Genomic DNA, 56605 nt, shown 5'->3' with positions numbered 1-56605 from the left:
AGCTTCTCGCTGCCCGACGGCGTCACCGAGTCGGACGTCTCCACCACCCCGTCCGCGAACGGCGTCACCGTCCGCATCCACAACGCCGCCTAGACGATCAGCCGCAAGGCACCGGGCACGCACTCGACCGTGACGGGGAGCGGGCAGATCCGCTCCCCGTCGGCGTACGCGGTGACCCCCTCGGCGGCCAGCTCGATCCTGCGTGCCCGAAATGTCCTGACCCGCGGGTCGTGCACGTGCGTGCCCTTGAACACCTTGGGCCGCAGCCGCATCAGCGTGCGCCGGTTGAGCGGCTCCGCGACGACCACGTCCAGCAGGCCGTCGGTGGGGTCGGCTCCGGGCACGATCCGGAAGCCGCCGCCGTAGCTCTCGGTGTTGCCGATCGCAACCAGCACCGAGCCGAAGACGCTCTCCTCGTCGTCGACGCGCATGGTGTACGAGCGGCTGCGCAACGCCAGCAGCTCCGCCACGATCGCCAGGTTGTACCGCTGGGGGCCACGCGGCCAGCGCATGCGGTTGGCCCGCTCGTTGACGAACGCGTCGAACCCGGCCGCCATGACCGCCCCGAACCACGCCGTGGTCCCGTCGGCCCCCTCGACCCGCGCGAGGTCCACGCTTCTCGTGCCGGTGCCGGCCGCGATCGCCTCGGCCGCCCGCAGTGTGTCACCGGGCAGCCCGAGCCGGACCGCGAAGTCGTTGCCGGTCCCGGCGGGCACGATCCCGAACGGCGCCCCCGTCGCGGCCACCGCCTGCAGCCCGAGGTGCACCGTGCCGTCCCCGCCCATCGCGACCACGGCCCGGCCGCTCAGGACGGCCGCCCTGCCCTGCTCCACCATGCCGTCCCGGCTGGTCGCGGTGACCACGTCGACCGCGTGCCCACCGGCCCTGAGCCGCGCCACGACCTCGGGCAGCAGTCCGGCCCGCCGCCCTTTGCCGGCGGTCGGATTGGCGAGCAGCGCGATGTCCACGCACGGATGCTAGGCGGTAACTCCCCCACCGCTGTAGCGCCGGGCCCGGCGGGATGCCCACCCGCCGTCGTCTCATCGTAGGTGGGCGGTGCGGGGGACGACACGGCGCCCGCCGGCGACCGGCGTCGGAGGCGGGGTGGGCCGGAGATTCACGTGATGTCGTCGTGGCGGCCGGCGAGCAACCTGGGCGCTCCGCCGGCGTAGGGGCGCCCATCGACGAGGGGCCCGATCTGGTGGTAGCTGCCGGACACCGGCAGGCGTCAGACCGTCCGGCGGACAGCACGACGCCCGCCGGCATCTTGCGCACGGCGGGCGTCGGGGCTGAACGGCCCGAAGGCCGGTGGGTCAGGTGATGTCGTCGTAGCGGCTGTCGAGGGACCTCGGGCGCTCGACCGGCGTCGGGGCGTCCACCGGGGTGGGTGCGTCGACCGGGTCGTAACCGCCGACGGAGGTGGCCGCGGCGACCGGCTCCGGCGCGTAGTCGTCGATCGAGGAGATCTCGTCGTCGGCGAGGTCGGCGTAGACGGACTGGTTGCGGCCCTTGCGCTTGTCGTTGATCAGGGCGACGCCGACCGCGGCGAAGTACAGCAGCGACATGGCCAGGGCCAGGCCCGACATGGTGAACGGGTCCGGGGTGGGCGTGGCGACGGCGGCAAAGGCGAAGAAGATGAACACCACGGCACGCCACCAGCCCAGCAGCTTGCGGCCGCTGAGGATCCCGGCGAAGTTGAGCATCATCGCGATCAGCGGGAACTCGAACGCGACGCCGAAGACCAGCATGCCCGTGGTGATGAAGTCGACGTAGCGGGTGATGTCGAGCGAGGTGTGGACGATGTCCTCGCTCGGCAGCAGGTACTCCAGGCCGTGGCCGAGAGCGAACCAGGCCAGGAACGCGCCGAGCGCGAAGAGCGGGGCCGCGATCGAGATGAAGATGTACGCGTACTTGCGCTCGTGGCGGTGCAGGCCCGGCGCGATGAACGCCCACAGCTGATACATCCACCAGGGAGCGGTGATGAGCAGGCCGAGCCAGAGTCCGACCTTCAACTGCAGGAGGAAGAAGTCGGCCACGCCCAGCTGGACGAAGTCACATTCCCGGCCGCGGGACGTCATGACGTCGCAGACCGGCTGCTTGACCAGCTTGATCGCGTTGCCCGACTGCCAGAAGCCGATGGCGAACCCGAAGACGAGGCCGAGACACGCCTTGAACAGGCGGTTGCGCAGCTCCCGCAGGTGCTCCATGAGGGTCATGGAGCCGTCTGCGGCGCGTTCGAACTGCGACGGCGCCTTGTTACGGCGCCGCCCGGCGAGGATGCTCACGACGATCGAGTGCCTCAGCGCTCGGGGACGCGGTTGACGGGGTCGACGGTCGGCGCGGGCGACGGACGGTTGTCGTCGATCGTGCCCGACAGCGGCGCGCGACCCGACTGAGCCTCGGCCTTGGCGTCGACGTCGTCCTCCGCGAGACCCTTGGTCTCGGCCTTGATGATCCGGAGCGAACGACCCAGCGACCGCGCCGCGTCAGGCAGGCGCTTGGCGCCGAACAGAAGGATCAGCACCACCACCAGCACGATGATGTGCCACGGCTTGAGTGCACCCATGTGAAGCCACCTCACTGTCTTTGTGCTGCCCGACCCATCCTACTGGTCACCTCGGGTAACGGGCAGAGGCCGGGTTGCGGGAAGGGGTCCGGCCGCTGAAGTCCTGACGAGTGTTGACGCTGAACTGCCGGATCGTCAACCATCCGTCCGGACAAAGGTGCTATTTGCCCAGTTGATCCGCAAGGTTTCTTAACTATTAGCTTGCGGCGGGGCGCTGATCAGCGTCTTCGAGCTCACCACGGCGTGCCTAGATGATCAACGCCTGCTCCTGCATGGCGGCCAGGCGGGGCTGCATCGCCTCGGCGGTCTGCTGCAGCTGGGCCAGGTGGGGCTGGAGTCGCTTCTCGCCGTCGAGGAGCCGGCGCTGCAGCGACTGCGCGGTGTTACCGAACTGACGCAAGCGACCCGCCATCGACATCACCACGGCGATGAGGACGATGATCGCGACCAGGACGATGCCACCCGAGATCCACCAGAGCACCCACCGACCTTAAACCACCAGCTACGGGAGCGCCGGGATGGGCGCGTCGTACGCGGCGAGCGCGGCGCGCGCCGTGGCGGCCACCGACGCGACCAGCTCCGGCGGCGACACGACCGACACCTCGGCGCCCAGCCCGAGCACCATCCGCCGGGCCCAGTCCAGGTCGGAGGCGCGCAGCGAGACCGTCCAGTGCTCCCCCGGGCCCCGCACGACCTCCTCGCACGGGTACTGCTCGGTGATCCACCGCGCGCCCCGGCCCACCCGCAGCGTGACGAGCGGCAGGTCGGGCGTGGGCCGGAAGAGGGTGCCGGCGCGCGTGTCCGTCGGCTGCGCCTGCACCGGCACGCGGGCGGGCTCGTCCAGCTCGGTCGAGGCGTCGATCCGGTCGACCCGGAAGAGCCGCACCGCCTGCGCGCGGCGGCACCACGCCTCCAGGTAGGCCCAGCGGCCGACGACGAGGACGCGCATCGGGTCGACGACGCGTTCGGTCGTCTCGTCGCGGGTCGCGGTGTAGTACGTGATCCGCAGCGCGTGCCGCCGCTCGACGGCGCCGCGCAGCTCCTCGAGCCGGTCGGCGTTGCCGGGGAGACGGACCGCGACGGGCGCGTCGGCGAGGTCACCGGCGGCGTGCTCGATCTTCGCCAGGGCCCGGTGGACGCCGTCACGCTGAGCGACGCCCGGGGTCTCGGCGAGCATGCGGAGCGCCACGATGAGCGCGAGCGCCTCGTCGGGCGTCAGGCGTAGCGGCCGGTCGATGCCCGCGTCGTACGTGACGGTGACGCCGTCGCCGACGAACGCCATGTCGATCAGGTCGCCGGGGCCGTAGCCCGGCAGGCCGCACAGCCACAGCAGCTCGAGGTCGTCGCGGAGCTGCCGCTCGGTGATGTCGTGGTCCGACGCCGCCTCGGCGAGGGTGATCCCCGGCCTGGCCTGCAGGTACGGCACGAGGTTGAGCAGCCGGCCGAGCCGGTCCACGGAGGTCGTCATGCCGTCGCCTCCGCCGCGTCGCGCCTGAAACCCGTCACACCGCCACCTCGGTCCGGTCGGCGGGGGCGTCCACCTGCGGCCCCGCGGCGACGATCTCCTTGAGGCGCTTCACGACCTCGTCGCGCAGCGGCGGCGGATCGAGCACGACCACGTCGGCGCCGTACCCCACCAGCCAGCCGGCGAAGAAGTCGAGGTCGGCGTAGCGCAGCGTGAGGTGGTCGCCCTCCGGCGAGGGCACGCACGACTCCGCCCAGCGGCGCACGCCCGCGGCGCGCCCGGGCCGCACCAGGACGGTCGCCCGGCTGGTGCGCTCGACCGGGCCGCTCGTCTTCGCGACGTAGGCGATCAGGTCGACCTTCGGCGGCTCGTACGCGCCGCGCCGGCCCACCCTCCGGACCCCGGAGACGATCCGGGACAGCCGGAAGCACCGCTCCGCGCCGCGCTCCAGGTCGTGGCCGACGACATACCACCGGCCGCGCCAGCAGACGACGCCCCACGGCTGCAGCTTGCGGGCCCGGGCGGTGTCGCGCTCGGGCACGTGGTAGTCGAACGTGACCGCCTGCCGGTCGCGGACGGCGGCGGTGAGGGGCTCGAAGGCCGGGTCGACGGTGACGACCGCCTCGACGCCGAGCGTGGCGTGCGGGTCGACGTCGATGCCGCCGGCGCGCAGCTTCGCCAGGCCCGACGACGCGGCGGCGGCGAGGCCGGTCTGCTGCCACAGGCGCGCGGCGATGCCGACGGCCGCCGCCTCGTCGGGCGCCAGGGGGATGTCGGGCAGTGCGTACTCGCGGCGGGCGATGCGGTAGCCGGGCTCGTTGTCCCACACGGAGGGCGTGCCGATCTCCAGGGGCACGCCGAGCTCGCGCAGCTCGGCCTTGTCCCGCTCGAACTTGCGCTGGAACGCCTCGTGGTCGCGCTCGTCCTCCGGGTCGTGCTCGTAACCGGGCACGATGGAGGCGATCTGACCGGCGGTCAGGAAACGGCGTGTCGAGAGCAGGCAGATCACCAGATTGACCAGGCGCTCGGTTCGGGTCCGCGACACGCCAGCGAACCTACCAGCCCGATCGCCTGTGCGGCGTCGCCCACGCGGTGACGGTTCGTTACGTCACGACGCGGTCACGGCGCGCAGACACGGTAGGTTGTCCCGGTGATCCGCTGGCGCTGGGGGACGGTCGTCGCTCCCCGTACATCGTGGCACGGCAGCGTCGAGGTGGAGGTGGCCCTCGAGGCGCGCCGGCCGGACGATCCGGAGCGGGTCCGGGCCCTCGCCTACCCGGCCCTGGTGGGCACGCCGCGGGTCGGTGACCGGGTGCTGCTGAACGTCAACGCGCTCGCCCTGGGTCTCGGCACCGGTGGGTACGCGCTGATCGTCGCCGTCCCGGACCGGTTGCCGGACGACGTGGACGCCCCCGGCCACGTGGTCAAGGCGCGGTACACGCCGCTGCAGGCGGTCGTCCTCGCCGCCGACGAGGAGGCGTCCCCGCTCCGCCGCGCCCTGACCGACAACGCCGACATCTCCGGGATGCCGGTGGTGATCGCGGACCTGCACTCGGCGCTGCCCGCCATCCTCGCCGGCGTGCACGCGGACCGGCCCTCGGCGAGGGTCGCGTACGTGATGACCGACGGGGGCGCGCTGCCCGCCTGGTTCTCCCGCACCGTCGACGCCCTGCGCCCGCTGCTCGCCGGCACGGTCACCACCGGCCAGGCGTTCGGCGGCGACCTGGAGTCGACCAACGTGCACAGCGGCCTGCTCGCCGCCCGCCACGGGCTCGGCGCCGACCTGGCGATCGTCACGCAGGGCCCCGGCAACCTCGGCACCGGCACCTCGTGGGGCTTCTCCGGGGTCGCCGCGGGCGAGGCCGTCAACGCGGTCGCGGCGCTGGGCGGGCGGCCGGTCGCCGCGCCCCGCATCTCCGGCGCGGACCCCCGGCCCCGGCACCGCGGCGTGTCGCACCACAGCCTGACCGCGTTCGGGCGGGTCGCGCTCGCGCCGGCGGACCTCGTCGTGCCGTCGGACCTGGAAGCCGACCTTGCGCTGGTCGTACATGAGCAGCTGCGGCCGCTGTGTCCACCGCACCGCATCGTCACGCCCGTGGCGGAGGACCTGGAGCCCGCACTGCTGGCGCTGCCGGTGCGGCTGTCGACGATGGGTCGCCGGTACGAGGAGGACCGCGCCTACTTCCTCGCCGCGGCGGCGGCCGGACGGGCGGCGGCCGCGAGCCTGCGCTCAGGCCTTGGCGAGGGCGGCGTTGGCGACTGACTGCAGCTGGCTCAGGTGGTTGGCCTCCGGGGCGGCGGCGACGACCAGGTAGACGGCGACGATCGCCTTGCCGCGGCGGGCGAGCAGCGTCTTGGACTTGTCGCTGAGCGCGGCCTCGCCGACGCCGCCGACGGCCTCGAGGGACTTGATCGTCGTCCAGAGCTTCTGCGACTGGGCCGCGTCGGGGAACGTGAGCGCGACGATCGTGACCTGGTCGCCGCCGGCGTTGCCGAAGGGGCACATGCGGGCGCGCGCGTCGAGGCCGAGGCTCTGCACGGCCTGGCCGTACTGCGCGACCGCGGCGGCGCCGTCACCGGCGCTGGCCTGCACGGACAGCCCGGTCGCCTGCTGCACCTGGGCGGGGGTGACGAGCCCCTGGCAGCCGTCGGAGATGACCACCGGCGGCAGCGACGGCGACGGCAGGGGCAGCGCGGACGCCTCGCCGCTGGACGTCGGGACGACCGGGAGCGGGGTGCGGCGCTCGCCGTCGTCGGTGCAGCCCGCCAGCAGCAGGCCTCCGAGCAGGCACAGCGCGGCGGCGGCCGGCAGGGCTGCAGCCGGCCGCTTCACGAGTACACGACCAGGGCGGTCATGACGGCGATGATGAGCACCAGGGTGAGCGCCAGGACCCAGGTCGGGATGGCCGGGCCGTCGGTCCGGTTCCGCTCGATCTCCTCGCGGATGCGCTGCAGCCGGCGACCGTGGCGGTTGGACCGCGGCTTGTCCGGATTGTCGCTCGCCTTCGGCTTCAGGTGCTCCGAAGGGGCGGGCTGACCGGCGAGGTTGTCATCCATAGCGCCGGCCAGCCTAACCCAACGTTCACATGCTGGCGATCAGTCGGTCGACGCGCTCGTCGTAGGCCCGGAACGGGTCCTTGCACAGCACGGTGCGCTGCGCCTGGTCGTTGAGCTTCAGGTGGACCCAGTCGACGGTGAAGTCGCGCCGGCGCTCCTGCGCGTGCCGGATGAACTCGCCCCGCAGGCGCGCCCGCGTGGTCTGCGGCGGGGTCTCCTTCGCCTCGAAGATGTCCAGGTCGCTGGAGACGCGGTCGACCTTCCCGCGCCGCTCCAGCAGGCCGTAGAGGCCCCGGCCGCGACGCAGGTCGTGGTATGCCAGGTCCATCTGCGCCACCCGCGGGTGCGACAGCGGCAGGTCGTGCTTGGTCTGGTAGCGCTCGATCAGGCCGAGCTTGGTCACCCAGTCGATCTCGCGCTCGACACCCTTGAGGTTGCCGGTCTCGACCGCGTTGAGCACCCGCCCCCACAGCTCCATGACCCGCTTGGTCGCCGCGTCGGCGCCGCGCCGGTCGAGGAACTCGGTGGCCTTGTCGAAGTACTCCTGCTGGATCTCCAGCGCGCTGATCTCCTTGCCGCTGGCGAGCCGGACCCGGCGGCGGCCGGTGATGTCGTGGGACACCTCCCGGATGGCGCGGATCGGGTTCTCCAGCGAGAGGTCGCGCATGGCGACGCCGGCCTCGATCATCCGCAGCACGATGTCGGCGGTGCCGACCTTGAGCAGCGTGGTGACCTCGTTCATGTTCGAGTCGCCGACGATGACGTGCAGCCGCCGGTAGCGCTCGGCGTCGGCGTGCGGCTCGTCGCGGGTGTTGATGATCGGGCGGGACCGGGTGGTCGCCGAGGAGACGCCCTCCCAGATGTGCTCGGCGCGCTGCGACAGGCAGTACACGGCGCCGCGCGGGGTCTGCAGCACCTTGCCGGCGCCGCAGATGAGCTGGCGGGTGACCAGGAACGGGATCAGGATGTCGGCGAGACGTCCGAACTCGCCGTGCCGGCTGACCAGGTAGTTCTCGTGGCAGCCATACGAGTTGCCGGCGGAGTCGGTGTTGTTCTTGAACAGGTAGATCTCGCCCGCGATCCCCTCGTCGTGCAGGCGACGCTCGGCGTCGACCAGCAGGCCTTCGAGGATCCGCTCGCCGGCCCGGTCGTGGGTGACCAGGTCGGGCACCGAGTCACACTCGGGCGTCGCGTATTCCGGGTGGGAGCCGACATCCAGGTAGAGGCGCGCGCCGTTGCGCAGGAACACGTTGCTGGAACGGCCCCACGACACGACGCGCCGGAACAGATAGCGGGCGACCTCGTCAGGCGACAGGCGGCGCTGTCCCCGATAGGTGCACGTGACCCCGTATTCGGTCTCAAGGCCGAAAATTCGCCGGTCCATGTAGGAACATTAGCCGCCTGAGCGCCGATGTGACCCTATTGCGCCCGCAGACTTTGTATATACGCCTCGCAGGTGGCGAAATCCGGGAGCCGCCCCTCGGACCGCATCTCGGCGAACGACGGCGCCACGGCGTCCCTGGCGGACAGCTGCGGCTCGTCGACGGGCCAGACGATGCCGAGCTCCGGGTCGAGCGGGTGGATGCCGTGCTCCCCCGTCGGGTTGTACGTCTCCGAGCACAGGTAGGTGATCGTCGCGTCGTCGGTGAGCGCGCAGAACCCGTGCCCCAGGCCCTCGCTCAGGTAGAGGGCGCGGCGGTCGACGTCGTCGAGCTGCACGCCCTCCCACCGGCCGAATGTCGGAGATCCGACCCGGATGTCGACGACGACGTCCAGCACGGCTCCCCTGGTGCAGGTGACGTACTTGGCCTGCCCCGGCGGCACGTCGGCGAAGTGGATGCCGCGCACGACGCCCCGGCCGGAGACCGACACGTTGCCCTGCGCCAGCCGCAACGGGTGGCCGACCTCGGCGCTGAGCTGCTCGAACCGGTAGAACTCCAGGAACAGCCCGCGAGGATCGCCGTGCTGCACCGGGGTGATCTCCCAGGCACCGGCGATCGAAAGCTGACGGAACTTCACGTGTGCGGCCCCACCCGTCGCAGTGTCGAAGGCTTGCTCGGTCGGCTCATTGTGCGTGCGGCGGTCAGGCTTCCCAATCGAGCAAATGGATCAGGTAATCGCCGTAGCCACTCTTGCGCAACGGCTCCGCCAGTGCCCGCAGCTGTGCGTCGTCGATGAAGCCCGCACGCCACACGACCTCCTCGACGCAGCCGATTTTCAGGCCCTGCCGCTCCTCGATCACCCGGACGAACTCGGCCGCCTGGACCATCGTGTTGAACGTACCCGTATCCAGCCACGCCGTGCCGCGATCCAGGATTGCCACGTGCAATTCGTCGCGTTCGAGATACGCGGCGTTGACCGCGGTGATCTCCAGCTCGCCGCGGTCGCTGGGCTTGAGCTCCCGGGCGATCTGCACCACCCGGTTGTCGTAAAAGTACAGACCGGGCACCGCGTACCGCGACTTCGGGCGTGCTGGCTTCTCCTCGATCGACAGCACCTTGCCGTCGGCGTCGAACTCCACGACGCCGTAGTCCTGCGGGTTGGCCACCGGATAGGCGAACACCCGGCCGCCCTTGAGCTCGGCGTTGTCGGCGAGGCGCTGGCCCAGCAGCGCACCGTGGAAGATGTTGTCGCCGAGGACCAGCGCGACGGTGTCGTCGCCGATGAAGTCGGCGCCGATGATGAACGCCTGGGCGAGCCCTTCGGGGCGTGGTTGCACCGCGTAACTGATCTCGAGGCCCCACTGGGTGCCGTCGCCGAGCAGCCGCTGGAACTGATCCTGGTCCTCAGGGGTGGTGATGACGAGGATCTCGCGGACCCCGGCCATCACCAACGTGGTCAGCGGGTAGTAGATCATCGGTTTGTCGAAGACGGGCATGAGCTGCTTCGACACCGCTTTCGTCAGCGGCCAGAGGCGGGAGCCGGTGCCACCGGCGAGGATAATGCCACGCACTCGGCCACCTTACGGGTAGCCGATACCCTCGGTCGACTCAGTGTCCAGCCGAGTGCACTAGACTCCCGATCCCGTGAGAATCCTCGTCACCGGCGGTGCCGGGTTCATCGGCTCCCACTACGTCCGCACCCTCCTCGGAGGCGGTTACCCGGCGTATGCCGGCGCGGCCGTGACCGTGCTCGACAAGCTCACTTATTCCGGCAATCGGGACAATCTGGCACCCGTGGCCGGTTCGTTCGACTTCGTCGAGGGTGACATCTGCGACGCCGACCTGGTGGAGCAGCTCATGCCCGGCCACGACGCCGTCGTGCACTTCGCCGCGGAGTCGCACGTCGACCGGTCGATCCTCGGCGCCGGGCCGTTCGTGACGACCAACGTCATCGGCACCCAGGTCCTCCTCGACGCGGCGCGCCGGGCGGGCGTCGGCCGCTTCCTGCACGTCTCGACCGACGAGGTGTACGGGTCGATCGACGAGGGCTCGTGGACGGAGGAGTGGCCGCTGCAGCCGAACTCGCCGTACTCGGCCTCGAAGGCGGGCTCGGACCTGCTGGTGCTCGCCTACCACCGCACCCATGGCATGGAGGTCGTGGTCACCCGCTGCTCCAACAACTACGGCCACTACCAGTTCCCCGAAAAGGTCATCCCTCTTTTCGTCACCAATCTCATCGACGGCCAGCAGGTCCCGCTGTACGGTGACGGCGGCAACATCCGCGACTGGCTGCACGTGTCCGACCACTGCGCCGGCATCCAGCTCGCGCTGGAGAAGGGCCGCGCCGGCGAGGTGTACAACATCGGCGGCGGGCGCGAACTGACCAACAAGGAGCTGACCGAGGTGCTCCTCGAGGCGACCGGCCGGGACTGGTCCGCGGTGCGCCCGGTCGAGGACCGCAAGGGTCACGACCGGCGGTACTCGCTGAGCCACGAGAAGATCAGCAACGAGCTGGGCTACGCGCCGGCCGTCACGTTCGAGGACGGCATCGCGGCGACGGTGGCCTGGTACAAGGAGAACCGCTCCTGGTGGGAGCCCTTGAAGACGCGCGCGGCCCTGTGACCCGTTACCTGGTGACCGGCGCCGGCGGGATGCTCGGCCAGGACCTCCTGGCGGCGTTGGACGGCCGGGCGGTGACCGCGTTGAAGCGCGCCGACCTGGACATCACCGACCCGCACGCGGTCCACGCCCTGGTCGACGGCCACGACGTGGTGTTCAACGCGGCGGCCTGGACCGACGTGGACGGCGCGGAGAGCGCCTACGAGTCCGCGCTCGCCGTCAACGGCACGGGCGTGACGGTGCTCGCCCAGGCGTGCCGCGCCTTCGGCGCGCGGCTCGTGCACGTTTCGACCGACTACGTGTTCAACGGCGCCGGGACGTCGCCGTACGCCGAGGACGCCCCGACCGCGCCGCTGAACGCCTACGGGCGCAGCAAGCTCGTCGGCGAGACCAGCGTGCTGACGACCTTGCCGGACTCGGGGTACGTGGTGCGCACCGCCTGGCTCTACGGCGCGCAGGGCCGCAACTTCGTCAAGACGATGCTGCGCCTCGCCGCCACCCGCGACCACCTGGACGTGGTCGACGACCAGGTGGGCCAGCCGACCTGGTCGCGGGACCTGGCCCTCCGGCTCGTCGAGCTCGCCGACTCGGGCGCGCCGGCCGGGGTCTACCACGGCACGGCCTCGGGGCAGACCACGTGGCACGGGCTCGCGCAGGCGGTGTTCGAGCTGTGCGGGCTCGACCCCGCGAGGGTCCGCCGGACCACCAGCGCGGCCTACGTGACGCCGGCCGCGAGGCCCTCGTACAGCGTCCTCGGCCACGACCGGTGGGCCGCGGCGGGGATGGCGCCGATGCGGGACTGGCATACCATGCTGGCCGAGGCACTGCGCGAGCCCGCGTTCGCGGCCGGCGTGGTGCCCGGCAGTGGGGGTGCGGGGTGAAGCTCATCATCGTCACGGGGGTGACCGCCCTGGCGGTCCTCGCCTTCATGGTCGAGCTGCTGCGGCGGCGCCAGCTGCAGGAGAAGTACGCGATCCTCTGGCTGGCCGTCAGCATCGTGATCCTGCCGATGGCGTTCTTCCCGCCCATCATCAACAACGTGGCCGAGGCCCTCGGCATCAAGTCCGGGGTGAGCCTCGTGCTCTTCCTCGGCATCGTGTTCCTGCTCATGGTCACGGTGCACCTCAGCTGGGAGGTGAGCCGCCTGGAGGAGGAGACCCGGACCCTGGCCGAGGACCTGGCCCTGCTGCGCAGCGAGCTCGGCCGCCCGCGCGACTCGTCCTCCGTGCCGGCCCCCTCGTCCCCGTCCTCGGACCTTCCCGCTGGGGTCTCCGATGATCAACGGTAAGAAGGTCCTGATCATCGTCCCGGCCTGGAACGAGGCCGGCTCCATCGCCGACGTCGTCACCGAGGTCCGCGGCGAGCTGCCCGGCGTCGACATCATCGTGGTCGACGACGGCTCCTCCGACGACACCGCCCTGCGGGCCGCCTCGGCCGGCGCGATCGTGGCCCGGCTGCCGTTCAACCTGGGCGTCGGCGGCGCGATGCGCACCGGCTACCGGTATGCCCGCGACCACGGCTACGACGTCGCCATCCAGGTCGACGCCGACGGGCAGCACGACCCGCGGTACATCCCGAAGCTCGTCGACGCGCTCGACGAGCACGACCTGGTCATCGGCGCCCGGTTCGCGGGCGAGGGCGGCTACAGCGTCACCGGCCCGCGCAAGTGGGCGATGCGGATGCTCTCGGCGGTACTGTCCCGCCTGGCCCGCACGAAGCTCAGCGACACCACCTCGGGCCACCGGGCCTGCAACCGTAAGCTGATCGAGTTCTTCGCCCACTGGTACCCGGCGGAGTACCTGGGCGACACGATCGAGGTCCTCGTCCGGGTCGCCCGCTCCGGCTACCGGATCACCCAGATCCCGGTGGCTATGCGCCCCCGGATGGCGGGCACCCCCAGCGCCTCGCCGATGAAGTCCACGATCTACCTGGGGCGCGCGGGCATCGTGCTGCTCCTGGCCCTGATCCGCACCTGACGTCGTCGCGTCCCGGCCGCTCGTCCCTCCGGGCGGCCGGCTTCTCCTGCCGCCCGGTGTGATGCGGCCTGGTGTACTGCGCCGTGCTTGCTTGCGCTTGCTTGCTTGCTTGAGCTTGCTTGCTTGAGCTTGCTTGCTTGAGCTTGCTTGCTTGCTTGTGCCGGGCTTGCTCGCGCCACGTGCACCGCAGCCAGGTGTGCTCTGCTGGGTGTACTGCGGCCGGGTGTGCCGCTGCCGGGTTCTACGCGGCCGGTCGCAGCTGGGTCAGGGCGCGCAGCGCGTCGGTGAGCGAGATCGGCCGGTCGTTGACCTCGGTGGCCAGACACCATTCGACGTATTGCCGCATCAACGTGGACGGCTTCACGCCCTTGCTCTTCGCCACCGCGGCCAGGCGCTGCGCCACGTCCGACGGCAGCCGCATCGAGTAGACGGCCATGACCTCCGCGTCCGGCTTTGGCGGCAACGCCGGCGTCGGCGCCGCCCGGTCGAACGTGAACTCCCCGGCAGCCACCGCCGCCACCATGGCGTCCATCTGCTGCTCGCTGAGCGGATCGGTGCTCATGCTGCGCTCGCCTCCCACTTCTCGAACTCGGCGAGCTCGTCAGGGGTCATGTCCCGCGCTCCGAGAATCCCCCAGCTGAACTGGCCTTCCTGCTTCACCACGACGATCAGCGCCCGGCCCGCCTCGGTCCGCGCCCAGATGCTGAGCGCCGGAATCCCCAACGCGAACCCCGGCAGCGGCCGCCGCCGGTCGGCATTCAACGCCTGCAGCACCTCGACGTCGGTGATCCCGACCAGCGCCGCCAGCGTCGCCGGCCACCAGCGGTACGGCATGCCTCCAATGTACGACGCCCGTCAGACTTCCGTCCACGCCCCCACCCGGCTCCTGCCCGCCACGCCGTCACTTGATCGAAGGACAACCCTGGCCGCCCGAACGACCAGACCCATCCTTGGATCACCACCAGCGCGGCGACAACCCGGCACCACCAGTCGTGCAACGGCCCCTGGACAGCAAGAACGGCGCCGACAACTCACCCGCCGACACCACCTCGCGCCACCGCCCGAACCCGAACAGCGCGACGCGGCAGCCATCCCCACCAGGACGCCGGCCACCAACATGATCTAAGGACAACCCCGGCCGCCCGAACGACCAGATCCATCGTTGGATCACCACCAGCACGGCGACAACCAGCACCACCAGGCACGCGACGCCCCTCGGCAGCGAAAACGGCGCCGACAACTCACCCGCCGACACCACCTCGCGCCACCGCCCGAACCCGAACAGCGCGACGCGGCAGCCATCCCCACCGCCGCTTGACACAACCCTTCACAGATCGAATGGCGGATCGTGACCGAATCCCGCCATTCGGTCATGGCGCCGATGAGCACGGCCGCGGCGGCGTGCTTGCCCCGAAAAGACCACGCGCGGACCTCCTGGCCGCGGGGTGGTGTCCCGGCGGCGGGAGGCCCGCGCGGTGGTGCGGCTGGGCGTCGGTGGTCAGGAGGTGGGCTTGTCCGACTCCGGGGCGGGAGCGGGGCCGCTGGCGTTGTCGGCGGGGGTGCTCGGGGAGGCGGGCGGCTGGGGCTTGTCCTCCAGGCCCTCCTCGACCGACTCGGCCTTGGCCGAGTCATCCAGGATGGCGGTGAGGGCGAGGCCCGTCAGCCGGCGGAACGTGCGGCCCGGGCGGTTGCGGTCCAGGACGGCGACCTCGAGCTGGTTGGCCGCCAGCTTCCTCGGCTGGCCGCCCTCGCCGCCGACGCTGCCGAGACCCTCGACCGCCAGCTTCAGCGCCTCAGCGAGCGTCTGGTCGGGCCGCAGGCGGGTTTTCACGGCGCCGGAGATGGCGTCGGACTGGCCGCCCATGGTGACGAGGCCCGGCTCGTCCTGGACGGAGCCGTCGTACGTGATGCGGTAGAGCTCGTCCTCTTCGGCGGTGGCGCCCACCTCGGCGACGCAGATCTCGACCTCGTACGGCTTCTGCTCCTGGGTGAAGATGGCGCCGAGGGTGCGGGCGTAGGCGTTGGCGACCTGGCGGCCGGTGACGTCGCGGCGGCCGTACGAGTAGCCGTGCAGGTCGGCGAGCCGGACGCCGGCGGAGCGCAGGTTCTCGAACTCGGGGTAGCGGCCGACGGCGGCGAAGCCGATCTTGTCGTAGATCTCGCTGACCTTGTGCAGGGCGGTCGACAGGTTCTCCGCGACGAAGAGGACGCCGCCCTCGTAGCTGAGCACCACGACGCTGCGACCGCGCGCGATGCCTTTGCGCGCGTATTCCGAGCGGTCCCGCATGATCTGCTCGGGCGAGGCGTAGAACTGCATGGCCACGGGGCGGGTTCTCCTTCTGACGTGGGAGCTGGCTTACGTGGGGCTGGCTTGCGTGAGGGCGGTGGAGCGGGGGCTCAGACGCCCGGGTTGTCGGCGCGCTCGGCGATGACGGTCTCGGCGACCGCGCGGGTCTCCTCGTCGGTGAGGCGGTGAGTGCCCTCGACGGTGGCCGTCATGATGACCGGGAAGATGCCGCGCAGCAGGTCCGGGCCGCCGGTGGCGGTGTCGTCGTCGGCGGCGTCGTAGAGCGCCTCGACGGCGATCTTCACGGCCTCGGCGGTGGTGATGCCGGGCTTGTACCGCTTCTTCATCGACGACTTCGCGAACAGCGAACCCGAGCCGATCGAGTCGTAGCCGCGCTCCTCGTAGACGCCGCCGGCGACGTCGAAGCTGAAGATGCGGCCGGCCTTGTCGACGGACTTGGCGTCGACGTCGAACCCGGCGAACAGCGGCACCACGGCCAGGCCCTGCATCGCGGCGCCGAGGTTGTTGCGGACCATGGTGGCGAGGCGGTTGGCCTTGCCCTCCAGGGAGAGCATCGAGCTCTCGATCTTCTCGTAGTGCTCCAGCTCGACCTGGAACAGGCGCATCATCTCCAGGCCGAACCCGGCGGTGCCGGCCATGCCGACCAGCGAGTAGGCGTCGGCGGCGAAGACCTTCTCGATGTCGCGCTGGGCGATGAGGTTGCCCATCGTCGCGCGCCGGTCGCCGCCCATGAGCACGCCGTCGGCGCAGGTGATGGCGACGATCGTGGTCGCGTGCGCGCTGACGTCGGCGGCCATGCCGGGCGGCAGCGGCCGGCGACCCGGGAGCATCTCAGGTGCGACGGCCGACAGGAACTCGCTGAACGACGAGGTCCCCGCGGCGTGGAACGCGGCCGGCAGACGCCCAGAGTGGTCAAGACCCGTCGGCAACGGAGCTCCCTTCACAAGGATGATCGACTGTTGTTGACCAAACAATACGCCCGTCGGCCCGGATGCGTCCGGACCGACGGGGTCTTCTCAGTGACGGCTACTGGCCGCCCTTTTGCACGTATCCGCGGACGAACTCCTCGGCGTTCTCCTCGAGCACCGAGTCGATCTCGTCGAGAAGGTCGTCGACGTCCTCGCCCAGCTGCTCGACCCGCTCGGCTGTCTCAGGGTTGACCTCGGGCGCGGCGACGTCTTCTTCCTCGTCGCGCCGCGACTTACCGGATTGGGACTGCCCGCCCGTATCCCTCGTCGCCATGTCTCATCCTCCTCGGGGGACCACCAACAACCGCTGCATCGAACTTACCCGGAAGTGATCGCTTCGAGCAGATCCTTCGCGCTCGGGCATTTGTCGAACAGTGCACCAACGTGCTTCTTGGTCCCTCGTTCGGGCTCCATCATCGGCACCCGCACCAGCGACTCCCTGCCCACGTCGAAGATGACGGAGTCCCAGCTCGCGGCAACCACCTCAGCGGGGTATTTCGCCAGGCACCGGCCGCGGAAGTAGGCCCTGGTGTCGTCCGGCGGCTCGACGATCGCGCGCTGGATCTCGTCCTCGGTGAACAGCGTCTGCATCGACCCGCGGGCCACCAGCCGCTGGTAGAGGCCCTTCTCCGCGCGGACGTCGGAATACTGCAGGTCGACCAGCTGCAGCTTGTGCGACGACCAGCCCAGCGACTCGCGCTCGCGGTAGCCCTCCAGGAGGCGGAGCTTGGCGACCCAGTCGAGCTCGCCGGCGCACAGCATCGGGTCGCGGCCGAGCCGGTCCAGCACGTTCTCCCAGCGCTCGAGCACGTCGGCGGTCTGCTCGTCGACGTCGGACCCCTGCCGGGAGTCCACGTAGGCGCGGGCCCGCTCATAGAACGCCCACTGGATGTCCAGCGCGCTCAGCCGCCGGCCGTCGCGCATGCGGATCAGGTGCTTCAGCGACGGGTCGTGGCTGACCGCCTTGAGCTCGGTCACCGGGTCGGCGATGCCGAGGTCGCCCGACAGCACCTTGTCCTCGATCATGGCCAGGACGAGCGACGTCGTGCCGACCTTGAGGTAGGTGGAGATCTCCGACAGGTTGGCGTCGCCGATGATGACGTGCAGCCGCCGGTACTTGTCGGCGTCGGAGTGCGGCTCGTCGCGGGTGTTGATGATCGGCCGCTTCAGCGTGGTCTCCAGGCCGACCTCGACCTCGAAGAAGTCGGCCCGCTGGGAGATCTGGAAGCCGGGGCCGGACCCGTCCTGACCGATGCCGACCCGGCCCGCCCCGCACACGATCTGCCGGGTGACGAAGAACGGGGTGAGGTGCATGACGATGTCGGCGAACGGGGTCTGCCGCCGCATGAGGTAGTTCTCATGCGTGCCGTAGCTGGCGCCCTTGTTGTCGGTGTTGTTCTTGTACAGGTGGATCGGCAGCGTCCCCGGGATCGTGGCGGCGCGGCGGGACGCCTCGGCCATCACCCGCTCGCCGGCCTTGTCCCACAGCACGATGTCACGCGGGTTGGTGCACTCGGGCGTGGAGTATTCGGGGTGCGCGTGGTCCACGTAGAGCCGCGCACCATTGGTCAGTATCACGTTGGCCAGGCCGAGATCCTCGTCAGCGAGGGCCTCCGCCGGATCGTAGAGGGCACCCGAGTAGGTGAACCCGCGCGCGTCGCGCAGCGGGGACTCCTCCTCGTAGTCCCACCGGGCCCGCCCGCCCTTCGTGAGCTCGGGTCGTGCGCCATAAGCGTTGACCACCTGGGATGACGTCACCATCGGGTTTGCTCCCGGCTGGCCGGGCACCGACACGCCGTATTCGACCTCAGTGCCCATCACGCGCCGCACACTCATGCCCACAACCCTAGTCGCAAGGTACGACACTCTGCCTCCACCGCGGCGCGCCAGGTTTGCATGATGTCCGATTGTTGTGAAGCCGTCGCCGCCCGTAACATCCACGGATGCGAATCCGGGTCGCGTTCGAGGGTGCCGGCGAGGGTGAGGCGCCCCTGTCGTGGGGTCAGCGGGACATCTGGGCGTCGATGACCAGGTTCGGCGAGCAGCTGCCGCTCGGCGGGGTGACGCCCCTGCCGCCGGGCCGGACCGTCGGGGACGTCGCGGCCGAGCTGCGGTACCTCATGAGCCGCTACCAGGTGCTGCGCACGCGGCTGCGGTTCGGCGACGACGGGACGCCCCGGCAGCTCGTCGCGGCCGGCGGCACCGCCACCCTGGAGGTCCTCGACACGGACGGCGCCGCCGCCGATCCGCAGGCCGAGGCGGACCGGATGCTCCACCGGTTCCGCCGCGATCCGATCGACTTCACCAGCGACTGGCCGATCCGGATGGGCGTGGTGCGCCACGCCGGCCGCCTCACCCACCTGTGCGCCGTGATCTGGCACATCGCGATGGACCGCTCCGGTGCCGCGGTGATGCTGCGGGAGGTCGCCGCGAGGGTCCAGGAGCCGGTCGCCGGCATGCAGCCGCTCGAGCAGGCCGGCTGGCAGGCGTCGGAGGCCGGCGCCCGGCAGAGTCGCAGCGCGCTGCGGCACTGGGAGCGGGTCCTGCGCGCGATGCCGCCGCCGTGGCCCCGCTCCTCCCGGCGGCGGGAGCGGCCCCGGCACTGGAAGGGCCGCCTGGTCTCCCCCGCGATCCCCCTCGCCACGCGGGTCCTCGCGGAGCGGACCGGCGCCGACCCCTCCACCACGCTGCTCGCGGGGTTCGCGGTCGCCGTGCGCCGCTGCGCGGGCGTCGACCCGGTGCCGGTGCTGCTGGTGACCAGCAACCGCTTCCGGCCCGGGCTGGCGGACGTGGTCGCGCCGGTCGCCCAGCCGGGGCTGTGCCTCGTCGACGTCGCGGACGCCCCGTTCGAGCAGGTCGTGGCGGGTGCCCACCGGGCGGCGACGGCCGCCTACAAGCACGCGTACTACGACACGGCGTCGAAGGAGTCCCTGGTCGCGCGGGTCGCGGCGGAGCGCGGCCCGCAGTTCCGGGTCGACTTCCACCTCAACGACCGCCGCGGACCCGTCCCGCCGTCGCCGGGGCGGGGCTCGCTCCGGGAGGCGGTGGCTCGCCGGACCCTCGACTGGGCGCCGCTCAAGGACACCCCGTCGAGCCGGCTGTTCGTGCACGCCGACGACGACGGCCCGGCCACCGCGCTCACCTGCTACGCCGACACCCACCACCTCTCGTTGGCGGAGGCGTCCACGGTACTGACGACGCTCGAGATCGTCCTGACCGACGCCGCACTACACGCCACCGGCTGACCTGCGGTTGTCCGCGGCCGGGACGGTCGCGTCGCGGCCTCGGCCGGGTGGGGCGCAGGCGCCCCGGCCGGGGGGGCGCGACCGCAAGGTCGCGTCGCCGCAACTGCACGCGGGGGTGGCAGGGAGGGCCTTCAGGGCCCGTCGGTTCGCCTGGTCCGGCCCGATGAGCTTCGCCCTGTCGGCACACCAGGCGCTGACGGCCGCGGCGGTCGTGCCCGCGACGGACCGGAGCCATGACGTTCCGGCTCTTCCGCTCTTCCCGGCGCTCCGGCCGATGCGAAAGCGGGCGGCGCCTCTGCCGAGGTCGCCGCCCGCCCGTGTCGCGGTGTTACAGATATTGGCCGGTGTTGGTCGCGGTCTCTATGGACCGGCCGGCCTCCGCGCCCTTGCCGCCGGAGACGAGCGTGCGGATGTACACGATCCGCTCGCCCTTCTTGCCGGAGATGCGGGCCCAGTCGTCGGGGTTGGTGGTGTTGGGAAGGTCCTCGTTCTCGCGGAACTCGTCAACGCAGGAGTCGAGCAGGTGCTGGAGGCGCATGCCCTTCTGGCCGTTGCTGAGGAAGTCCTTGATCGCCATCTTCTTGGCCCGGTCGACGATGTTCTGGATCATCGCGCCGGAGTTGAAGTCCTTGAAGTACAGGACCTCCTTGTCGCCGTTGGCGTAGGTCACCTCGAGGAACCGGTTCTCCTCGGTCTCGGAGTACATCCGCAGGACCACCGCGTCGATCATCGCCGCGACGGTCGCCTCGGCCGAGTTGTCGTGCTCGGCGATGTCGTCCTTGTGCAGCGGGACGGTGGTGAGGATGTACTTGGAGAAGATGTCCTTGGCCGCCTCGGCGTCCGGTCGCTCGATCTTGATCTTCACATCGAGCCGGCCGGGGCGCAGGATCGCCGGGTCGATCATGTCTTCCCGGTTGGATGCGCCGATGACGATGACGTTTTCCAGGCCCTCGACGCCGTCGATCTCGCTCAGCAGCTGAGGCACGATCGTGTTCTCGACGTCGGAGGAGACGCCCGAGCCACGGGTGCGGAACACCGAGTCCATCTCGTCGAAGAACACGATGACCGGGGTGCCCTCGCTCGCCTTCTCACGGGCGCGCTGGAAGATCAGCCGGATGTGCCGCTCGGTCTCGCCGACATACTTGTTGAGCAGCTCGGGACCCTTGATGTTGAGGAAGTAGCTGGTCCTGCGCTCCTCGCCACGCCGCTCGGCGATCTTCTTCGCCAGCGAGTTGGCGACCGCCTTGGCGATCAGCGTCTTGCCACAGCCGGGAGGGCCATAGAGCAGGACGCCTTTCGGCGGGCGCAACAGGTGCTCGCGGAACAGCTCCGCGTGCAGGAACGGCAGCTCCACGGCGTCGCGGATCTGCTCGATCTGCGAGAAGAGGCCGCCGATGTCGGTGTAGTCGACGTCGGGCACCTCCTCCAGCACCAGCTCCTCGACCTCGCTCTTCGGGATCCGCTCGTACGCGTACGCCGAGCGGGGCTCGATCATGAGCGAGTCGCCGGCGCGCAACGGCGCTTCGGCGAGCGTGTCGGCCAGGTGGACGATCCGCTCCTCGTCGGCGTGCGAGATGACGAGAGCGCGGTCACCACCTTCCAGGATCTCCTTCAACATGACGACCTCGCCGGCCCGCTCGAACCCGAGCGCGTCGACGATGTTCAGGGCGTCGTTGAGCAGGACCTCCTGGCCTCGACGCAGCTCCTCGACCTCGATGGTCGGGGACACTGCCACGCGCAGCTTGCGCCCACCGGTGAAGACGTCAACGGAACCGTCTTCGTGGCGGGCGAGGAAGACGCCGTAACCGCTCGGCGGCTGTGCCAGGCGGTCAACCTCCTCCTTCAGCGTCACGATCTGGGCACGGGCCTCCTTGAGGGTGGCCACGAGCCGCTCGTTGTTTTCGGTCAGCCGGGCAATCTGCGCCTGCGCTGCGGCGAGCCGCTCCTCGAGCTGTCGCACGTGTCGCGGGGTCTCCGTCAGCTTGCGCCGCACCAGGGCGAGTTCCTCCTGGAGGAAAGCGACCTGCGTGGAGAGATCGTGGGCGTCCTTCTCCCATCGTGCGGCGCGCGTCTCCGCGTCGTCGCTGCGTGCCACGTCCCACCTCCCCGGGGGCTTTGAACGTTGTGCTCTAACACTAACTGTTGTTCGCCGGTCTGGGCCCCTTCGAACCCGTGCGCCACAGGGCTTTTACAAATCGTGCGGCCTGGAAGCACTTTCCACCAGCCCTGTAATCTTGCGGCGTGAGCGCTCTTGAGGTGTGGGTCGATCAGGACCTGTGCACTGGTGACGGCCTGTGCGTGCAGTACGCCCCCGAGGTCTTCGAGTTCGACGTCGATGGCCTGGCCTACGTGAAGGGGACCGACGGCGAGCTGCGACTGGCCCCCGGCAGCCGCGTTGACGTGCCCGAACACCTCCGGCTCGAGGTCATCGACGCGGCCAAGGAGTGCCCCGGCGACTGCATCCACGTGCACCGGGCGTCCGACGACGTGCCCGTCGCCGGACCCAACGCCGACTGATTCCTCACAGCATCGGTTTGCCCACGAGAGAAGAGACGAGCCGGGCAAACTCCTCCAAACGGGCGATCTGTCCCGCGCCGCCGTCGTCGAGGGTCTTGCCGAAGCGCAGCGCGTCGTGCCGGATCACGGAGCCCGCCTCTTCGGCGGCGACGTTCGCCTCGTCGAGTGAGGTCAGCAGCAGGTAGACGTCGACGCTGTCCACCCGCGCGTGCCCGTTGGGGTTGCGGCTGAGCCGGCGCCGGCAGCCGACCTCGGTCACCGCCGAGAGCGCCACCACCCGCAGCGACGACGTCATCGAGCCCGGTGGCGCCTCCTCGGGCGGGATGTCCTCGCCGTGCCACAGGATGAGCCGGGTGCCGTCGCAGACGACGACCTCCTGCCATACCCCGTTGACGTCGTTGACGAACCGCTCGAGCGTGAAACCGAGCACACTCTGCCCGCGCAGGACCCCGGCCATCGCGTCGAGCGCGATGTCCGGATCCCGCAGGTATGCCCTGGCCGCTGACTCGAGGTCCGGATAGGGCGACCAGTCCGGAAATACGGCAGGTAGGTCACTGAAGCTCGGACGGCTCATCCTTTGCCTCCTCCTCCCGTGCGACCGCGGCGGCTGCCAACCGCCGCGCCGCGTACGCTTCGGCGCCCTTGCTCGGCTTGCGGCGCCGCGGCGGCGCCGTCACCCCCGGCGCCAGCTTCCGGGCACTGACGAGGAACGCGGTGTGCGCGATCATCCTGTGATCGGGGCGCACCGCGAGCCCCTCGACGTGCCAGTCACGCACCAGGCTCTCCCAGGCCCGGGGCTCCGTGTAGCCACCGTCCTCGCGCAACGCCTCCACCAGCTCGGACAGCTGTGGCGTGGTCGCCACATAGCCGATGAACACCCCGCCCGGGATCAGCGCCCGCGACACGAGCGGCAAGATCTCCCACGGGGTCAGCATGTCTAGGATTATCCGATCAAAACCGACATCTTCGCAGCCTGCTACGTCACCTACCCGCAAGGTCCACCCCTGTACGGGGCCGCCGAGGAAGGCCTCGACGTTGCGCCGGGCGATGGCCGCGAAGTCCTCGCGCATCTCGTAGCTCGTCACCGTGCCCGTCGGGCCGACCGCCCTGAGCAGCGAGCACGTCAGCGCGCCCGACCCGGCGCCGGCCTCCAGGACCCGCGCGCCGGGGAAGATGTCACCCATCGCGCAGATCTGCGCGGCGTCCTTCGGGTAGATGACCTGGGCGCCGCGGGGCATGGACAGCACGTAGTCCGACAGCAGCGGCCGCAGCGCGAGGTACGCCGTGCCGCCGGCGGACGTCACGACGCTGCCGTCGGGCGCGCCGATCAGGTCGTCGTGCGGCAGGGCGCCCCGGTGGGTGTGGAACTCCTTGCCCGGCTCGAGCACGATCGTGTGCATCCGCCCCTTCGGGTCGGTCAACTGGACCCGGTCACCCGGCTGGAAGGGTCCCCTGCGGGTGGTTGGGAGGTCGAGGGACACAGTCACGTGCGATTCCTTCTGCTGGTGGGCCTGCTGGTGGATCTGCGCGTTTCGAGCAGCGAGAGCAGCTCGGCGCCGCGGAGGACGCCGTGCACATCCTCACCCGAGACCACCAGGTAGTCGCCGCCCGGGTCGTCACGGATGGCGTGGAGCAGGTCCGTGCCCCGCAGATCCCCTGCCAGGACGTGGTGCTCGTCGATCCGGCGGGTGACGTCACCGATCGGCACCCACGGCCGGCGCTCCGCCGGGACCGCCCGCGCGGACGCGCCGTGCACGAACCCGAGCATCGCCCCGGCCCCGTCCACGACGGCCAGGTGCTGGCCGCCGTTCTGCTGGGCGATCCGCTCCGCCTCCGCCAGCGGCGTGGCCGCGGCGACGGGGATCACCGGCCTGGCCAGCTCCCGCGCGTTGAACGGCGGCAGGCTGGACGCCACCCGCCCGTGCCGGATCGCCTGACCGGCGCCGACCCACATGGTGATGCTGACCAGCAGCGTGAAGAGCAGGCCGAAGACCCGGTCGAGGACGCCCTGGGAGTACAGCACGACCACGGTGGCGGCGGTGGCGACCGCGACGAGCCGCCCCGACCAGCCGGCGACCCGCCGGCCGAGATTCGGGTCCCCGCTGATCTTCCAGACCAGGGCCTGCAGCGCCCGCCCGCCGTCCAGGGGCAGCCCGGGCAGCGCGTTGAACACGGCCACCACGATGTTGCTCAACGCCAGCTGGAACGCGAACGTCTCGGCGAGGCTGTGCGCCGGCAGCACCAGCGCGACGGCGCCCGCCAGCAGCCCCAGCAGCAGCGACACGGCCGGCCCGGCGAGCGACACGAACAGCTCCACGCCCGGGCGCGGCGCCTCCCGCTCCATCTCCGTGTAGCCGCCGAGCATCTCCAGCGTGATGCCGCTCACACCGATCCCGCTGTGCCGGCTCGTCACCGCGTGGCCGAGCTCGTGCAGCAGCACCGACACCAGCAGGCACACCACGAACCCGAACCCCAGCACGAATCCCGTGGTCATCGGCAGCGCCCGCTGCGACGACAGGAACTGGCTATACGTCAGCGTGATCAGCGCGGCGAGCAGCAACCAGGACGGGGCGAGGTAGATCGGGACGCCGAACAGCCGACCCAGCGGGATCCCGGAGCCGCGCTCCGGCGGCCGGGTCCGGGCAGCCGACGACGTCGGCGCGGGTGCCGAGCGGTAGTCGTCCATCGCCCATGATGCTACGTGTAGTCCGCGCCGAGGGGTCGGTCCGAGAAAACTGTCGTACCCGTGGCCTAACCTTCCACGCATGACGGAGACCATCACCACCCTGCCTACGTTGTCGCCGTCGCGCGCCGCGGACTTCAAGACCTGTCCATTGCTGTACCGGTTCCGCAGCATCGACCGGCTGCCCGAGCGCCCCACGCCCGACCAGATGCGAGGCACGCTCGTGCACGCCGTGCTGGAGGCGCTGTTCGACGAGCCGACCGGCACCCGCACCCCCGAGCGGGCCGCCGCCCTCGTCGAGCCGCAGTGGCAGCGTCTCGTGGAGTCCGAGGAGGGCCTCGCCGACCTGTTCGCCGACACGGAGGCGTTCCTGGAGTCCAGCCGCGAGCTGCTCGGCGGCTACTTCGCCGTCGAGGACCCCAACCGGCTGGAGCCCGCGGAGCGGGAGGCGTTCGTCCAGGCGGAGGTCGACGGCAAGCTCGTCATCCGCGGCTACATCGACCGCCTCGACGTCTCCCCCGCCGGCGACCTCCGCGTCGTGGACTACAAGACCGGTGGCGCGCCCCGCGAGGCCTTCGAGGCACGCGCCATGTTCCAGCTGAAGTTCTACGCGCTGGTCCTGTGGCGGACCCGGGGTGTGGTGCCCCGTGTCTTACGCCTCATGTACCTGAAGGACCGCGAGGTCTGCGACTTCTCCCCGGACGCCGACGAGCTGGCCCGGTTCGAGCGGACGCTGCTGGCCCTGTGGCAGGCGATCGAGCGCGCGACCGCTGACCGCGACTTCAGGGCCCAGCCGAGCCGGCTGTGCGGCTGGTGCGCCCACCAGGCGCTGTGCCCGGCGTATGGCGGGACGCCGCCGCCGTTCCCCGAGCCGGCGGCGGCCGCCGCCCTGCCGTTGTCGACGGAGGAGGAGCCCGCGGCTGGCCGGGACGAGTGACCCTCGCCGCTGTTCCCGGTCCGGTCCGGCCCGGCCAGGCGCGGGGCGGGGCGGGAACGGTGCGGTGTGTCGCTCGGCTCGTCCGGGACCGGCACGGTGCGGATGGCACGCGACCGGATCGGGACCGACGCGGTGCCGGCGGCGGTGTCCAATCGCCGCGCGACGCACCGGTGGGCCGCTCCGCCCAGGCCCGGCGCGGCCAGAGCCGTCCGGTGACGGATGGCGTCCAGCGCGGTGACGCGGTGAGTCCGGCGCGGCCTCAGGTCCTTCGTAGGCCCGGAGGCGGCCCGGCCAGGGTGCGGCATGACTGGGCCCAGACAGGCCTGGTGCGGATGCAGCGCGGGCACGACGCGGGCCGGGCACGACGCGGGCTGGCCTGGGTAAGCGCGGATGCGGCACGGTACGGCGCCTTCGAACCGAAGCGTCCCACCGCTGTCGTGGACCGGTCGCGTCCGGTGCGTACGGTGCGGGCACGGTGCGGACCAGGTTGCGAGGCGGGCCGGCCCAGGTACGCTCCCGGCGCGGATGCGGCACAGCACGGCGCCTTCGAACCGAAGCGCCCACCGCTGTCGTGGACCGGTCGCGTCCGGTGCGTACGGCACGGGCACGGTGCGGACCAGGTTGCGAGGCGGGCCGGCCCAGGTAGCCCCCGGCGCGGAGGCGGCTCGGTACGGCATCATCCGGGCCCGGTCGAGCCGGCCTTGTCGCAGGTGCTCGCCAGGGATCACGCGGCGAGTTCGCACCATCGTGTCCGCCGCCGTCGTGGATCGGTCGCGGCCGGTGCATGTGTTATCCGAGCCGCGGCTCGGTCGCGGGCCAGATGATGGCGGACCCGCCGGCCGGCGGTTCGGCAAGGGTCGAGGACACGGTCGGGCGTGTCGCGCACAGGACCTGTGGCGTTCCGCGGATTCTCGCGAACCGGACCGCCCAGGCCGCGGAGCGGCGGCCCGGTTCGGCGAATGTGGCCGACGTCGCACGCGCCGAGCCAGCGAGATGCCCGAGTCGCCGGGTCCCGCACGCCTTGCCGGTGCGGTAGAGCGAGATAGGCCGACATCGGGCCCGGCCGTTCGCCGACTCGTTGGATCTGCCTCGAGTCGCCGGGTCCGGGCCGCGGCGCGCTTGATCGAAGGACGGTCCGGGTCGCCGGCACGACCAGGTCCGTCCTTTGATCACCACGGCGGCGAACATCGCGACATCGCGAGCGCTGGAGGCGGTCTTCGCACCGGTCCGGCGGCGCGGGGTGAGCGGCGTCTCATCCTCAAGCAGGAGGCGAGAGTCGGACGCGGTGACGAATTCAAGGAGGGTTGGAGCCGATAGCGTACGAAGGGTGCTGAAGCGCGTGCTGAGCCGCAGAGCGGACCCGTTGGTGCAGGACATCGCCCTCGCGGTCGTGCTCGCCGTGGTCAGCGGGACCTCGACGGCGGTCGCGCAGCAGGCGTTCAGGCCCGGCGACCTGGTCCTGCAGCTGGCGTTCGACACGATCGGGTTGCTGGCGGTGGCGGTGCGGCGGCGGTGGCTGTGGGGGGCGCTGTGGTTCACGGCGGCGCACACCGTGGTGCCGTTCGTCGGGGTGCTGCCGGTGACGTACGGCGGGTTCCCCGTGATCGTCCTCACGTACACCGCGGCGGCGTATCTGCCGTTGAAGCGGGCGATCGCGGCCGGGTTGCTGATCTGGGTGCCGGGGATGGTGCTGGCGACGGTGCTGGGGCGCACCGACGACGAGCCGCTGGTGCTGACGCCGCTGATCTTCCTGCTGTTCAACGCGATGAGCGCGCTGGTGTGCTTCACGGTCGGGCGGATGATGGCGACCCGCCGGGCGTATGTGGCGGCGCTGGAGGACCGGGCCAGGACGGCGGAGACGAGCCAGCGGGCGCTGACGGAGCAGGCGGTGGCCGACGAGCGGCGGCGGATCGCGCGGGAGCTGCACGACGTGGTGGCGCACCACGTGAGCGTGATGGGGGTGCTCGCCACCGGGTCGCGGCGGATGCTGCGGCGGGACCCGAGCGCCGCGGACGAGGCCCTCGCGACGATCGAGGAGACGGGCAGGACCGCGTTACGGGAGATGCGGCGGCTGCTGACGGTGCTGCGCACGGAGGCGGAGCCGGCCGGTGAGCTGGCGCCGCAGCCGGGGCTCGCCGGCGTGGAGGGGCTCGTGGAGCAGATCCGGGAGGCGGGCCTGCAGGCGGTGCTGAAGGTGGATGGCGTGCCGGGGCAGCTGGACCCGGGCATCGCGCTGACGATCTACCGGATCGTGCAGGAGGCGCTGACGAACGCGTTGAAGCACGCCGGCGCGGCGACGGTCGAGGTGAGGATGGTGTTCAGCCGCACCGACGTGGTCGTGGAGGTGTGCGACACCGGACGCGGGCCGCAGCTGGGCACGGCCGCGATCGGGCACGGACTGCTGGGCATGCGGGAGCGGGTCATGTTGTACGGGGGGACGCTGCGCACCGGGCCGCGGCCCGGCGGGGGTTACCGTGTGCACGCGAGGATCCCCATCGAACAGCATGCGGACAGCGTGGAACGACAGCCCGCATAGGAAAGGCGCAGAGCTTGAACGAGAGGCCTATCCGGCTGCTGCTCGTGGACGACCAGCCGCTGCTGCGCACCGGGTTCAGGATGGTGCTCGGCGGCGAGACGGACCTCGACATCGTCGCGGAGGCGGGTGACGGGGTCGAGGCGATCGAGCTGGCCCGGCGGCTGCTGCCCGACGTGGTGCTGATGGACATCCGGATGCCGCGCATGGACGGCGTGGCGGCGACACGCGCGATCGTCGAGGCGAAGCTGCCCGTACGCGTGCTGATCCTGACGACGTTCGACCTGGACGAGTACGTGGTGGGTGCGTTGCGGGCCGGCGCGAGCGGCTTCCTGGCGAAGGACGTGCCGGCCGACGACCTGGTCACCGCGATCCGGACGGTGGCGGCCGGTGAGGCGGTCGTCGCGCCACGGATCCTGAAGCGGCTGCTGGACAAGTTCGCCGACGCGCTGCCGGACCCGGACGCGGCGCCGCCGCGGGACCTGCGGGTGCTGACGGACCGGGAGCGGGAGGTCCTGGTGCAGCTGGCGCGGGGGCTGTCCAACTCGGAGATCGCCAGGGCGCTGTCGGTGAGCGAGACGACGGTGAAGACCCACGTCGGGCACGTGCTGACGAAGCTCGGCCTCCGCGACCGGGTGCAGGCGGTCGTCCTCGCGTACGAGACCGGCCTCGTCCGCCCAGGCTCATAGGCCTCCTTCCCAAGGAGTACCCCCGACCGGCACCCCGGGAGGACGGCACACCCACGATCACCCCGTAGCGTGAGGACATTCACGAAACCAGAGGGGGATCGAGCGTGACCACGACAGTCACGACCGGGCAGGCGGTCGCCGCCCGCGCGGTGGACGTGTGGAAGGTGTACGGCAGCGGCGAGGCCCAGGTCATCGCGCTGCACGGGGTGAGCGTCGAGTTGGAGCGCGGGCAGTTCACCGCGATCATGGGCCCGTCCGGGTCCGGCAAGTCGACGTTGATGCACACGCTCGCCGGGCTCGACTCGGTGACGCGCGGTGAGATCTTCGTCGGTGACACCCGGCTCACGGGCATGTCCGACGGGGACCTGACGAACCTGCGCAGGACCAAGGTCGGGTTCATCTTCCAGCAGTTCAACCTGCTGCCGACGCTGACGGCGGAGGAGAACATCCTGCTGCCGCTGTCGATCGCGGGCCGCAAGGCCGACCCGAAGTGGTATGAGACGGTGATCGAGACGGTGGGGCTGCGGGACCGGCTCAAGCACCGGCCGAGCCAGCTGTCCGGCGGCCAGCAGCAGCGGGTCGCGTGCGCGCGGGCGCTCGTGTCGCGGCCGGAGGTCATCTTCGCCGACGAGCCGACCGGCAACCTCGACTCGCGGTCGGGGGCGGAGGTGCTGTCGTTCCTGCGCAACTCGGTGCGCGAGTTCGGGCAGACGATCGTCATGGTGACCCACGACCCGAACGCGGCCTCCTACGCCGACCGGGTCATCTTCCTCGCCGACGGCCGGGTCGTCGACGAGCTGCGCTCCCCGAGCGCCGACGCGGTGCTGGACAAGCTCAAGGGCCTGGACGCCAAGGTCGAGAGCGTCACCGACGCGCCGCAGGCGGGCTGAGGCGTGCTGCGCGCGACGCTCAAGAGCCTGCTGGCGCGCAAGCTCCGGCTGATCCTGTCGACCCTCGCCGTGGTGCTGTCGGTCATGTTCGTGTCGGGGTCGCTGGTGCTCACCGACACACTGGGCCGCACGTTCGACAACGTGTTCTCCAACATCTACAGCTACACCGACGTGCAGGTGACGGCGAAGTCGGCGACGGCCGACGAGGCGTCCGGCAACAGCCAGGCGATCCTGCCGATCCCGGCCGCCGACGTGGCGCGGGTCCAGAAGGTCGACGGGGTGCGCTCGGCGACAGGGCAGGTGTTCGTCACCGGCGCCCGCGTCATCGGCAAGAACGGCAAGGTGGTCATCAGCCAGTCCGGGCAGTTCGGCGGCAGCTGGACCGGCGAGGACGAGCTGACGAAGCTGATCGCCGGCCGCGCGCCGGCGGCCGCGGACGAGATCGTCATCAACAACGGGCTGGCGAAGACGGCGAAGTTCGCCGTCGGCGACTCCGTCGACGTCATCGCCCGCGCCGAGGCCCGCAAGACCTACAAGATCGCCGGGATCATGCAGTACGCGGGCGGCCGCGACTCGATGGCCGGCGAGACGACGGTGCTGTTCACCGAGGCGACAGCGCAGCAGGTGATGCTCGGCGAGCCGGGCGTGTTCAACGTCATCGACGTCAAGGGCAAGGATGGCGTCACCGACAACCAGCTGCGCGACAACCTCAAGGCGGCGCTCGGCCCCACGTTCACGGTGCAGACCGGCGAGGAGCTGTCGAAGGCGTCCAGTGAGGCGATCCGGGGGCTGCTGAAGTACTTCAACTACTTCTTCCTCGGGTTCGGCACGATCGCGCTGCTCGTCGGCGTGTTCCTGATCCTCAACACGTTCTCGATCATCGTGTCGCAGCGCACCCGGGAGCTGGCGCTGCTGCGGGCGATGGGCGCGAGCCGCTGGCAGATCATCCGGTCGGTGCTACTGGAGGCGCTGCTCATCGGCGTCGTCGGGTCGCTGTTCGGATTCCTGGTCGGCATGGGGCTCGGCGCGCTCGGGGCGACCGCGTTCACCGCCCTGGCCGGCATGGACTCCGCCGGCCTGGGGCTGCCGGTGGCCGCGATCGTGACGTCGTTCACGATCGGCATCCTGGTCACGATGATCTCGGCGGTGCTGCCGGCGATCAAGGCGGCCCGGGTCGCGCCGATCGCGGCGATGCGGGACGCCGCGACCACGGACAAGCCGCTGACCGGCATCACCATCGCCGGTGGCCTCGTCACCGCGGTCGGCGTCGGCTCGCTGTCGTGGGGCCTGGCCGGCGCCGGCGACGCGACGCTGCTGCTGGTGTTCGGCGGGGTGCTGCTGACACTGATCGGCGTGGCGCTGCTCGCGCCGATCATCAGCCGGCCGCTGGTCGCCGGGCTCGGCGCGGTGTTCTCCTTCTCGGTGCCGGGCAGGCTGGGGCGGCGCAACTCGTCGCGCAACCCGCGACGCACCGCGATCACGGCCGGCGCGGTCATGATCGGCATCGCGATCATCACGATGATCTCGACGATCTTCTCGTCGCTGTCGACGGCGATCGGCGAGTCGGTGGAGAAGGACCTGCAGGCCGACCTGGTCGTCTACGGGCAGCAGACGTCAGACGTGCCGCCGGTCATCCAGCCCGACGAGCTCAAGCAGATCAAGGCGCTGCCGCAGGCGCAGACGGTCGCCTCGGTGACCTACGACGGGGTGCAGCTCAACGGCAAGCAGGACTTCGTGTTCGCCTACGACGACTCGGCGGCCGCGATCACCGTGCTGAAGCTGCACCCGGTCGCGGGCCGGATCGACCACCTCGCCAGCGGCGAGTTCACGACCGACGAGAAGACCGCGAAGGACCGCAAGTACACGGTCGGCACCACCGTCACGGTGACGTTCTCGAAGGGGCAGACGAAGACGCTGACGCTGGTCGGGATCAGCAACTCGACCACGAACGGCAACGGCGTCGTCATCTCCGACGCCGACGCGCAGGCCGGGTTCGCGTTCCCGCAGCCGATCCAGGCGATGGTGAAGGTGAAGGACGGGGTCGCGGTCACCGACGCGAAGGCCGCGATCGAAGGGGTGCTGAAGAACAACCCCGAGGTCAGCGTCCAGACGAAGGACGAGCTCGTCGGCTCCAGCCGGCAGCAGTTCGACGTGGCGCTGATCATCGTGCAGGTGCTGCTGTTCATCGCGCTGGGCATCTCGGTGCTCGGGGTCATCAACACGCTGCTGCTGTCGGTGATCGAGCGGACCAGGGAGCTGGGGATGCTGCGGGCGATCGGCCTGCGGCGCAGCCAGACGTGGTCGATGGTGACGATCGAGTCCGTGGTGATCACACTGTTCGGCACGGTGCTCGGGCTCGTCGTCGGGGCCGGGCTCGGCGCGGCGACGGTCACCGCCCTCAAGTCGGTGATCGGCTTCGGCGCGGTCACGCTGCCCTGGGGGTACATGATCGCCTACATCATCGGGGCACTCGTCATCGGCGCGGTCGCCGGCCTGATCCCCGCGATCCGGGCGGTGCGCCTCAACGTGCTCAACGCCATCGCTTACGAATAGGCACCAGCGCTGACAAAAGGCCGGTCGGGGGTCTCCCCCGACCGGCTTTCCGCTTTTCCGGAGCCCTTTCTGTGAAGGCTGAGAATGGCGGGCTAGGGGATGACCCTGATTTCCACTCCGGGCCAAACCCCCGTCCAAAACCGGTGGTCGGGTCGCCCTGCGGGCGGACGAGACGAGCCGGAACCGCCCCGAGGATGAAGGCACACCATTCACCAGGGGGAATCATGACTGCATCGGTTGCGACACGCACCGAGGTGGCCGCGAAGGCGGTCGACGTCTGGAAGGTCTACGGCACGGGCGAGGCGCAGGTCAACGCGCTCGGCGGCGTTTCCGTGGAGCTCGAGAAGGGCCGGTTCACCGCGATCATGGGCCCGTCGGGCTCGGGCAAGTCGACGCTCATGCACTGCCTGGCCGGGCTGGACGCCGTGTCGCGCGGTGAGGTCTACATCGGCGACTCGAAGATCACCGGCCTGTCGGACCGGGGCCTGACGAACCTGCGCCGCACCAAGGTCGGGTTCATCTTCCAGCAGTTCAACCTGCTGCCGACGCTGACCGCCGAGGAGAACATCCTGCTGCCGCTGTCGATCGCGGGCAGGAAGCCCGACGCCGCCTGGTACAACACCGTGATCGAGACCGTCGGGCTGCGGGACCGGCTCAAGCACCGGCCGAGCCAGCTGTCCGGCGGCCAGCAGCAGCGGGTCGCGTGCGCCCGGGCGCTCGTGTCACGGCCGGAGGTCATCTTCGCCGACGAGCCGACCGGCAACCTCGACTCCCGGTCGGGTGCGGAGGTCCTCGCGTTCCTGCGCAACTCGGTCCGCGACTTCGGCCAGACCATCGTCATGGTCACCCACGACCCGAACGCCGCCTCCTACGCCGACCGGGTCGTGTTCCTCGCCGACGGGCACATCGTCGACGAGCTGTACGCGCCGACCGCCGACGCCGTCCTCGACCGTCTCAAGCGTCTCGACAAGGCGGCCTGACGATGCTGCGCGCCACGCTGAAGAGCCTGCTCTCCCGCAAGCTGCGGCTGGTCCTGTCGGGCCTGGCCGTGGTGCTGGGGGTGATGTTCGTGTCGGGGGCGTTCGTGCTCACCGACACGATGGGACGCTCGTTCGACAGCCTGTTCGCGTCGGTGTTCGAGGACACCGACGTCCAGGTGACCCAGAAGCCGAAGGTCGACGACCAGGACATGGGGCCGTCGCAGACGTCGAACATCCCGGCGGCGACGCTGGAGAAGCTGAAGAACGTGCCCGGCGTCGCGAAGGTCGTCGGCGAGGCCAACGCCGACGGCGCCCGCGTCATCGGCAAGAACGGCAAGGTCGTCACCACGTTCGGCCCGCCACGGCTCGGCGAGAACTGGGCCGGCACGTCCGACCTGATGCAGCTGCGGGAGGGCCGCGGCCCGCAGGCCGACGACGAGATCGTGGTCAACGCGACCACGGCGAAGGCCGCCGGCGTCAAGGTCGGCGACGACGTCGGCGTCCTGACGCTGCAGCCCGGCAAGAAGGTGTTCAAGCTCGTCGGCATCGTCGGCTACAGCGGCGACCGCGACTCACTCGGCGGCTCGCTCGAGGTCTTCTTCACCACGCCGGTCGCGCAGGAGCTGATGCTCGGCGAGAAGGACGTGTACAGCTCGATCAAGGTCACCGCCGCACCCGGCGTCACGCACGACCAGCTGCGCGCCGACGTCGCCGCCGCGCTCGGCGGCGAGGCCGGCGGGTTCCAGGTCAAGACCGGCAAGCAGCTGCAGGACGAGACGACGAAGGACTTCCGTGAAGGGCTGTCGTTCTTCAACAACATCCTGATCGGCTTCGCCGGGGTCGCCCTGTTCGTCGGCACGTTCCTCATCCTCAACACGTTCTCGATCATCGTCGCGCAGCGGACGCGCGAGCTGGCGCTGATGCGGGCCCTCGGCGGCAGCCGCAGCCAGACGCTCGGCTCGGTGATCATCGAGGCGGTCGCGATCGGGCTCATCGCCTCGGTCCTGGGCCTCGCCGCCGGCATCGGCGTCGGCGTCCTGCTCGCCTGGGTGTTCGGCAACGTCAGCGGCGTCGCCCTCGCCAGCGTCGGCGTCCCCGCCGCCGCCGTGATCAGCGCGTTCGTGGTCGGTCTGCTGGTGACGGTCGTCGCCGCGGTCCTGCCGGCGCTGCGCGCCTCCCGCATCCCGCCGATCGCGGCGCTGCAGGAGGTCGCGACCCCGGACCGCCCGCTGACCAAGCTCACCGTCAGCGGCGCCCTCATCGGCGCGGCCGGCGGCACGATGCTCGGCCTCGGCCTGGCCGGGCAGGGCGACAACACGCTGTGGCTCATCCTCGGCGGCGTCCTGATCAGCTTCATCGGCGTCGCGCTGCTCACGCCGCTGCTGGCCCGGCCCGTGGTCGCGCTGCTCGGCCGGCTGTTCTCCTGGTCGGTGCCCGGCAAGCTGGGCCGGCTCAACTCGGGCCGCAACCCGCGGCGCACCGCGATCACCGCGGCCGCGCTCATGGTCGGCCTGGCCCTGATCACCGGCGTCAACGTCATCCTCGCCTCGGCGAAGCAGAGCCTGTCGTCGCAGGCCGCGACCCAGGTCACCGTCGACCTGATCATCTCCGGCGACGGCGACGACAACGGACCGGCGAAGTTCGACCCGGCCGTCATGACCGCCGCGGCGAAACTGCCGGGCGTGTCGAGCACCGCCAGCGAGTACTGGGACTTCGCGCAGGTCGACGGCGAGGGCCGGGGCATCTCCGCGACACCCGACATGGCCGCCTACGCCGGCATGTTCAAGCTGGTCGCGACCGAGGGGACGCTCGCCTGGAGCGGCCCGGACCAGGCCGTCATCGACGTCGACACCGCGAAGAAGCAAAACCTGAAGCTGGGCTCGACGATGACGATGCAGTTCACCCGCGGCGAGCCGCACACCGTGAAGATCGTCGGCCTGTACCAGAAGAACGACGTCATGGGTGGGCTGATCGTCTCCGGTGACGTGGTGAAGGACTTCCGCGCCGCCCAGCCGTCGTGGGGTTTCCTGCGCGTCAGCGACGGCACCGCGGTCGCCGACATCCAGCGGCAGGTCGACCAGCTGCTCGTCGACAACCCGGAGGTATCGGTCGCGAACCGCGCCGAGTTCGTCGACGCCCAGTCCGCGCAGTTCGACCAGCTGCTGATGATGATCCAGATCCTGCTGGCGCTGGCGATCCTCATCGCGGTCCTCGGCATCGTCAACACCCTCGCCCTGTCGGTGCTGGAGCGCACCCGCGAGCTGGGGCTGCTCCGCGCGATCGGGATGCGCAGGGCGCAGACGATGCGGATGGTCACCGTCGAGGCGGTCGTCATCTCCACCTTCGGCGCGCTGCTCGGCCTCGGCGTCGGTGCGGGCCTCGGCGCGGCAGTGGTCAAGGCGCTCAAGGACGAGGGCTTCAGCAAGATGGCGTTCCCGTGGACGCAGATGGCGACGTACCTGCTGCTCGCCGCCCTGGTCGGGGTCATCGCGGCGATCCTGCCGTCGATCCGGGCCTCGCGGGTCAACGTCCTGCAGGCGATCGCGCACGACTGAGCCCGCCACAGGAAGCTCGGAAGCTCGGAAGCACGGAAGCACGGAAGCAAGGGGCGCCTTCACGGGGAGGCGCCCCTTCTCCGTCCGCGTTCGCCGCGTCGGTACGGGCAGCCGCGGCGCGACCGGCCCGCACGACGATCCGCGACCTCGCCAGGCGACCGGAAGCCGGCCGCCACATCGCTGTCCAGCCGGGGCCGCGGGCGCCGTCAGGCGACCAGTTTGCGCAGGTAAGCGACGTCGACGTCGAGCAGCGACCCGACGAGGGTCACGCCGGTCGGGTCCAGGTCGACCTCGCACGGCACGGCCAGGACCGTGCAGCCGGCGGCCCGGGCGCTGCGCACCCCGTTCGGCGAGTCCTCCACCGCCACGCAGTCCATCGCCGCCGCCCCGAGCAGCCGCGCCGCGGTCAGGTACGGCATCGGGTGCGGCTTCGTCTCGTCCACCTCGTCACCGGCGACGACCGCGTCGAAGTTGTCCGCCCCGATCGTCAGCAGCGCCACGTCCACCAGGTGCCGGTGCGTGGCGGTGACCAGCGCGAGCGGTACATCCTCCGCCCGCAGCGCGGCGAGCAGCTCCTTGGCACCGGGCCGCCACTCGACGCCGCCGTGGAAGAGCTCCTTGACCCGGGCCTCCAGCCACCGGACGCTCCCGTCGGTGCTGACGCTGGCGGGCAGCCCGAGGTCGGCGTGCAGCAGCCGCATCGAGTCGGTCATGTTGGTGCCGACCATCGCGTGCCTGGCCTGCGCGGACAGTTCACCGCCGTAGTGCGCGGCGAGCTCGGTCAGGCCGACGGACCACACCTTCTCACTGTCGACGAGGGTGCCGTCCATGTCGAAGAGCACGGCCGCGAGCCGGTCGTCAGAAGCCACCTGACGGATTTTGCCTGAATGCCCCGGTCACCGTCCGTCGTTCGTGCCCAAGGTCACGGCCGCGTCCACGGCCGTGTCCACCGCCGCGTCCACGGCCGTGTCCACCGCCGCGTTCACCGCCGCCAGGAACTCGGCCGGCGTCATGCTGCCCGGCCCGTCGTGCGAGCGGGCCGCGCGCTGCACGAGCCGCCGCGCCGTCTCGTTCGCCGGGGCCGGCATCCCGTGCAGGCGGCCGAGCAGCACGATCTCGCCGTTGAGGTAGTCGGCCTCCACCGTGCCGGTGCCGCGGGCGAGGCTCTGCCACGACGACCCGCCGGCCCGCCCCGCACCCAGCGGGCTGCCGGCGGGCCACCGCATGATGTCGCCGCGCCGCTCCCGGTCCTCCTCCGCGGACGCGACGTCGATCCCCGCGTGCCGCAGCACCGCCTCACCCTCCGCCCGGACCCGCTCGGCCGCCTCGTCGACGCCGTCGACCCGGCCGCACAGCGCCTCGACGGCGTTGCCCAGGTTCAGCAGCAGCTTGCGGTACTTCCAGCGCATGATGTCCGCCCGCGGCTGCGACACGAACCCGGCCGACTCCAGGTCACCGGCGAGGGCCGCCGCGGTCGGGTCGCTGCCGGACGGGTACCTGCCGAGGTCGAGGATGCCGGGGACCGGGGCGCAGTGCGCGGTCACCACGCCCGGCTCCAGGTGGCTGGCGGGCAGGATCACGTGGACGCCGTACACGCAGGCGTTGTGCCGCAGGGCGGCGCGCTCGTTGGCGACCCCGTTCTGCAGGCACACGACCGGCCCGTCGAAGCCTTCGAGGGCGACCAGCGCCGCGGCGGTGTCCATGCCCTTCATACCGAGCACGACGACGTCCTTGCCGGTGTCCCCCGGATGCCCGACCGCGTCGATCTTCACGACCGTGTCACCCGACGGCTGCCGCAGCGTCAACCCGTCGCGGCGGATCGCCTCCAGGTGCGCACCCCGCGCGACGACCGCCACGTCGTGCCCCGCCATCGCCAGCCGGCCCGCGACCACGCCGCCGACCGCGCCCGCCCCGTACATCAGCCATCGCATCGACCCAGAGTATTCACCGCCGGCCGGGGGAATACGTGATCTTGGAAACCGACACCCTGGCGCGGCCGGCAAGCCATCCGGCGGTGTCCAACGTAGGCTGGGACCGTGACCGAGTTCGACGGCCTGCCCGTGCTGCGCTCCCCTGTCGCGATTGCCGCGTTCGAAGGGTGGAACGACGCTGCCGACGCGTCGACCGCCGTCGTCGAGCACCTCGAACAGGAATGGGGCGCCGAGCCCATCGCCTCGCTCGACCCGGAGGACTTCTACGACTTCCAGGTCAACCGGCCGACGGTGATGATGTCCGAGGGTGAGACCCGCCGCATCGAATGGCCCACCACCCGATTCTCGGTGGCCACGCCGCCCGACGCGGAGCGTGACATCGTCCTGATCCGCGGGATCGAGCCGAGCATGCGGTGGCGCACGTTCTGCGAGCAGGTCCTCGAGGTCTGCCACAGCCTCGAGGTGAGCCGGATCGTGCTGCTCGGCGCGCTGCTCGCCGACGTGCCCTACACCCGCCCGCTGCCGGTCAGCGGCTCCGCGCCCCGCGGCGCCACCACCACCGACACCAGCGAGCGGCTCGGCCTGACGCCCACGCGGTACGAGGGGCCCACCGGCATCGTCGGCATCCTGCACGACGCGTGCGCCCGCGCCGACCTGGAGGCCGTGTCCTTCTGGGTGCACGTGCCGCACTACGCCAACAACCCGCCGTGCCCGAAGGCGACCCTTGCGCTGCTGCACCGCGTCGAGGAGGTCTTGGACCTCCCCGTGCCGACCGGCGACCTGGCGAAGGAGTCCTCGGACTGGGAGGAGCGGCTCAAGCAGGCCGCCGAGCAGGACGCCGAGCTCGCCGAGTATGTCCGCGAGCTGGAGGAGCGCTCCGGCGACGCGGGCCTGCAGCCGCTGTCGGGCGACGAGATCGCCCAGGAGTTCGAGAAGTACCTCCGCCGCCGCGGCGGCCAGGCCGGCCCGTCCGCGACCGGCGCCTGGTAGCAGCTGTCCGGTGGAAGGGGGCCGCGGCGGCCCCCTTCCACCGAGCGCTCAGACCTGGCGGTACGTGCTGAGGAACCGGCCGATCCGCCCGATCGCGTCCTCCAGGTCGGCCACCCGCGGCAGCGTCACGATCCGGAAGTGGTCGGGGTGGTGCCAGTTGAACCCGGTGCCCTGCACGACCATGAGCTTCTCCTTGCGGAGCAGGTCGAGCGCGAACTGCAGGTCGTCCTTGATCGGGTGCACCTCGGGGTCGATGCGCGGGAACATGTAGAGCGCGCCCTTCGGCTTCGTGCACGACACGCCCGGGATGTCGTTGAGCATCCGCCAGGCGGTGTCACGCTGGGCGAGCAGCCTGCCCCCGGGCAGGATGAGGTCGTTGATGCTCTGGTACCCGCCGAGCGCCGTCTGCACGGCGTGCTGCGTCGGCACGTTGGGGCACAGCCGCATGTTGGCGAGGATGTCCAGGCCCTCGATGTAGCTGGTCGCGTGCTGCTTCGGCCCCGACAGCACCAGCCAGCCGGTGCGGAAGCCGGCCACCCGGTAGGCCTTCGACAGCCCGTTGAACGTCAGCGTGAGCAGGTCCGGCGCCACCGCGGCCGTCGAGACGTGCGTCGTGTCGTCGTAGAGGATCTTGTCGTAGATCTCGTCGGAGAAGACCAGCAGGTTGTGCCGGCGGGCGACCTCGGTGATCCGCTCGATCATCTCCTGCGAGTACACCGCGCCGGTCGGGTTGTTCGGGTTGATGATCACGATCGCCTTGGTGCGCGGCGTGACCTTGGCGGCGATGTCGTCGACGTCCGGCATCCAGTCATTGCTCTCGTCGCAGACGTAGTGCACGGCCCGCCCGCCGCACAGGCTGACCGAGGCGGTCCACAGCGGGTAGTCCGGCGAAGGGATCAGCACCTCGTCGCCGTTGTCGAGCAGCGCCTGCAGCGCCATCACGATGAGCTCGGAGACGCCGTTGCCGAGGTACACGTCCTCGATGTCGACGCCGTAGACCTGCTTCTGCTGGTAGTACTGCACGACCGCGCGCCGGGCCGACAGCAGGCCCTTGGAGTCGCCGTACCCGTGGGCGGCGGGCAGGTTCAGGATGACGTCCTGGAGGATCTCCTCCGGCGCCTCGAACCCGAACGGCGCCGGGTTGCCGATGTTGAGCTTCAGGATGTGGTGGCCCTCGGCCTCCATCTGCTTGGCGGCGGCCATGACCGGTCCGCGGATGTCGTAACAGACGTTGGCCAGCTTCGCGGACTGAGTCACCTGCATGGAGTCACAGTACGAGCCCCACTCCCATAGCTCAGTAGCCACTTCCCATCATGTGGCGAATCTGTACCCGCCGTTCCTGGGCTCATTGTGGCCCCGTTCGCCTTGCGTACAGCTTCCTAGGAGGCTAGTCTTCTACGTATGACCATCAACCCTGGGGCCGCGGAGTTCCCGCACCGGCAGATCGCCGCGCAGCTCCGGGCCCGGATCCACCGTGGCGACTGGGCACCGGGCGAGCGACTGCCGTCGATCCCGTCGCTCGCCACGCAGTTCGGGGTCGCCAAGCAGACCGTCCAGCGCACCATCGACCAGCTGCGGATCGAAGGCCTGCTGATCACCCGTCCCGGCTCGGGGACGTTCGTCCGCGGCACGAAGCGCCGGATGAACCGGCTCTCCCGCGGGCGCTACGGTGCGGAGCGCGGCTACCACGCCGAGCTCGCCGCCCGCTACCGCCAGCACCTGATGCAGGTCGGCGCCATGCCCTGCCCGCCCGACGTCGCCGAGGCCTTCGGCATCGACGTCGGCGTGCCGCTGCTCGTCCGGCGTCACCTCGTCCGCACCGGCGACGCCCCGGTCGAGGTCGGCGCCTCCTGGTTCCGCCCCGCCGACGTGCGCGGCACGTCCATCGAGCGCCCCGACGTGTTCGACCGCCCGCTGTACCAGGAGGTCGAGGCCGAGACCGGCCGCCGCTACACGAGCGCCCGCGACCAGGTGAGCGCCCGCCTCCCCACCCGCGAGGAGGCGGAGCTGCTGCAGATCCGCCCCGACACGCCCGTCCTGGTGCTGCTGCACATCGCGTACGACGCCGAGCACAAGCCGATCGAGGTCGCCCAGGCCGCCTGGCCGGGCCCGATGACCTCGCTGACCGAGGAGTACAAGATCCCCGGCGTCCGCCCCGGCCTGCCCATCGACGAGCCCGACCTCGCCCTCGGCTAGGACCTCCGCGGCCGGTCGGCCCCCGATGACCGGCTCCTGATGTGACGCCGCGGTTCAGGCCGGCACCGCACACTTGCGGCGCGCCCCGGAATGCACTCCGAGAAAGTTCCGGCGGGCGTGCAGCGTTCGGGTGGGCGGGGACCGTTCTATCCGCGGCGGAGGGAGCGGCCCTTTGAAGGCAGAGGATCCGGACGGGTTCCGGGAGTTCGTGGCGGCGCGGATGGCGGCGCTGCGAAACCTGGCGTACGTCACGTGCGGGGACTGGCACTCGGCGGAGGACGCCGTCGCCAACGCCCTGGCCAAGTTGTATCCGCGCTGGTCGCGGCTCGATCGACCGGACCTGTACGCGCAGACGATGGTCGTGCGGGCGGCGATCGACGAGACCCGGCGGCCATGGTGGCGGCGGGAACGATCCGCCGGCGACAGGGTGCCGGACGTCGCCCAGGCCGATCCCACCGGTGCCGCCGACGAACGCCTGACCGTGCGCAGGGCGCTGCAGGCGGTGCCCGTCCGGCAGCGGGCGGTGCTGGTGCTGCGGTACTACCTGGGCATGACGGCCGAGGAGGCCGCGGAGGCGCTCGGGATCCGGGCCGCATCGGTCAGGAGCCAGACGACCAGAGGTCTGGCGAATCTCCGGGCGGCCCTCGCCGCCGGAGGCGTGGTCTTGGATGAACCGTCTGAACTCGGAGAGTGGACCAATGCAGATGCAGGACCTGGTGGAGCTGGCGACGTCAGAGCCACCGCCGCTGCGGCACGACGCTGACCAGATCCTGGCGGCGGGCCGGCGGGTCCAGCGCCGGCGCAGGGTGGCGACCGGTGCCGCCGCCGTCGCCGTGCTGGGGGTGATCGCCGCCGCCGTCGCCGTGCCCGCCCTCGGACGCGGCGGCCAGGAGGCGCCGATCCAGGTGGGCGCCCCGGGGAGCAACCAGCCGGTGCCGGCGACCGCGGAGTCGTTCACGTTCACGTTCGCCGGCTACAGGGTCGGCAAGCTGCGGGTGGCGCAGCCGGTCGACGTGTCGACCGCGTACCAGCTCGCCTCCGTCTACGCGGACGGGCTGATCACCACCGACAGCCCCGGCGACCCGAGCGCGTCGGCGCAGGGCGGCAAGAAGCTGTACGCGTACCTGACCGTGTACCGGGCCGGCGCGTACGACCCGTCGAAGCTGACCGGCACGCGGCCGGTGACCATCGCCGGGCGGCCGGGGCTGGAGGCCGGCGTCCCGTACCTCGGCTGGGCGGTGCGGCGGACGCTTGCGTGGCAGTACAACACCGACGCGTGGGCGGTGATCCAGGCCAGCTCCGACGACGCCGCGTACCCGTCGGCGAAGGACCTGCGCGACCTCGCCGCCGGGCTGCGCGGCCAGGCGTCCGTGCCGGTGAAGGTGCCGGTGAAGCTGAGCCACGTGCCGGCCGGGTACCGCCTGCAGGAGGCGTCGGCGCACGCCATGACGGGGCTCAACGGGATCGCCACGGCCCGCGAGGGCGACTACGCGGGCCTGCTGTTCAGCAACCCGGCCCTGCCGACCACGGGGCTGACGGCACCGTTCGGCGGTGAGGACGGCGACGACCCGGCGGGCAGTTTCGTGGTGTACGTGGTGCCGGCCGCCAACTCCAACCAGCAGCCGTCGCCGGGCGTGACGTGCGGCAACGGCTTCTGCAACAAGTGGGTCGACGGCGTGGACATCCAGGTCAGCAGCGGCGGACGGCTGACCGACGCGGAGATGCGGAAGGTGCTGGACGGCGCCACCCTCGCCGACGTGAAGAACGAGCGCACCTGGACCACGGTCACCGCGGCGATCCCCTGACCGCGGTTCGCCCCATGGATCCGCCCATGGACGACCATGACGGCCACCCACCGGTCGGTGTGTGGCCGTCATGGTCGTCCGGCGGGCGCCGGTCAGGTGATCGGGTCGGGGGCGACCTCCGGCTTCGTGGCCGGGCCGGCGGTGGTGACGCGCGGGTCGCCCTCGTCGGCGAAGTAGTCCGCCGCGCTGGTGTCGTCGCCGCCGTCGGCGACCGACGCGGCCCGCAGGATCAACGTGAGCAGCGCCGCGACGATCAGGTTGACCGCGACCGCGACGAAACCGACATAGATCGTCTTCGCGGAGTCGAAGCCGAACTCCTTCAGCGGGAACGCGGAGCCACCGAAGTGGGCGCGCTTCGTGGCGGCGTTGGGGATCTGGTACAGCATCCACATGCCGAGGCCCATCCCGGCGACCCACCCGCCGATCAGCGCGCCGCGGTGGAACCACCGGGTGAACAGGCCCAGCGCGACCGCCGGCAGGGTCTGCAGGATGATGACGCCGCCGATGAGCTGCAGGTCGATGGAGAACTGCGGGTCGACGAAGACGACGAAGACCAGCGCGCCGACCTTGACCAGCAGCGACGTCACCTTCGACACGGTCGCCTCCTGGTGCGGGGTGGCGTCGCGTTTCAGGTATTCGCGGTACACGTTGCGGGTGAACAGGTTCGCGGCGGCGATCGACATGATGGCGGCGGGGACGAGCGCGCCGATGCCGATGGCGGCGTACGCGACGCCGGCGAACCAGTCGGGGAAGAGCTTGTCGAACAGCAGCGGCACGACGGTGTTGTTGTCGTTGGTGCCGTTCGGGTTCTTCAGCGGGGCGACGCCGGCGGCGATCGCGGCGTAGCCGAGCAGCGCGATGAGGCCCAGCAGCAGCGAGTACGCCGGCAGCGCCGACATGTTCCGCTTGATCACGTCGCGGTTCTTGCTCGCCAGTACACCCGTGAGACTGTGCGGGTAGAGGAACAGCGCGAGCGCGGAGCCGAGGGCGAGGGTGATGTACTGCAGCTGGTTGTTGGCGTTGAGGAGGATGCCGTCGGTCGCCGCCGGGGTCTTGTCGAACTTCGCGTCGGCGGCGTCGAAGATGGCGCCCCAGCCGCCGAGCTTGTACGGCAGGTAGAACACCGCGACGAGGATGACGACGTAGATCAGGGTGTCCTTGACGAACGCGATGAGCGCCGGCGCCCGCAGGCCGCTGGAGTAGGTGTAGGCGGCGAGGATCGCGAACGCGACGATGATCGGCAGGTGCCGGGCGATCGTGCCCGCACCGGTCACCCCCATCGTCTTGAGCACCGACTCGATGCCGACGAGCTGCAGCGCGATGTACGGCATCGTCGCCACGATCCCGGTGACCGCGATCAGCAGCGCGAGCGTGGGTGACTGGAACCGGGCCCGCACGAAGTCCGCCGGCGTCACGAACCCGTGCCGGTGCGACACGGACCACATCCGCACCAGGACGAGGAACACGAGCGGATAGATGATGACGGTGTACGGGACGGCGAAGAAGCCGGCCGCGCCGGCCGCGAACAGCAGCGCCGGGACGGCGACGAAGGTGTAGGCGGTGTACAGGTCGCCGCCGACCAGGAACCAGGTGATCCAGCCGCCGAAGCTGCGGCCGCCGAGCCCCCATTCGTCGAGGTGGTTGAGGTTGTCCGGGCGGCGCCAGCGGGCGGCGACGAAGCCGACCACGCTCACCCCGGCGAACAGGATGACGAAGATCGCGATCTCGACCTGATGGTCACGCCACATCGCCGGTCACCGCCGCTTCGTCATCTGGTAGACCAGCGTCGTGGTGCCGACGCCGACGGCGATGATGGCGAGCTGCATCCAGTAGAACCGGGGGAAGCCGAGCAGGCGGGGGCTGTCGGCGTTGTACCAGACGGTGACCAGCGGCAGCACGATCGGGATGAACAACAGCCAGTTCCACGGGCTCTTGTCCGCGGCCCGCGGGGTGTCGGGCCTTTCGGGACCGGTCACGGCCTACCTCCTTCACGGGGGGTTGTGCGCGCCTGGCGGGCGGCCAGGTAGATCGACGTAACCTGATCGCAGTCCCGGGCGCTGACCGGCGGTCGCACGGATCGGCGAACGGTCGGTTCCGCGCGCCGGATGGTGTCCTGGATCACACTCTGGGGGGGTTACGCCGGTCTCGCGTGCCCGCCCACCGGGGCCGGGATCCCGGTGCGGGGGTGGACGTGCCCTGCCGCCCCGCCGAGCTGGAATGGGCGCGGCGGTCCGGTGCCTCGGGCAGGCTTTCCGGCCGGGGGTCATCGCGACAGCTCGGCGGGGGTGGCGTTGCCGCCGGTCAGGATCACCGCGACCCGCTCCCCCATCAGGTCGGGCCGGGCGAGGACCGCGGCCAGGGCGGCGGCGCCGGCGCCTTCCGCCTGGGTGTGCGCGCGGCCGGACAGCACCCGCCGGGCGTCGTCGATCGCGTCGTCGTCGACGAGCACGAAGTCGGCGAGCAGGTCCCGCAGGATCTTCTGCGGCACCTCGAACCCGCGCCCCGTCGCCAGCCCGTCGACCCTGGTCCGGTTGTCCCGGTGCACGCACGCCCCGGCCCGCCACGAGTCGTGCGCGGCCGGCGCGGCGCTGGACTGCACGCCGACGACCCGGCAGCCGGGCGCGACGGCGGCGGCCACGACGCAGGCGGCCGCCGCTCCTGTACCGCTGCCGATCGGCACCACCACCGTGTCCAGGTCCGGGTGGCGCTCGAACAGCTCCAGGTAGGCGGTCCCGACGCCGGCGATCAAGGCCGGCTCGTCACCGGGACTGACCAGCCGGCCGCCGGCCGTGCTGGCGTGCTCCTCGGCGTACGCCTCCGCCGCGGCCATGTTCTCCCCGTGCAGCGACACGGTCGCGCCGAGCGCCCGCACCGCGCGAACCTTGAACTCCGCGACCCCGGCCGGCATCACGACGTGCGCCGGGACGCCGAACACGCGGGCGGCGTAGGCGATCGACCGGGCGTGGTTGCCGGTCGAGTACGAGACGACGGGCGCCCCCGCGCCGAGTCCGGCCATGAGGTTCAGCGCCCCGCGGACCTTGAACGCCCCGGTCGGTTGCGCGTTCTCGTGCTTGACCACCACGCTGCGCCCCGCGACCTCGTCCAGCAGCGGATACGACCAGGACGGAGTGGCTGGCAGGTGCGGATCGAGGGCCCGCCGGGCCCGCAGCACATCGTTGAGTCCCAACATGGGTCCAGCTTGCTGCCAGTACCATATATAAATCCAATGCCGAGTTCCTCGGGAATCCATAGGTGGGATCAATGCTTGACGTGACGCGCCTGCGGGTCCTCGTCGCGGTCGCCCGGCACGGCTCGGTCACCGCCGCCGCCGAGGCGCTGCACTACGCTCAGCCGTCGGTCAGCCACCACCTGTCGCGCCTCGAGGCCGAGACGGGCGCGCGTCTCGTGCAGCGCGTCGGCCGCGGCGTGCGCCTCACCCCCGCCGGCCGGCTTCTCGCCGAGCGCGCCGAGGAGATCCTTGGCCGGCTCGACGCCGCCGAGGCGGAGCTCGAGTCGCTGAGCGGGCTGACGGCCGGCCGGGTGCGGCTCGCCGCGTTCCCGTCGGCGCTGGGATCGTTCGTGCCGCTCGCCGCCGCCCGCTTCGCCGCGTCGCATCCGGGCGTCGCGCTGAGCCTGGTGGAGGCCGAGCCGCCGGAGGCTCTGCGGCTGCTCAAGGCCGGCGAGGTCGACCTGGCGGTCGTCTTCGACTACGCCGCCGGCGAGCCGGCCCCGGACGACGGCGTCCGGCTGACGCCGCTGTTCGACGAGCCGCTGCACCTCGTCACCGGCCTCACCGAGACCCGCGACCTGCCCGACCTCGCCGACGCCCGCTGGATCGGCGGCTGCGAACGCTGCCGGACGAGCCTGGTGCGGCGGTGCGCGGCGGCCGGGTTCACACCGGAGATCGCCTTCACCACCGACGACTATGTCGCCGTCCAGGCCCTGGTCGCCGCCGGCCTGGGCGTCACGATCCTGCCGGACCTGGCGCTGCGCGCGCACCGTTCGGCAGGCGTACGAGCCCAGCCGCTCCCCGGCCCCGGCCGGCGCGTCAACGCCGCGCTCTACGGCACCCCTCCCGACCCGCCCGCCCCCGCCGCCCTGCTCGACGCCCTCCTGACCACCGGCGCGCCCGCATAGCCGCTTCGGACGGCAGCGCTGAGGGGCCTGACCACCGGCCCTGTCCCGGCCGCCGGCATCCGGCGGCACGTGCGGATGTACCTGGGGTGTCCCGGCCGGGCCCGGGTCGGGCAGCAGCCGCTCCTCTTTGCGGACGACTCCGCGGCCGGCCTGTTCCGACTCGCCCGCCGCATCGGTGTGCCGAGGCCACAGACTGCCCATGACCCGCGGCGATGCGTGCGGATCGTCCGGCCTGGGCACGAGAGGCAACCCGTCCGGCCGGGAGCACGAGCGAACCCGTCGCCGGCCGGGCAAACGAAGAAGCGCGGGCGGAACACGAGAGCGAACCCGTGCGGGGCACGAGAGGCAACCCGTCCGACCGGGAGCACGAGCGAACCCGGCGCCAGCCGGGCAAACGAAGAAGCGCGGGCGGAACACGAGAGCGAACCCGCGCGGCACGAGAGGCAACCCGCCCGGCCGGGAGCACGAGCGAACCCCTCGCCGGCCGCGCAAACGAAGAAGCGCGGGCGGAACACGAGAGCGAACCCGTGCGCGGCACGAGAGGCAACCCGTCCGGCCGGGTGCACGAGAGTGAACCCGTCCGGTCGAGGGGGCGGGAGTGAAGCAGCGCGGGCGGGAGGCCTCCGCCGGGCGGCGACCCGGGGCGTCCGACGATCCCGGGTGCGGCGATCAGGCCGGCCCGCCCGCGCGATCCTTCAATGCTTCAACGACGCGGGCGAGGAACCGATGCCCGGCGACGTGTCGGCGGTGGGGACGGGCTACAACTTGATGCCCAGCAGGGCGTCGACGGCGAGGCGCAGCACGGCGGGGGCGTCGCGGTCCTCGCCGGCGTCGGCCAGGGTGGCGTCGACCCAGGCGTCGACGGCGGCCAGGGCGCCCGGTGTGTCGAGGTCGTCGGCGAGGCGCTCGCGGAGCTGCTCGAGCAGCTCGATGCCGGACGGGCCGACCGTGGCCTTGGCGGCGGTGCGCCAGCGGGAGAGGCGCTGCTGGCCGGTCTTGAGGACGTCGTCGGTCCACTGCCGGTCGTTGCGGTAGTGGTCGGCGAGGAGGCCGAGGCGGACCGCCATCGGGTCGACGCCGTCGCCGCGCAGGCGGGAGACGAAGACGAGGTTGCCCTGACTCTTGGACATCTTGTCGCCGTCGAGGCCGATCATGCCGGCGTGCACGTAGTGCGTGGCGAAGGGGGCCTTGCCGCTGAGGGCCTCGGCGTGGGCGGCCGAACACTCGTGGTGCGGGAAGAGCAGGTCGTTGCCGCCGCCCTGGACGTCGATGGTGTCGCCGAGGAGGCTCTGGGCGATGACGGCGCACTCGATGTGCCAGCCGGGGCGGCCGGGGCCGAGGTCGCCGCCGTCCCACGCGGGCTCGCCCTCGCGCAGGCCGCGCCAGAGCAGCGGGTCGAGCGGGTCGCGCTTGCCGGGGCGCTGCGGGTCGCCGCCGCGCTCGGCGGCGAGGCGGAGCATCTCGGTGCGGGACAGGTTGGACTCGCTGCCGAAGCCGGGGGCGGTCGCGACGCTGAAGTAGACGTCGCCGGTGCCGTCCTCCAGCGCATACGCGTGGCCGCTCGCGATCAGCGCGGACACCTGGCGCGCGATCTGCGGAATGGACTCGACGGCGCCGACGTAGCGCCTCGGCGGGATGATCCGCAGCGCCTCCATGTCCTCGCGGAAGAGGGCGGTCTCGCGCATCGCGAGCACGACCCAGTCCTCGCCGTCGCGGGCGGCGCGCTCCAGCAGCGGGTCGTCGATGTCGGTGACGTTCTGGACATAGTCGACCTCGTGGCCGGCGTCGCGCCAGACCCGGTTGGCCAGGTCGAACGCGAGCATCGTGGCGGCGTGGCCGAGGTGGGTGGCGTCATAGGGGGTGATGCCGCAGACATACATGGTGGCGGGCCTGCCCTCGACCAGCACCGGCGCGATCTCGCGGCGCGCGGAGTCGAACAGGGCGAGGGTGGTCGCACCGGCAGCGGTGCGGGGCAGCGTGGGCACCGCCGGTGCCGACCATGAGTCCATTCGCCAAGACTATCCGCGGGGTACGACGGAAACATCGGGGAGACCGGTGTGACGAACCTAGCGTAGACAGGGCCTCACATCGGCGGCCACGGAATGGCGTGGCGGTCCTCGTCGGGGGCCGGGTACCGCTTGCCCTGCAGCAGCTGGGTGATCCGTAGCGCGACGGTGCCGACCTCGGCCGCGGTCAGGTGCTCCGAGAGCGCCTCGGCGAGCCCGGCGGTGTACTGGGCGCGCAGCTTCTCCAGCACCTCGATCGCCTCGTCGGGCAGCGGCTCGCCGGCCCAGCCCCACAGGATGGTGCGCAGCTTGTCCTCGGCGTGGAAGCAGATGCCGTGGTCGACGCCGTACACGCGGCCGTCGACGGTGTCGATGATGTGCCCGCCCTTGCGGTCGGCGTTGTTGGCGACGGCGTCGAAGACCGCCATCCGCGCGAGCCGGGGGTCGTCGTCGTGGGCGAGGACGAAGGCGCGCCCGTGCTCGTCGCGCGCGCTGAGGATGCGCTTCCAGGTGCGCGGGACCTTGCCGGCGGGCACGAAGCCGAGGATCGCGTCGTCGGTCTGCAGCTCGTCGTCGATCCACAGCTGGACCATGCCGGTGCCGAGGGGGCCGTCGCGCAGGACGGTCGGCGGGACCACGGACCAGCCGGTGGCCTCGGAGAGCAGCCAGGCCGCGTACTCACGGCCGGCGAGGGTGCCGTCGGGGAAGTCCCACAGGGGCCGCTCGCCGCTGACGGGCTTGTACACGCACCGGGCGACGGTCGACCCGTGCGTGATGACGGCCCGCAGCGTCGCGTTGGACGCGTCCATGAGCCGGCCTTCGATCTCCATGGTGCCGTGGCGGAGCAGTTCCAGCGCCTCGTCCTGGGGCAAAGCCGGCACGGCGTCTACCGGCGGTAGCCGTTGTGGCGCGGGCAGAGGTGCCCTCGGGCGTCGAGGGGCTGGCCGCACAGCGGGCACGGCGGCCGGCCGGACGCGACGACCCGCTTGGCCCGGTCGATGAACGCGCGGGTCGCCTGCGGCGTCAGCCGGACCCGCAGCCGGTCCCGGTCGGCGGTGCTGAGCTCGTCGTCGTCCTCGTCGTCGGCTTCCTCGGTCTCCTCGTCGCCGACCGCGATCGCCTCGATGACCACGGTCGCGGTGTCGACGTCGAAGGCGAGGCCGAGCGTGCCGACGCGGAACTCCTCGTCGAGAGGGGTGTCGAGCGGCTCGTTGTCGCTGGTGTCGGCGGCCGGGGTCTCGGGCAGGTCGACGCCGAAGCGGCGCTGCGCCTCCAGCAGGAGCTCCTCGAGCTTCTCGGCGAGGAGGGTCACCTGCACCTTTTCGAGGGCGACGCTGATCAGCCGCCCGCCGCCGCGCGCCTGCAGGAAGAAAGTCCGCTCCCCGGGCGCGCCGACGGTCCCCGCGACGAACCGCTCGGGCGGTTCAAATGCGTACACCTGGTGGCTCACACTGTCACCTCCGCTGCGCTCCGGCGCCGGCGTGAGCTCCGCCCGAGCCGCTCGTCCGCGGCTCCTCCGCTACGCTCCGGACCGCTCATGCTAGAACTCTATCCGCATGCTTCGGTCAGCGCTCACGCCAGGCGGCAAGATCACACAGAACCGCCCGAACCGCCCCCGACGGCAGCATCCGACGTCGGCTCCTCGTCGACCTTCGGGACGAACGGGGAGAGATCTCCCCCGGTGTCGTTCAGCCGCAGGACGAAGGACCGCAGCGGCGTGTACCGGATGACGGTCACCGACGCGGGCTCGACGGCGATGCGCTGGAAGAGGTCCAGGTGCATGCCGAGCGCGTCGGCGACGATCGCCTTGATGATGTCGCCGTGGCTGCACGCGAGCCAGACGGCGTCCGCGCCGTGCGACTCGGTGAGCCGGGCGTCCCACGTACGGATGGCGGCGACCGCACGGGCGGACATCACCGCCATCGACTCGCCCTCGGGGCCGGGGAACACCGCCGCGGACGGGTGCGCCTGCACCGTCGCCCACAGCGGCTCCTTGGCGAGCTCCTTGAGCGGCCGGCCGGTCCAGTCACCGTAGCGGCACTCGACAATCCCCTCATCCACCGAAATGTCGGAAAAGTCGGGAAGAGCCAGCGACAGCGTCTCCCGGCAGCGCGGCAACGGGCTGGACACCACCGCCGCCAGGGGCAGCTTCGCCGCGGCGAGCCGCTCGCCGACCGCCAGCGCCTGCGCCTGTCCGACGTCGTCGAGCCCGACGGGCTGGTGGCCGGCGAGCACCCCGCTCGCGTTCGTGGTGGTCCGGCCGTGCCGGAGCAGGAGCACTGTCGTCACGCGGACAAGCCTGCCATCTCGTACGCGCGCATCAGCTGCCGCATGGTCTCCGTGCCGTGCTCGTGGTCGCCGAAGAGCAGCGCCGCCAGCTCGGTGACGCCGGCCTCCTGGTATGCCTTGAGCCGCTCCGCGATCCGCTCGACGGGCCCGATCAGCGACGTGCGGTCGATGAACTCGAACGGGATCGCCGCGGCCGCCTCGCGGTGCTTCTTCGCCAGGTACAGGTCCTGCACCTCGCGGGCCGCGTCGCCGTACCCCATCCGCGTGGCGAGCGCGTTGTAGAAGTTCTGCTCGCGGCTGCCCATCCCGCCGACGTACAGCGCCGCGTACTGCCGCACCAGCTCCGCGCACATGTGCGGGTCGTCGCCGATGACCACCGGTACACCGGCGCAGATCTCGAAACCGTCGAGCGTCTTGCCGGCCTTGGCCCGGCCCGCCTCGATCGGCTTCAGCGACTCCGTCGCGAACTCGGGTGAGAAGAAGATCGCCAGCCACCCGTCGGCGACCTCGCCGGCGAGCTCCAGGTTCTTCGGCCCGACCGCGGCGAGGTACACCGGGACGTGGTCGCGGGTCGGGTGCAGCGTCAGCTTGAGCGCCTTGCCGGGGCCGTCGGGCAGCGGCAGCTGGTAGTGCTGCCCGTCGTAGGCGACCGTCTTGCGGGTCAGCGCGAGGTTGACGATGTCGATGTACTCGCGGGTGCGCTGCAGCGGCTTGCCGAACCGGACGCCGTGCCACCCCTCGGACACCTGCGGGCCCGACACGCCGAGACCGAGCCGGAACCGGCCGCCGGACAGCTTGTCGATCGTCGCCGCGGTCATCGCCGCCATCGCCGGCGTCCGGGCCGGGATCTGGAACACCGCGGAGCCCAGCTCGATGCGCTCCGTCTGGCCCGCGAACCACGCGAGCATCGAGGGGGCGTCCGACCCGTACGCCTCCGCCACCCACACGCAGGAGAAGCCGAGGCGGTCGGCTTCCTGCGCGAGGGCCAGGTGACCGGCCGGTTCATTCCACGCCGCGAGATATCCGAGGTTCAACGCGAGCCGCACATCTGCCTCCCAGGGTCCCCCGCGCGACCCTGCACGGGCGGCACCAAGGGTAGCGGGGGGCCCACCTACCCGCCTTCGGTGGGATCCGGCCGTATCGTTCCACCTATGCAACAGCGACCGCTCGGCCGTAGCGGGCTGGCGGTATCCCGGCTGGCCCTCGGCACCATGACCTGGGGCCGTGACACCGACGCCGACGATGCGGCCGCCCAGCTCAAGACGTTCCGCGACGCGGGCGGCACGCTGCTGGACACGGCCGACGTCTACGCCGACGGCGAGGCGGAGTCGGTGATCGGCGCCCTCGTCGGCCGGCTCGTGCCCCGCGACGAGCTGGTCATCGCCACGAAGGCCGGCCTGCGCCCGGGCATGGCGCGCCGCCGCGACGGCTCCCGCAGCCACCTGCTGCGCGCCCTCGACACGTCCCTCGAACGCCTCGGGACCGACCACGTCGACCTGTGGCAGATCCACGGGTACGACCCCGACACCCCCCTGGAGGAGACCCTCAGCGCGCTCGACACGGCGGTGTCGACGGGCCGCGCCCGCTACGCGGGTGTGTCGAACTTCTCCGGCTGGCAGACCGCCCGCGCCGCCACCTGGCAGGCCGCCTGGCCCGGCCGCGCCCCGCTGGTCTCCACACAGGTCGAATACTCGCTGCTCGAACGCGGCATCGAGCGCGAGGTGATCCCCGCCTGCTCCGCGCTCGGCATCGGCCTGCTGCCCTGGTCACCCCTCGGCCGCGGCGTCCTCACCGGCAAGTACCGCGGCGGCGTGCCCGCCGACTCGCGCGCCGCGTCGCCGCACTTCGAGCGGTTCGTCGCCCCCTACCTCGACGACCGCTGCGCCGGCATCGTCGAGGCGGTCGCCACCGCCGCCGGCGGCCTCGGCGTGTCGCCCCTCGAGGTCGCGCTCGCCTGGGTCCGCGACCGGCCGGGCGTCGTCGCCCCCGTCCTCGGCGCCCGCACCGTCGGCCAGCTCCTCGGCGCCCTGCAGACCGAGGAGATCGAGCTGCCCCGCGAGATCCGCGCCGCCCTCGACGACGTGTCGGCTCCGACGTCGGGCTATCCCGAGCGGCAGACATAATCAGCAGATCATGATCCGATCCGCGTTGACGTCTCTTGTACTGGTAGCGCTGCTCGCCGGGTGCGACGCCGGAGCTCCGGTCGGCCACCCGGACGCGACGGTCCCGACCCCCACCTGGGCACCGGCGCCGTCCGCCTCCCCCGCCGGGGTCGTCTCCCCGGCCGGCGGGTCCCCTTCCGCCGTCGCCGTCTCCGGGCCACGGACAGCGGTCGGGCTGCCGTCCGGGCTGGCCGTTCTCGACGCTTCGGGCAACGCTCTCCTGCCGACGCCGGCTCCTGTACGAGCCGTGGTCGCCCTCCCGTCCGGCGGCTTCCGCGCCGTGGCGGGCAGCACCGTGCTGACCGTCGACGGCGGTGGCGGTGGCGGTCCGACGGTTCGCTGGGAGCTGCCGGGCCCCGGCACCGCCCTCGCCGTGCACCCGTCCGGCTGGACCGCGGTGGCCGTCCCCACCCTCGGCGACGTGATCATCCTCTCTCCCACCGGGGCCGTCACCCGCACGATCCACACCGGCGGCAACCCCGGCGGCGTCGCCGTCACCGGCGATCTCATCGGCGTCCTGGACCCCGCCGAGACGTCACTCACCGTGTACGACGCCACCTCCGGCGCCCGCCGCGAAGGCCTCCGCGCCGGCGACGGCGCCGCCACCGTCACGACCGACGACAAAGGCAGGTTCCTGGTCCTCGACGCCCGCGACGGCGAACTCCTGGTCTTCGAGACCGGCCCGCTGCTCCTGCGCCAGCGCTACCCCGTCCCCGGCGGCCCGTACGCGCTCACCTTCACCCGCTCCGTACTGTGGGTCACAGTCACGCAGCGTAACGAACTGGTCGGCTACGACCTGAGCGGCGGCACCCCCCGCGAGGTCGCGCGCCACCCCACCGTCCGCCTGCCGATCGCCGTCGCCGCCGACCCCACCACCGGCACGCTCGCGGTCGCCGGGTCGGCTGAAGGGCTGGTGCAGCGCATTTCGCCGTAGCAATATCGGTTCATGGACTACGAATACGTGCCGTTGCGGTTGCCGTCGAACGTCGACCGGCTGACCGCCAACGCACAGCTGACGATCCAGGCCGAATACGGCGGCTGGGAGCTGGCCAGGGTCCGCCTCTACGCGGACGGCACCCGCCAGGTCATGCTCCGCCGCAAACTCACCAGCGACGCCATGCCGGGCCTCAGCACGTAGGCCTTCTGCTCCTCGGATCCACCCTCATCGTGCGCCCTCCAGCCGCACGCCGACCACACACGGCCGGTGAACAACGGGCGCCTGACCGATGACGGCCAGCACCGCCTCGAGCACCCCCGCCCGCTCAGGATGCGCACCGCGGTACCCGCCGGCGGCCCCGTCCCGCCACTCCGGCACCTCAAGCACGGCCAGGACGGCCGCGTTCTCTCGGACGCCCCGCAGCCGGACCTCCCCGTCCAGCCACTCGCCGATCCCCAGCCCGAGCTCCCGGCGCCCCCGCACCACCCGCCGCGCCTCCCCCAGCGCCGAGACAATGACCGCCCTCGACGGCGGCACGTCCAGCCCCGCGCTGAGAAACCCCACGATCGCCTCGCTCCGCCGCGACTCCGCATCCTGCTCAGCCTGCACCGGCCGATCCTCGCAGACCCCGATCCGACGAGCGCCGGCTCCACACGACCGACAGCGGCCGAACACCCCGCAACCGGCCTCGTCATGATCGAAGGACGCCCCTGGCCGCCCGCGCAATGACCACGACCGATCCGCACGAGGTCGTGCCGCAGGGCGGCGTCTTCGGTCGGGGCACATCGTGCTGGTGGTATGAGGACGACGTCGGCAGCCGGTGTGATGTCCCCTGGTCATGAACCAACAACGACGAGCGCGACGTCGGCGGCCGGCGTGACGTGCACTGGTTGTGAAGGCGTGGAAACACCGAATGACGCCCTCGACTGCGCTGGACCATGCGAGAACGGCGCCCGGGAACAACACCGCAACCACGCCACCAGGCGCCCGGCCTTAGGCCGGGCGGAAACAACCCACCCACCGCGCTGGCACGGACCGCGTTTGAACAGCACCTCGCCGCCGGAACATCCCAGCAACCGGCCTCGTCATGATCGAAGGACGCCCCTGGCCGCCCGGACGACCACCACGCGACTTGGATCGAAAAGCAATGACCACGATTGATTCGCACGAGGACGTGCCACGGGGCGGCGTCTTCGACGGGGCACATCGTGCTGGTGGTGTGAGGACGACGTCGGCAGCCGGTGCGATGTGCACTGGTTGTGAAAGGCCAACGACGGTGTGGAAGCACCGAAGGATGCCCTCGACGGCGCTGGACCATGCGTGGACGAAGGCCGGGGAACATCACCGCAACCACGCCACCTGGCGCCCACCCCCAGGCCGGGCAGGAAGAACTCACCCACCGCGCTGGCTTGCTCCTGCGAAATCCCACATGGATCGGCGAACCCGCACGCGGACCTCGCCTGAGACCGCCCGCCGAGGACGGCGATGGCCGACAAGATCCACCCGCAGCCCGCCCAGCGAAACCGAACCACCCGGGAGACGGGCACACTCGCACGCACCGCGTCTGAACAGCACCTCACCGCCGGAACATCCCAGCAACCGGCCTCGTCATGATCGAAGGACGCCCCTGGCCGCCCGGACGACCACCACGCGACTTGGATCAACAAGGCCATGACCACGATCGATTCGCACGAGGTCGTACCACGCGGCGGCGTCCGCGGTCGGGGGTACGTCGTGCTGGTGGTGAACCACGACGGTGAGCGCTGTGTCTGCAACCGGTGCGATGTGCCCTGGTCATGAACCAACAACGACGAGCCCGACGTCAGCGACCGGCGTGACGTGCACTGGTTGTGAAGGCCAACGACGGCGTGGAAACACCGAATGACACCCTCGACGGCGCTGGACCATGTGAGGACGGCGGCCGGGATCAACACCGCAACCACGCCACCTGGCGACCGGCCCCAGGCCGGGCAGGAAGAAACCCCCCGCCGTGCTGGCCTGCTCCTGCGAAATCCCACATGGATCGGCGAACCCGCACGCGGACCTCGCCTGAGACCGCCCGCCGAGGACGGCGATGGCCGACAAGATCCACCGGCAGCCCCGCCGAGCGAAACCGGGCCACTAGGCCGTGTCCCTTGGATCTTGAGTTGGGATGATCTGTAGCGTCGGGGTTGTTACCCAGACGCTATGACTGCCCGATTCGAACTCACCGATGCCGAGTGGGACCTG

General features: G+C 71.3%; 56 protein-coding genes (1 of these 56 cut by a window edge). 23 read left to right on the top strand and 33 right to left on the bottom strand.

Features of this window, described 5'->3' with window-relative positions; translation table 11 throughout:
• A protein-coding gene (locus ACFY3L_RS52130; protein ID WP_389342586.1) for an Hsp20 family protein crosses the window boundary here: on the top strand, positions 1-93 show its 3' portion. 282 nt of this gene lie to the left of the window's left edge; only the last 93 of its 375 coding nucleotides appear in the window; its start codon lies off the left edge, out of view; its stop codon occupies positions 91-93.
• Here ACFY3L_RS52130 and ACFY3L_RS52125 read toward each other — a convergent pair.
• The 6 genes from ACFY3L_RS52125 to ACFY3L_RS52100 form a co-directional block, all read right to left on the bottom strand.
• Positions 90-968 (bottom strand): diacylglycerol kinase, encoded by an 879-nt coding sequence (locus tag ACFY3L_RS52125; RefSeq protein WP_389342583.1) that lies wholly within the window; start codon positions 966-968, stop codon positions 90-92. The two genes, ACFY3L_RS52130 and ACFY3L_RS52125, sit on opposite strands and share 4 nt — an antisense overlap.
• Before the next feature lie 345 nt (positions 969-1313).
• Positions 1314-2216 carry a twin-arginine translocase subunit TatC gene (gene tatC, locus ACFY3L_RS52120; RefSeq protein ID WP_389342607.1) on the bottom strand — a complete coding sequence of 301 codons (903 nt, stop codon included), beginning with the start codon at positions 2214-2216 and terminating at the stop codon, positions 1314-1316.
• Between the two features lie 83 nt (positions 2217-2299).
• Positions 2300-2566, bottom strand: coding sequence for a Sec-independent protein translocase subunit TatA (tatA, locus tag ACFY3L_RS52115; RefSeq protein ID WP_389342580.1), 267 nt, complete (start codon positions 2564-2566; stop codon positions 2300-2302).
• A gap of 247 nt (positions 2567-2813) precedes the next feature.
• Complete coding sequence (locus ACFY3L_RS52110; protein WP_389342577.1) at positions 2814-3047, bottom strand: hypothetical protein; 234 nt, start codon at positions 3045-3047, stop codon at positions 2814-2816.
• 21 nt (positions 3048-3068) lie between these two features.
• On the bottom strand, positions 3069-4034 hold the full coding sequence (locus ACFY3L_RS52105; protein WP_389342574.1) for a helix-turn-helix transcriptional regulator: 966 nt from the start codon (positions 4032-4034) through the stop codon (positions 3069-3071).
• A 34-nt stretch (positions 4035-4068) separates the two neighbouring features.
• Positions 4069-5076, bottom strand: coding sequence for a helix-turn-helix transcriptional regulator (locus ACFY3L_RS52100; protein WP_389342571.1), 1008 nt, complete (start codon positions 5074-5076; stop codon positions 4069-4071).
• Between the two features lie 105 nt (positions 5077-5181).
• Between ACFY3L_RS52100 and ACFY3L_RS52095 the strand changes: the two genes are divergently transcribed.
• Positions 5182-6294, top strand: coding sequence for a DUF3866 family protein (locus ACFY3L_RS52095; RefSeq protein ID WP_389342569.1), 1113 nt, complete (start codon positions 5182-5184; stop codon positions 6292-6294).
• Here the strand turns inward: ACFY3L_RS52095 and ACFY3L_RS52090 are convergent.
• From ACFY3L_RS52090 to rfbA, 5 genes are all read right to left on the bottom strand, one after another.
• The gene (locus ACFY3L_RS52090) at positions 6262-6864 is read right to left on the bottom strand and encodes a hypothetical protein (protein WP_389342566.1); all 603 of its coding nucleotides are present in this window, start codon (positions 6862-6864) and stop codon (positions 6262-6264) included. The genes ACFY3L_RS52095 and ACFY3L_RS52090 overlap by 33 nt on opposite strands.
• Positions 6861-7088, bottom strand: coding sequence for a hypothetical protein (locus tag ACFY3L_RS52085; protein ID WP_389342563.1), 228 nt, complete (start codon positions 7086-7088; stop codon positions 6861-6863). The genes ACFY3L_RS52090 and ACFY3L_RS52085 overlap by 4 nt, the downstream gene beginning before the upstream one ends.
• A 25-nt stretch (positions 7089-7113) precedes the next feature.
• On the bottom strand, positions 7114-8472 hold the full coding sequence (gene pafA / locus ACFY3L_RS52080; RefSeq protein WP_389342560.1) for a Pup--protein ligase: 1359 nt from the start codon (positions 8470-8472) through the stop codon (positions 7114-7116).
• 35 nt (positions 8473-8507) lie between these two features.
• Positions 8508-9107 carry a dTDP-4-dehydrorhamnose 3,5-epimerase family protein gene (locus tag ACFY3L_RS52075; protein WP_389342557.1) on the bottom strand — a complete coding sequence of 200 codons (600 nt, stop codon included), beginning with the start codon at positions 9105-9107 and terminating at the stop codon, positions 8508-8510.
• 64 nt (positions 9108-9171) lie between these two features.
• A complete protein-coding gene (gene rfbA / locus ACFY3L_RS52070; RefSeq protein WP_360572687.1) occupies positions 9172-10041 on the bottom strand; it encodes a glucose-1-phosphate thymidylyltransferase RfbA in 870 nt (289 codons plus the stop codon).
• 73 nt (positions 10042-10114) lie between these two features.
• Here rfbA and rfbB point away from each other — a divergent pair, with 73 nt between their 5' ends.
• From rfbB to ACFY3L_RS52050, 4 genes are read left to right on the top strand one after another with little or no spacing between them, the layout of a single operon-like run.
• A complete protein-coding gene (gene rfbB / locus ACFY3L_RS52065) occupies positions 10115-11092 on the top strand; it encodes a dTDP-glucose 4,6-dehydratase (protein ID WP_389342554.1) in 978 nt (325 codons plus the stop codon).
• Positions 11089-11970, top strand: a complete 882-nt coding sequence (gene rfbD / locus ACFY3L_RS52060; protein ID WP_389342551.1) for a dTDP-4-dehydrorhamnose reductase — start codon at positions 11089-11091, stop codon at positions 11968-11970. Before rfbB ends, rfbD begins: the two co-directional genes overlap by 4 nt.
• Complete coding sequence (locus ACFY3L_RS52055; RefSeq protein ID WP_389342548.1) at positions 11967-12377, top strand: DUF2304 domain-containing protein; 411 nt, start codon at positions 11967-11969, stop codon at positions 12375-12377. The genes rfbD and ACFY3L_RS52055 overlap by 4 nt, the downstream gene beginning before the upstream one ends.
• Positions 12364-13065: a glycosyltransferase family 2 protein gene (locus ACFY3L_RS52050; RefSeq protein WP_389342545.1), complete on the top strand. Its 702-nt coding sequence runs from the start codon at positions 12364-12366 to the stop codon at positions 13063-13065. Before ACFY3L_RS52055 ends, ACFY3L_RS52050 begins: the two co-directional genes overlap by 14 nt.
• A 241-nt stretch (positions 13066-13306) precedes the next feature.
• Here the strand turns inward: ACFY3L_RS52050 and ACFY3L_RS52045 are convergent, their stop codons facing one another.
• From ACFY3L_RS52045 to dop, 6 genes are all read right to left on the bottom strand, one after another.
• Complete coding sequence (locus ACFY3L_RS52045; RefSeq protein WP_389342542.1) at positions 13307-13627, bottom strand: hypothetical protein; 321 nt, start codon at positions 13625-13627, stop codon at positions 13307-13309.
• Complete coding sequence (locus ACFY3L_RS52040) at positions 13624-13899, bottom strand: hypothetical protein (RefSeq protein WP_360572683.1); 276 nt, start codon at positions 13897-13899, stop codon at positions 13624-13626. The genes ACFY3L_RS52045 and ACFY3L_RS52040 overlap by 4 nt, the downstream gene beginning before the upstream one ends.
• A 664-nt stretch (positions 13900-14563) precedes the next feature.
• Positions 14564-15388, bottom strand: a complete 825-nt coding sequence (prcA, locus tag ACFY3L_RS52035; protein ID WP_389342539.1) for a proteasome subunit alpha — start codon at positions 15386-15388, stop codon at positions 14564-14566.
• Positions 15389-15462: 74 nt separating this feature from the next.
• Complete coding sequence (gene prcB / locus ACFY3L_RS52030; RefSeq protein ID WP_389342536.1) at positions 15463-16302, bottom strand: proteasome subunit beta; 840 nt, start codon at positions 16300-16302, stop codon at positions 15463-15465.
• 97 nt (positions 16303-16399) lie between these two features.
• The gene (locus ACFY3L_RS52025; RefSeq protein WP_033362892.1) at positions 16400-16615 is read right to left on the bottom strand and encodes a ubiquitin-like protein Pup; all 216 of its coding nucleotides are present in this window, start codon (positions 16613-16615) and stop codon (positions 16400-16402) included.
• A gap of 44 nt (positions 16616-16659) precedes the next feature.
• The gene (dop, locus tag ACFY3L_RS52020) at positions 16660-18177 is read right to left on the bottom strand and encodes a depupylase/deamidase Dop (protein WP_389342533.1); all 1518 of its coding nucleotides are present in this window, start codon (positions 18175-18177) and stop codon (positions 16660-16662) included.
• A gap of 107 nt (positions 18178-18284) precedes the next feature.
• Here dop and ACFY3L_RS52015 point away from each other — a divergent pair, with 107 nt between their 5' ends.
• Entirely contained in the window at positions 18285-19586 is a 1302-nt protein-coding gene (locus ACFY3L_RS52015) for a condensation domain-containing protein (RefSeq protein WP_389342530.1), read from the top strand.
• 328 nt (positions 19587-19914) lie between these two features.
• Here the strand turns inward: ACFY3L_RS52015 and arc are convergent, their stop codons facing one another.
• Positions 19915-21681 carry a proteasome ATPase gene (gene arc / locus ACFY3L_RS52010; RefSeq protein WP_389342527.1) on the bottom strand — a complete coding sequence of 589 codons (1767 nt, stop codon included), beginning with the start codon at positions 21679-21681 and terminating at the stop codon, positions 19915-19917.
• A gap of 146 nt (positions 21682-21827) precedes the next feature.
• On the opposite strand from arc, the gene ACFY3L_RS52005 reads away from it, so the two are divergent.
• Complete coding sequence (locus ACFY3L_RS52005; protein WP_389342524.1) at positions 21828-22103, top strand: ferredoxin; 276 nt, start codon at positions 21828-21830, stop codon at positions 22101-22103.
• Positions 22104-22107: 4 nt separating this feature from the next.
• Here the strand turns inward: ACFY3L_RS52005 and ACFY3L_RS52000 are convergent, their stop codons facing one another.
• Genes ACFY3L_RS52000 through ACFY3L_RS51990 form a run of 3 tightly spaced genes read right to left on the bottom strand, consistent with a single transcriptional unit; the run spans position 22108 to position 24789 of the window.
• Positions 22108-22677 carry a hypothetical protein gene (locus ACFY3L_RS52000; protein WP_033362888.1) on the bottom strand — a complete coding sequence of 190 codons (570 nt, stop codon included), beginning with the start codon at positions 22675-22677 and terminating at the stop codon, positions 22108-22110.
• Entirely contained in the window at positions 22655-23590 is a 936-nt protein-coding gene (locus ACFY3L_RS51995) for a tRNA (adenine-N1)-methyltransferase (RefSeq protein WP_389342521.1), read from the bottom strand. Before ACFY3L_RS51995 ends, ACFY3L_RS52000 begins: the two co-directional genes overlap by 23 nt.
• Positions 23587-24789 carry a site-2 protease family protein gene (locus tag ACFY3L_RS51990; protein WP_389342518.1) on the bottom strand — a complete coding sequence of 401 codons (1203 nt, stop codon included), beginning with the start codon at positions 24787-24789 and terminating at the stop codon, positions 23587-23589. Before ACFY3L_RS51990 ends, ACFY3L_RS51995 begins: the two co-directional genes overlap by 4 nt.
• 79 nt (positions 24790-24868) lie before the next feature.
• On the opposite strand from ACFY3L_RS51990, the gene ACFY3L_RS51985 reads away from it, so the two are divergent.
• The 7 genes from ACFY3L_RS51985 (at position 24869) to ACFY3L_RS51955 (ending at position 35923) form a co-directional block, all read left to right on the top strand.
• Positions 24869-25723 (top strand): RecB family exonuclease, encoded by an 855-nt coding sequence (locus ACFY3L_RS51985; protein ID WP_389342515.1) that lies wholly within the window; start codon positions 24869-24871, stop codon positions 25721-25723.
• A 1327-nt stretch (positions 25724-27050) separates the two neighbouring features.
• Positions 27051-28259: a sensor histidine kinase gene (locus ACFY3L_RS51980; RefSeq protein ID WP_389342512.1), complete on the top strand. Its 1209-nt coding sequence runs from the start codon at positions 27051-27053 to the stop codon at positions 28257-28259.
• Between the two features lie 80 nt (positions 28260-28339).
• On the top strand, positions 28340-28945 hold the full coding sequence (locus tag ACFY3L_RS51975; protein WP_389342604.1) for a response regulator: 606 nt from the start codon (positions 28340-28342) through the stop codon (positions 28943-28945).
• Between the two features lie 104 nt (positions 28946-29049).
• Entirely contained in the window at positions 29050-29835 is a 786-nt protein-coding gene (locus tag ACFY3L_RS51970; RefSeq protein WP_389342509.1) for an ABC transporter ATP-binding protein, read from the top strand.
• A gap of 3 nt (positions 29836-29838) precedes the next feature.
• Positions 29839-32388 carry an ABC transporter permease gene (locus tag ACFY3L_RS51965; protein WP_389342506.1) on the top strand — a complete coding sequence of 850 codons (2550 nt, stop codon included), beginning with the start codon at positions 29839-29841 and terminating at the stop codon, positions 32386-32388.
• A 224-nt stretch (positions 32389-32612) separates the two neighbouring features.
• Positions 32613-33368 carry an ABC transporter ATP-binding protein gene (locus ACFY3L_RS51960; protein ID WP_389342503.1) on the top strand — a complete coding sequence of 252 codons (756 nt, stop codon included), beginning with the start codon at positions 32613-32615 and terminating at the stop codon, positions 33366-33368.
• Between the two features lie 2 nt (positions 33369-33370).
• A complete protein-coding gene (locus ACFY3L_RS51955) occupies positions 33371-35923 on the top strand; it encodes an ABC transporter permease (RefSeq protein ID WP_389342500.1) in 2553 nt (850 codons plus the stop codon).
• Positions 35924-36129: 206 nt separating this feature from the next.
• Here ACFY3L_RS51955 and ACFY3L_RS51950 read toward each other — a convergent pair whose 3' ends face one another.
• Together ACFY3L_RS51950 and ACFY3L_RS51945 are read right to left on the bottom strand one after the other, a co-directional pair.
• The gene (locus ACFY3L_RS51950) at positions 36130-36765 is read right to left on the bottom strand and encodes an HAD family hydrolase (RefSeq protein WP_389342601.1); all 636 of its coding nucleotides are present in this window, start codon (positions 36763-36765) and stop codon (positions 36130-36132) included.
• Between the two features lie 54 nt (positions 36766-36819).
• Complete coding sequence (locus ACFY3L_RS51945; protein ID WP_389342497.1) at positions 36820-37854, bottom strand: ketopantoate reductase family protein; 1035 nt, start codon at positions 37852-37854, stop codon at positions 36820-36822.
• A gap of 105 nt (positions 37855-37959) precedes the next feature.
• On the opposite strand from ACFY3L_RS51945, the gene ACFY3L_RS51940 reads away from it, so the two are divergent.
• Positions 37960-38844, top strand: coding sequence for a PAC2 family protein (locus ACFY3L_RS51940; protein ID WP_389342494.1), 885 nt, complete (start codon positions 37960-37962; stop codon positions 38842-38844).
• Between the two features lie 48 nt (positions 38845-38892).
• Here the strand turns inward: ACFY3L_RS51940 and ACFY3L_RS51935 are convergent, their stop codons facing one another.
• Positions 38893-40107, bottom strand: coding sequence for a pyridoxal phosphate-dependent aminotransferase (locus tag ACFY3L_RS51935; protein WP_389342491.1), 1215 nt, complete (start codon positions 40105-40107; stop codon positions 38893-38895).
• A 138-nt stretch (positions 40108-40245) separates the two neighbouring features.
• Between ACFY3L_RS51935 and ACFY3L_RS51930 the strand changes: the two genes are divergently transcribed.
• From ACFY3L_RS51930 to ACFY3L_RS51920, 3 genes are all read left to right on the top strand, one after another.
• Positions 40246-41040 carry a GntR family transcriptional regulator gene (locus ACFY3L_RS51930; RefSeq protein WP_389342488.1) on the top strand — a complete coding sequence of 265 codons (795 nt, stop codon included), beginning with the start codon at positions 40246-40248 and terminating at the stop codon, positions 41038-41040.
• A gap of 172 nt (positions 41041-41212) precedes the next feature.
• On the top strand, positions 41213-41803 hold the full coding sequence (locus ACFY3L_RS51925; protein WP_389342485.1) for a sigma-70 family RNA polymerase sigma factor: 591 nt from the start codon (positions 41213-41215) through the stop codon (positions 41801-41803).
• On the top strand, positions 41739-42845 hold the full coding sequence (locus ACFY3L_RS51920; protein ID WP_389342482.1) for a hypothetical protein: 1107 nt from the start codon (positions 41739-41741) through the stop codon (positions 42843-42845). Before ACFY3L_RS51925 ends, ACFY3L_RS51920 begins: the two co-directional genes overlap by 65 nt.
• A gap of 92 nt (positions 42846-42937) precedes the next feature.
• Here ACFY3L_RS51920 and mctP read toward each other — a convergent pair whose 3' ends face one another.
• From mctP to ACFY3L_RS51905, 3 genes are all read right to left on the bottom strand, one after another.
• Entirely contained in the window at positions 42938-44593 is a 1656-nt protein-coding gene (gene mctP / locus ACFY3L_RS51915) for a monocarboxylate uptake permease MctP (protein ID WP_389342479.1), read from the bottom strand.
• A gap of 6 nt (positions 44594-44599) precedes the next feature.
• The gene (locus ACFY3L_RS51910) at positions 44600-44821 is read right to left on the bottom strand and encodes a DUF3311 domain-containing protein (protein WP_033357190.1); all 222 of its coding nucleotides are present in this window, start codon (positions 44819-44821) and stop codon (positions 44600-44602) included.
• Between the two features lie 287 nt (positions 44822-45108).
• Positions 45109-46035, bottom strand: coding sequence for a threonine/serine dehydratase (locus ACFY3L_RS51905; RefSeq protein ID WP_389342476.1), 927 nt, complete (start codon positions 46033-46035; stop codon positions 45109-45111).
• A 71-nt stretch (positions 46036-46106) separates the two neighbouring features.
• Between ACFY3L_RS51905 and ACFY3L_RS51900 the strand changes: the two genes are divergently transcribed.
• Positions 46107-46982: a LysR family transcriptional regulator gene (locus tag ACFY3L_RS51900; RefSeq protein ID WP_389342473.1), complete on the top strand. Its 876-nt coding sequence runs from the start codon at positions 46107-46109 to the stop codon at positions 46980-46982.
• A gap of 758 nt (positions 46983-47740) precedes the next feature.
• Here ACFY3L_RS51900 and mshC read toward each other — a convergent pair.
• From mshC to ACFY3L_RS51875, 5 genes are all read right to left on the bottom strand, one after another.
• Positions 47741-48991, bottom strand: coding sequence for a cysteine--1-D-myo-inosityl 2-amino-2-deoxy-alpha-D-glucopyranoside ligase (mshC, locus tag ACFY3L_RS51895; protein ID WP_389342470.1), 1251 nt, complete (start codon positions 48989-48991; stop codon positions 47741-47743).
• Positions 48992-49065: 74 nt separating this feature from the next.
• Positions 49066-49869, bottom strand: a complete 804-nt coding sequence (locus tag ACFY3L_RS51890; RefSeq protein WP_389342467.1) for an SCO1664 family protein — start codon at positions 49867-49869, stop codon at positions 49066-49068.
• A 5-nt stretch (positions 49870-49874) separates the two neighbouring features.
• Positions 49875-50438 (bottom strand): DUF3090 domain-containing protein, encoded by a 564-nt coding sequence (locus tag ACFY3L_RS51885; RefSeq protein ID WP_389342464.1) that lies wholly within the window; start codon positions 50436-50438, stop codon positions 49875-49877.
• A gap of 140 nt (positions 50439-50578) precedes the next feature.
• Positions 50579-51277 carry a histidine phosphatase family protein gene (locus ACFY3L_RS51880; RefSeq protein WP_389342461.1) on the bottom strand — a complete coding sequence of 233 codons (699 nt, stop codon included), beginning with the start codon at positions 51275-51277 and terminating at the stop codon, positions 50579-50581.
• Complete coding sequence (locus ACFY3L_RS51875) at positions 51274-52323, bottom strand: LLM class F420-dependent oxidoreductase (protein WP_389342458.1); 1050 nt, start codon at positions 52321-52323, stop codon at positions 51274-51276. The genes ACFY3L_RS51880 and ACFY3L_RS51875 overlap by 4 nt, the downstream gene beginning before the upstream one ends.
• Positions 52324-52428: 105 nt before the next feature.
• On the opposite strand from ACFY3L_RS51875, the gene ACFY3L_RS51870 reads away from it, so the two are divergent.
• From ACFY3L_RS51870 to ACFY3L_RS51860, 3 genes are read left to right on the top strand one after another with little or no spacing between them, the layout of a single operon-like run.
• Positions 52429-53400: an aldo/keto reductase gene (locus ACFY3L_RS51870; protein WP_389342455.1), complete on the top strand. Its 972-nt coding sequence runs from the start codon at positions 52429-52431 to the stop codon at positions 53398-53400.
• 10 nt (positions 53401-53410) lie between these two features.
• On the top strand, positions 53411-54373 hold the full coding sequence (locus ACFY3L_RS51865; protein WP_389342452.1) for a YncE family protein: 963 nt from the start codon (positions 53411-53413) through the stop codon (positions 54371-54373).
• A gap of 12 nt (positions 54374-54385) precedes the next feature.
• Positions 54386-54577, top strand: coding sequence for a DUF5703 family protein (locus ACFY3L_RS51860; RefSeq protein ID WP_327010753.1), 192 nt, complete (start codon positions 54386-54388; stop codon positions 54575-54577).
• A gap of 24 nt (positions 54578-54601) precedes the next feature.
• On the opposite strand, the gene ACFY3L_RS51855 is transcribed toward ACFY3L_RS51860, so the two are convergent.
• The gene (locus ACFY3L_RS51855) at positions 54602-54985 is read right to left on the bottom strand and encodes a hypothetical protein (protein ID WP_389342449.1); all 384 of its coding nucleotides are present in this window, start codon (positions 54983-54985) and stop codon (positions 54602-54604) included.
• Between the last annotated feature and the right edge of the window lie 1620 nt (positions 54986-56605).

Source organism: Dactylosporangium sp. NPDC000521 (genome assembly GCF_042898305.1).
Classification (GTDB): Bacteria; Actinomycetota; Actinomycetes; order Mycobacteriales; family Micromonosporaceae; genus Dactylosporangium.
Note: the sequence above shows the minus strand (reverse complement) of the source record. Positions and strands in the feature narration are given on the sequence as shown.

Bases quoted from the DNA above. Each gene is read 5' to 3' on its own strand.
- pafA (WP_389342560.1), bottom strand. From the start codon at position 8,472: ATGGACCGGCGAATTTTCGGCCTTGAGACCGAATACGGGGTCACGTGC.
- tatC (WP_389342607.1), bottom strand. From the start codon at position 2,216: ATGACCCTCATGGAGCACCTGCGGGAGCTGCGCAACCGCCTGTTCAAG.
- ACFY3L_RS51975 (WP_389342604.1), top strand. From the start codon at position 28,340: ATGGTGCTCGGCGGCGAGACGGACCTCGACATCGTCGCGGAGGCGGGT.
- ACFY3L_RS51985 (WP_389342515.1), top strand. From the start codon at position 24,869: ATGACGGAGACCATCACCACCCTGCCTACGTTGTCGCCGTCGCGCGCC.
- ACFY3L_RS52025 (WP_033362892.1), bottom strand. From the start codon at position 16,615: ATGGCGACGAGGGATACGGGCGGGCAGTCCCAATCCGGTAAGTCGCGG.
- mctP (WP_389342479.1), bottom strand. From the start codon at position 44,593: ATGTGGCGTGACCATCAGGTCGAGATCGCGATCTTCGTCATCCTGTTC.
- ACFY3L_RS51905 (WP_389342476.1), bottom strand. From the start codon at position 46,035: ATGTTGGGACTCAACGATGTGCTGCGGGCCCGGCGGGCCCTCGATCCG.
- ACFY3L_RS51935 (WP_389342491.1), bottom strand. From the start codon at position 40,107: ATGCAGGTGACTCAGTCCGCGAAGCTGGCCAACGTCTGTTACGACATC.
- ACFY3L_RS52000 (WP_033362888.1), bottom strand. From the start codon at position 22,677: ATGAGCCGTCCGAGCTTCAGTGACCTACCTGCCGTATTTCCGGACTGG.
- ACFY3L_RS52105 (WP_389342574.1), bottom strand. From the start codon at position 4,034: ATGACGACCTCCGTGGACCGGCTCGGCCGGCTGCTCAACCTCGTGCCG.
- ACFY3L_RS51860 (WP_327010753.1), top strand. From the start codon at position 54,386: ATGGACTACGAATACGTGCCGTTGCGGTTGCCGTCGAACGTCGACCGG.
- ACFY3L_RS52040 (WP_360572683.1), bottom strand. From the start codon at position 13,899: ATGCCGTACCGCTGGTGGCCGGCGACGCTGGCGGCGCTGGTCGGGATC.
- mshC (WP_389342470.1), bottom strand. From the start codon at position 48,991: ATGGACTCATGGTCGGCACCGGCGGTGCCCACGCTGCCCCGCACCGCT.
- ACFY3L_RS51870 (WP_389342455.1), top strand. From the start codon at position 52,429: ATGCAACAGCGACCGCTCGGCCGTAGCGGGCTGGCGGTATCCCGGCTG.
- ACFY3L_RS51865 (WP_389342452.1), top strand. From the start codon at position 53,411: ATGATCCGATCCGCGTTGACGTCTCTTGTACTGGTAGCGCTGCTCGCC.
- ACFY3L_RS52045 (WP_389342542.1), bottom strand. From the start codon at position 13,627: ATGAGCACCGATCCGCTCAGCGAGCAGCAGATGGACGCCATGGTGGCG.
- ACFY3L_RS51930 (WP_389342488.1), top strand. From the start codon at position 40,246: ATGACCATCAACCCTGGGGCCGCGGAGTTCCCGCACCGGCAGATCGCC.
- dop (WP_389342533.1), bottom strand. From the start codon at position 18,177: ATGAGTGTGCGGCGCGTGATGGGCACTGAGGTCGAATACGGCGTGTCG.
- ACFY3L_RS51900 (WP_389342473.1), top strand. From the start codon at position 46,107: ATGCTTGACGTGACGCGCCTGCGGGTCCTCGTCGCGGTCGCCCGGCAC.
- ACFY3L_RS51955 (WP_389342500.1), top strand. From the start codon at position 33,371: ATGCTGCGCGCCACGCTGAAGAGCCTGCTCTCCCGCAAGCTGCGGCTG.
- ACFY3L_RS51960 (WP_389342503.1), top strand. From the start codon at position 32,613: ATGACTGCATCGGTTGCGACACGCACCGAGGTGGCCGCGAAGGCGGTC.
- ACFY3L_RS51920 (WP_389342482.1), top strand. From the start codon at position 41,739: ATGCAGATGCAGGACCTGGTGGAGCTGGCGACGTCAGAGCCACCGCCG.
- ACFY3L_RS52050 (WP_389342545.1), top strand. From the start codon at position 12,364: ATGATCAACGGTAAGAAGGTCCTGATCATCGTCCCGGCCTGGAACGAG.
- ACFY3L_RS52015 (WP_389342530.1), top strand. From the start codon at position 18,285: ATGCGAATCCGGGTCGCGTTCGAGGGTGCCGGCGAGGGTGAGGCGCCC.
- ACFY3L_RS51990 (WP_389342518.1), bottom strand. From the start codon at position 24,789: ATGGACGACTACCGCTCGGCACCCGCGCCGACGTCGTCGGCTGCCCGG.
- ACFY3L_RS52085 (WP_389342563.1), bottom strand. From the start codon at position 7,088: ATGGATGACAACCTCGCCGGTCAGCCCGCCCCTTCGGAGCACCTGAAG.
- ACFY3L_RS51945 (WP_389342497.1), bottom strand. From the start codon at position 37,854: ATGCGATGGCTGATGTACGGGGCGGGCGCGGTCGGCGGCGTGGTCGCG.
- tatA (WP_389342580.1), bottom strand. From the start codon at position 2,566: ATGGGTGCACTCAAGCCGTGGCACATCATCGTGCTGGTGGTGGTGCTG.